Consider the following 55,904-nt stretch of genomic DNA (forward strand, 5'->3'; position numbering starts at 1 on the left):
GGCGGGCTGGCTTGTGGTGCCTGGCCTGGCCGCGGCGACGGATCTGGGTGGCGCGACTGTCCGAAAGGGTGCGGAGACGGTTCATGCCGCCCGGACTTGGGTCCCGGGCGGCATGAGGTGTCTGGCAGCGGGTGTGTGACCGGGTTGGGTCAGCGGGGGTCGTCGCCGGTCAGGCCCGCCTTGCGGAGGGCTTCGGCCATCGCGCCCGACGGGGCCGGACGGCGGCCGCCGTCGCGACCGCCACGCTGGTTGCCGCCACGCTGGCCGTCGCGGTTACCGCCCTGGCCGCGCGCGTCGTCGCGACCGCCGCGGCCGTCACCGCCCCTGCCGTCACGACCCCGGCCATCACCGCCGCGGCCTTCGCCACCGCGATTGTCGCCGCCCCGGCCGGTGCCGCCCTGGCCGTCGCCCCGGCCGGAACCGGCCCTGCCGTCGCCACGCGATCCGCCACGGGAGCCGCCCGTCCTGGCGTCGCCACGGCCGCCTCTGCCCTCGCCGCCCTGCCCAGGACCGCCCGTGCCGGAAGCCTCCTGGCCGGAAGCGCCCCTGCCGGAAGCGCCCTGGCCCGGACCGCCCTGACCCGGACCGCCCTGGCCCGGACCGCCCTGGCCGGGGCCGCCTGAGCTGCGCCGGCCGGGGCCGCCCTGGCTGGAACCGGGCTGGCCGGCTCCGCCTCGGGGGCGGTCGGTTCGGGGGCCCCGGGGGCGGGAGTCGGTCTCGGCGTCGTCTTCCAGGCGCAGGGTCAGGGAGATGCGCTTGCGGGGGATGTCCACGTCAAGGACCTTGACGCGGACGATGTCACCCGGCTTGGCCACGTCGCGCGGGTCCTTGACGAAGGTGCGGGACATGGCCGAGACGTGTACGAGCCCGTCCTGGTGGACGCCGACGTCGACGAAGGCGCCGAAGGCGGCCACGTTGGTGACGACGCCCTCCAGGATCATGCCCGGCGTCAGGTCGGACAGTTTCTCCACGCCCTCCTTGAACGTCGCCGTCTTGAAGGCGGGGCGCGGGTCGCGGCCGGGCTTCTCCAGTTCGCGCAGGATGTCGGTGACGGTCGGCAGGCCGAAGGTGTCGTCGACGTAGTCGTGCGGCTTCAGGGAACGCAGGGTCGCGGTGTTGCCGATCAGCGTCTTCAGGTCGCCCTCGATCGCGCCGAGCATGCGGCGCACCACCGGGTAGGACTCGGGGTGAACGCTGGAGGAGTCGAGCGGGTCGTCGCCGCCGGCGATGCGCAGGAAGCCGGCGCACTGTTCGAACGCCTTCGGGCCCAGCCGCGCCACGTCCTTCAACGCGGTGCGGGTGCGGAAGGGGCCGTTGGTGTCGCGGTGCTGGACGATGTTGTCGGCCAGGGTGGAGCCGATGCCGGACACGCGGGTCAGCAGCGGCGCCGAGGCGGTGTTGACGTCGACGCCCACCGCGTTCACGCAGTCCTCGACGACCGCGTCGAGCGAGCGGGAGAGCTTGGTCTCCGACAGGTCGTGCTGGTACTGGCCGACGCCGATGGACTTGGGGTCGATCTTGACCAGCTCGGCCAGCGGGTCCTGCAGACGACGCGCGATCGAGACCGCGCCGCGCAGCGAGACGTCGAGTTCGGGAAGCTCCTGCGAGGCGTACGGCGAAGCCGAGTAGACCGACGCCCCCGCCTCCGAGACCACGATCTTGGTGATGCCCGGCATGTGCTTGACCAGCTCCCCGGCGAGCTTGTCGGTCTCGCGCGAGGCGGTGCCGTTGCCGATGGCGATCAGCTCGACGTTGTGGCGCTGGGCCAGCGCGCCGAGGGCGGCCAGCGACTGGTCCCACTGCCGCTTGGGCTCGTGGGGGTAGATGGTGGCGGTCTCGACGACCTTGCCGGTGGCGTCGACGACCGCGACCTTCACGCCGGTGCGCAGGCCGGGGTCGAGGCCCATGGTGGCGCGGGTGCCGGCGGGCGCGGCCAGCAGCAGGTCGCGCAGGTTGGTGGCGAAGACGCGAACGGCCTCCTCCTCGGCCTCCTGCCACATGCGCATGCGCAGGTCGAGGCCCAGGTGGACGAGGATGCGGGTGCGCCAGGCCCAGCGCACGGTCTCGCCCAGCCACTGGTCGGCGGGCCGCCCCTGGTCGGCGATGCCGAAGCGGGCGGCGATGCGCGGCTCGTAGTCGGTGCCCTCGTCGGGCTCCAGCGTGAGGGAGAGGATCTCCTCCTTCTCCCCGCGGAACATCGCCAGGATCCGGTGGGAGGGCAGCTTGGTGAACGGCTCGGCGAAGTCGAAGTAGTCGGAGAACTTGGCCCCCGCCTCCTCCTTGCCCTCGCGTACCTTGGCCGAGAGCTGCCCGCGGCTCCACAGCTGCTCGCGCAGCTCGCCGATGAGGTCGGCGTCCTCGGCGAAGCGCTCGATGAGGATGGCGCGCGCGCCTTCGAGCGCGGCGGCGGCGTCGGCCACGCCCTCGGTGAGGAAGCCCTCGGCCACGGCCAGCGGGCTCAGCGAGGGGTCGGCGAGCAGCTGGTCGGCCAGCGGCTCCAGCCCCAGCTCCCGGGCGATCTGCGCCTTGGTGCGCCGCTTGGGCTTGTAGGGCAGGTAGATGTCCTCCAGGCGGGCCTTGGTGTCGGCGGCCATGATCTGCGCCCTGAGCTCGTCGTCGAGCTTGCCCTGCGACTCGATCGACTCCAGGATGGCCGCGCGCCGCTCTTCCAGCTCGCGCAGGTAGCGCAGCCGTTCTTCGAGCGTGCGCAGTTGCGCGTCGTCGAGGGTGCCCGTGACCTCCTTGCGGTAGCGGGCGATGAACGGCACGGTGGCGCCGCCGTCGAGCAAGTCGACGGCCGCCTGAACCTGCCCTTCGCGCACCCCGAGTTCTTCCGCGATCCGCTGGTGAATAGAGAGCACTTGCCTGCCTTTCGATGGTCCCCGCCGGTCAATTGTGCAGGACCGCGCCGTCTTTCATGACCAGAGAGCGGGACGGATGGGTCACCACTGCCTCGGCCGCGCCGCCTGCCGGCACCACGACGAGGTCGGCCCGGTCGCCCGCGGCCAGGCCGTAGCCGGTGAGGCCGAGCGCCCGCGCGCCGCCGTAGGTCGCCGCCTCCAGCGCGAGCTCGATGTCGGGATCGGAGCGGAAGGTGCTGCGGTAGGCCAGGTGCATCGCCCGCTCCAGCATGTCGCCGGAGCCGTAGGGCCCCCACAGGTCGCGGATGCCGTCGTGGCCGCAGGCGATGACCACCCCGGCCGCCCGCATCTTCTTCACCGGTGGCACCGGGAAGCTGTAGACGGCGCCGGTGGCCAGCGCCACGCCCGCGTCGGCGAAGCCCTCGGCCAGGCGGCCCTGGTGGGCCTCGTCGATCTGGCCCAGCGCGTAGGCGTGGCTGACCGTGACCCGGCCGCCCAGCCCCAGCGCCTTGGTGCGCTCGGTGATGAGCTCCAGCTCCCAGGCGCCGAGCGTGCCGCCGTCGTGGAGGTGGATGTCGAGGTGGGCGCCATAGCGCTCGGCCAGACCGAAGATCAGGTCGAGGTGGCGCACCGGGTCGCGGTCGATGCCCGCGGGGTCGAGCCCGCCGACCGCCTCCACTCCGCTCTTCAGCGCCGCTTCGAGCAGTTCGGCGGTGCCGGGGTTGGTGAGCACGCCGTGCTGGGGGAAGGCGACCTGCTGCACGGTGACCGGGACGCGGCCGGCCGCCTCGCGCACCGCCTCGACGCCGCGCAGGCCCACCCCGGGGTCGATGTCGGTGTGGGTGCGGGCGTGGGTGGTGCCGCAGGCGCTCATCCGCCGCAGCAGCCGCTCGATCCGCTCCACGCTGGGCACGCCCAGCTCGGCCCGCCTGGCCAGGTCGTTGCCGATCCGCCCGGCGAGGGTGTCGTCGGCGGAGTGGGGCACCCACGGCCCGCCGTAGAGCGTCTTGTCGAGGTGGCAGTGTGACTCGACGAGGCCGGGCAGCACGAGCTGGCCGGTGACGTCGACGACGCGGGCGGCGGGGGCGTCGAGCGCGGGGCCGACCTGCTGGATCAGGCCGTCGCCCACCAGGATGTCGGCCGGCGCCCCATGCCCCCAGGGGTGGCCGCCGCGCAGGAGTGTCGCGGTCATGGCAGAACCATAGACCCGGGGACCGACGAAACTCAGCCCCCGCCGAGCCTTCCCACGGGCGCGACCACGTGGCGTTTCGCCCCTGTACAGACCCATTCGGGGGTGTTGTTCACGTGCAGTCCCAAGCCGTGCCCGGGGCAGAGCGGCCAGGTCGTCCAGAGCTGCTCGACGATGATCTCCTGGGCGAGGTCGGCCACCTCCGCCAGCGGGTCGGCGCACTGGCGCGGGTCGAAGCCGGTGGACGAGGCCTGCCCGCCGTACTCCACACGCAGCCACCCGTCCCCCCACGCGGGCGCGCACACGCGCAGCCGCCCGGGGACCGCGGTCGCGTCGAGGTCGCGCTGCACCGTCCGCACGGACCGGTCCAGGCGCGCGAAGCCGGTGAGGAGAGCGTGAAGATCCAGGTCAGCCGGTACGGCCACGCCAAGCCCCTCCAGCGCGACGGCCAGCTCCACCACCCGATCGCCGGAGAGCTCACCGGCCGAGATCGCCGCGTGAACCTCCCCGGCCACCTCCTCGAACGTCACCTGATCTCGTCCAGGCGCGCCACGTTGGCCACGTCGTCCGCGTCGGTGCTCGGCGTGCCCGCGAACCACGCGTCCAGGATCTCGGTGAGCAGCGCCGCCGACGTCAGCCGGAGGCTCAGGGCGAGCACGTTGGCGTCGTTCCAGGTGCGCGCGCCGTCGGCGGTATAGGCGTCGGCGCACAGGGCCGCGCGTACGCCGGGGACCTTGTTGGCCGCGATGGACGCGCCCGTGCCGGTCCAGCAGCAGACGACGGCCTGTTCTGCGCGCCCCTCCGCGACGTCGCGGGCGGCCGACTCGCAGGCCCACGCCCAGTCGGTGCGCCCGTCGTCGTCGAGCGCGCCATGGGTGATCACTTCGTGGCCGCGAGCGCGCAGCTCGGCCACCACCGTCCCGGCCACTCCGTCGAGGCTGTCGGCCGCCACTGAAATGCGCATGCTCTGATGTTCTCGTGCCTTCGGCTGGAATCGAACCAGCGACCTCCTGCTCCGCAAGCAGGCGCGCTCTCCACTGCGCCACGAAGGCGTGACGGGTGCGGGGATCGAACCCGCCTGGAGCGGCTTATGAAACCGCCGGGCACACCAGCGCCCCCACCCGTCCGGACATGCGAATGCCCCGGGAACCATGTCCCGGGGCACGAGTCGTACGTTCCTAAGCCCAGGACATGCCGCTACGGCGGTCACGCATTCGGAGGGTGTTCATGACGGGTCCTTTCGGGCGATGTGACGAGGATGTCGTGAAGGGGGTGTGCGAGGCAACGGGATTAATCCGGTCTCCACCAGGTTCGCAGCCGGGATTGGTCATGTGGGCACGAACGGGGGTTCGCGGGGGTAAGTGATAAACGACCACTACGGTGGCTTGTGTGCTGATCAAAGAGGATGACATCCCCGCTCTCGCGAGGGGCTGCGCGGTGCTGGGCACCGGAGGCGGCGGAGACGTGCGCACCGGTTCGTTAGCTGCGCGGCGGGCGATCCAGGCGTATGGCGGGGTTCCGCTCATCGGGCTCGCCGACCTGCCGGAGGACGCCCTGATCCTCCCGCTGTCCGGGATCGGCGCGCCGACGGTCAGCCACGAGATGATCCACAGCGTGGACGAGCCGAAGCGCATCGCCGAGGAGGTGGAGCGCATCTTCGGCCGCGCTCCGGCCGCGGTGATGTCCTCGGAGATCGGCGGCGGCAACGGGGTGGCGCCGGTCGCGTGGGCGGCCCAGCTCGGGCTGCCCCTGCTCGACGCCGACGGTATGGGCAGGGCGTTTCCCGAGGTCCAGATGGTCTCCATGTACGTCGCCGGGCTCCCGGCCGACCTGGTGATCATGTCGGACGTGGCGGGGAACATCGTGACCATCAGGCCCGTGGACGGCCTGTGGTCGGAACGCCTGGCCCGCGCCGTCTGCGTGGCCGCCGGATCGAGCGCGCTGATGGCCGACTACGTGCTGACCGCGGGGCAGGCGCGCGGCGCGGTCATCGAGGGTACGGTCACCCGCGCGATGGCCGTGGGCAGGGCCACCGAGCACACCGCCGACCCGCTCCGCGCCCTTCAGGACGAACTGGGCGCGCGCCGCCTGGTCACCGGCAAGCTCACCGACGTCGAACGCCGCACCTCGGGCGGCTTCGTCAGAGGTTCGGCCGTGATCGAGGGCACCGGCGCCGACCGCGGCCGCACGCTCACCCTGGAACTCCAGAACGAGAACCTGGTCGCGCTGGAGGACGGCAGGGTCCGCGCGATCGTCCCCGACCTGATCACGGTCGTGGACACCGAGACCGCGATCGCCGTCCAGACCGAGTCGCTGCGCTACGGCCAGCGCGTCACCGTGCTCGCCTGGGCCTGCGACCCGCTCTGGCGGACCGAGAAGGGCCTGGAGACCGCCGGCCCGGCCGCGTTCGGCTACGACCTCGACTACGTGCCCGTGGAGGAGCTCGCATGACGTTGCGCATCGGGATCGACGTCGGCGGCACCAACACGGACGCGGTGGTGCTCGACGCCGCCGACCGGGTGGTGGCCAAGGCCAAGCGCGCCACCACGGCCGACGTGACCGGCGGCCTGCGCGCCGCCCTGGACGCCGTCCTGACCGAACTGGCCAGCACCGGCCCGGCGGACCGGATCGGCAGGGTCATGCTGGGCACCACCCACGCCACCAACGCGATCCTGGAGCGCCGCAACCTCGGCCGGGTGGCGGTCGTGCGGCTGGGCGCGCCCGCGACCACGTCCGTGCCGCCGCTGTCGGACTGGCCCGCCGACCTGCGCGCCGCGGTCTCGGCCGGCGAGGCGATCCTGCCCGGCGGCCACTACGTGGACGGCCGCCCGATCAGCCCGCTCGACCTGGACGCCGTCCGCCGCTTCCTGGACGGCGTCAAGGCCGGCGCGGTGGCGGTGTCGGGTGTGTTCAGCCCGGCGGACGCCGAGCACGAGCGCCTCGTCGGCGAACTCGTCGAGCGCGAGTACGGCCTGCCGGTCAGCCTCAGCCACGAGATCGGCTCGCTCGGGCTGCTGGAGCGCGAGAACGCGACCGTGCTCAACGCCGCCCTGTACGGCGTGGCCGCCGCGGTCACCCGGGCGCTGGTGGAGGCCCTGGCCGAGCGGGGCCTGACGGCGCGGCCGTACCTGGCGCAGAACGACGGCACGCTGATGACGGTGGAGTACGCCGCCCGCCTGCCCGTCTCCACGATCGGCTCAGGACCGGCCAACTCGCTGCGCGGCGCGGCGTTCCTGTCGGGGGTGAAGGACGCGATCGTGGCCGACGTCGGCGGCACCTCCACCGACCTGGGCGTGCTCATGGGCGGATTCCCCCGGGAGTCGGCCGCGGCGGTCGAGATCGGCGGCGTGCTCACCAACTTCCGCATGCCCGACATCCTGGCCATCGCGATGGGCGGCGGGACCCGGTTGCGTCCCGGAGCGATCGGCCCGGACTCGGTGGGGTATCGGCTGGCGGAGTCCGCGCTGGTCTTCGGCGGTACGGTGCCCACCATGACCGATGCGGGCGTATGGGCCGGGCGCATGGCCGATGCGCCGCGCGAGTGGCGTGCGGCGCTGGACGAGCACGCGGGTGCGGCGGAGATGCTGGCAGATAGCCTGGTACTCGCCGACGAGATGGTGGCCGACGCCGTGGACCGCATGTCACTGGGCCGGGCCGACCGCCCGCTGGTCGCGGTGGGCGGCGGCGCGTTCCTGCTGGCCGGGCGGATCCCCGGCGTCAGCCAGGTGATCAGGCCCGGACACGCCGAGGTGGCCAACGCCGTCGGTGCCGCGATCGCGCTGGCCAGCGGCCGGGTGGACACGATCGTGCCGGCGGGCGCCGGTCGCGCGCGGGCCATCGAGCGCGCCAAGGAGGAGGCGGCGGCGAAAGCCGTACAGGCGGGGGCGGATCCCGCACGTGTTGAACTGGTGGATGTGCACGAGGTTCCGTTGAGCTATCTGGCGGAGCCGGCGGTGCGCCTTCATGTAAAGGCCGCAGGTCCGCTATCGAATTGACGCCCAACGGCGGACGTTCGTCGCTACGATCTTGCCGCGGCTGAAGCCGGACAAAACCCATTGAAAGGACCCCATATATGCACTGGCACAAGCGACTCGCCGTCGCCGGGGTCGCCGGCGCCGTCGCTCTGACCGCCTCCGCCTGCGCCGGCGGACAGGTGCGCGGAGCCGGCGGGACGCCGGGGCCCGGCGAGTCGGCCGCCGCCACCGGCGGGGCCGCGCCCAAGCAGAACGACGCCACCTTCGTCTACTCGCCCAACCTGGGCGTGGTCACCGACTGGGACCCGGCCACCTCGTACTCCAACGAGATCGTCGCCATGTCCAACATCTACGAGGGCCTGACCAGGTACAACGCCGAGACGAAGAAGCCGGAGCCGCGCCTCGCGACCGAGTGGACGTCGGCCAAGGACGGCAAGGAGTGGACCTTCAAGCTCCGTCAGGGCGTGAAGTTCCACTCCGGCAAGCCCATGGACGCCGAGGCGGCCAAGAAGGCCATCGAGCGCACGATCAAGATGAACGGCGGTCCCGCCTACATCTGGAGCGCCGTCGACACCATCGAGGCCGTCGACCCGGCCACGCTGAAGTTCACGCTCAAGTACGCCACCCCGCTCGACCTCGTCGCCTCCGCCGGGTACGCCGCCTACATCTACGACGTGGACGGCGTCGACAAGGACGGCAAGAAGGACGGCGGCACCGGCCCGTACACGATCGACCAGTGGCAGAAGGGCAAGGAGACCGAGCTCACGCTGAAGGCGTACGAGGGCTACTGGGGCGGATGGAAGCCCGACCAGTACAAGAAGGTCGCCTTCCGGGTCACCCCGCAGCTCACCACCGCCTGGCAGCTGCTGCAGCGCGGCGAGGTCAACTTCGTGCAGCGCCTCAACCCGCAGCTGTTCGAGCAGGCCGGGATGACGGAGGGCGTCCAGGTGAAGCAGACGCCGTCGTTCCAGAACCTGCTGGTGTTGTTCAACACCGAGTCGGGCCCGGCCAAGTCCGCCGCGGTACGGCAGGCGCTGCAGCTGGCCATCGACTACGACGGCCTGGCCGCGGCGCTCAAGGGCGCGGGCGTCAAGAGCAGCGGCCTGGTTCCGCAGGGGCTGCTCGGCCACGTCTCCGGCATGGAGCCCAAGCAGGACCTGGCCAAGGCGCAGGAACTGCTGCAGTCGGCCGGCTATGGTCCCGACAACGAGGAGCTGAAGCTCAAACTGACCTACGCCCAGGGCGACGACGACCAAAAGCTCCTGGTCACGCTGCTGAGCTCGGCGCTGAAGAACGTCAACGTCGCCGTCGAGGCCAAGCCGATGGCCTGGGAGGCGCAGTGGGACCAGGGCAAGAAGAAGGGCCAGGACATCTTCGTCATGTACTGGTACCCGGACTACGCCGACGCCTACAGCTGGTTCCTCAACGTCTTCCGCAGCAAGGACCAGCCTGAGTTCAACCTGTCGTACCTGAAGGACGCCGGGATCGACAAGGCGATCGACTCGCTGCCCGAGCTGACCGCCACCGACCAGCTCAAGGCCGACCAGGTCTACTCCGAGCTGCAGAAGAAGATCATCGAGGAGAAGGCCGCGGTGGCGGTGCCGTACGTGCAGACCTACCAGCGCGCGCTCACCGCCGACGTGAAGGGCTACGTCGACAACCCGGCCTACCCGAACGTGGTGTTCTTCTACAACCTGTCACGCTGATGTGGCGTTACCTGCTCCGCCGGCTCGGCCAGGCTCTCCTGGTCGTGGCCGGCGTGGTCACGCTCACCTTCGTGATCATGCGGCTGGTGCCGGGCGATCCGGCGGTGGCCTTCGCGGGGCCGAAGGCCTCGCCGGAGGAACTGGCGGCGGCGCGGGCACGCTTCGGGCTGGACGACCCGGTGCCGGTCCAGCTGTGGAACTACGTGCGCGACCTGGTGACCGGCGACTGGGGCACCAGCCTGCACACCAGGCGCCCGGTCCGCGAGGACCTGATGACGGCCTTCCCCGCCTCGCTGGAGCTGGTGGGGACGGCGCTGATCCTGGCCATCGCGCTGGGCATCCCGATCGGCGTGCTCGCCGCCCGCTACAAGACGAGATTTCCGGACCTGGGGGTACGCGTCGGCTCCATGCTGGCCGTCTCCGTCCCCGTCTTCTGGCTGGCCCTGGCCGTACAGACGGTCTTCGCCAGCAACCTCGGCTGGTTCCCCGTGGCCGGTGAGTACGACGGGAGCCTGGACAGCACCAGCCCCCTCACCCTCTGGACCAACATCACGATCGTGGACGCGCTCATCACCGGCAACTGGCCCATCTTCACCAGCACGCTGCAGCACCTCGTCCTGCCCGCCCTCGTGGTGGCGGCCTACCCGGCCGGCGTGATCGCCCAGCTCACCCGCGCGGCGCTGATCGAGGAGGCGGGCCAGGACCACGCCAGGCTGGAGCGCGCCCTCGGCTTCTCCGAGTCCAAGATCCTCACCAGGTTCGCGCTGCGGGCCGCGCTCAACCCGGTGCTGTCGCTGATCGCCCTGGTCTTCGCCTACGCCATGGTCAACGGCTTCCTGGTCGAGGCGGTCTTCAACTGGCCCGGCCTCGGCCGCTACGCGGTCGACTCGATCCGCTCGCTTGACACCCCGGCCATCGCCGGGATCACGCTGATGATCGCGATCGTGTACGTGCTGAGCAACCTGGCCGTCGACCTCCTGCAGGGCGTCGTGGACCCGAGGGCGAGGGCCCGATGAAGGCCCCCGAACCGCGCAGGACGCTGCCCCGGCTGCCCGACCGGTTCGCCGCCGCCGGGGCCGTGCTCATCGCCCTGGTCGTGCTGGCCGCGCTCTTCGCGCCGTGGCTGGCGCCGTACCCGGTGGACGAACCCAAGCCGCTGGAGGCGCTGCTGCCGCCGAGCGGCGAGCACTGGTTCGGCACCGACCAGGTGGGCCGCGACGTGTTCACGCGCGTGCTGTACGGCGGGCGCACCTCGCTGGGCATCGCCGTGGCCGTGCTGGCCGCCTCCGCGCTGGTCGGCGTCACCCTGGGCATGATCGCGGGGTACGCGGGCGGCTGGCTGCGCGACGTGATCATGCGGATCACCGACATCTTCCTGGCCTTCCCCGCGCTGCTGCTGTCGCTGGCGCTGGCCGTGGTGCTCCAGCCGAGCGTCACCACGGTGATCGTGGCGATCGCGGTCACCTGGTGGCCCTGGTACGCGCGGCTGGCCGCCTCGGTCGCCGCCTCCGTGGCCAACCGCCCGTACGTGGACGCCGCCCGGTGCCTCGGCGTGCCCGCGCCGCTGATCGTGGCGCGTCACGTACTGCCGAACTCGCTGACCCCCGTGCTCGTCCAGGTCTCGCTCGACGCCGGTGGCGTGATCCTGACCGCCGCCGCCCTGTCCTACCTGGGCCTCGGCGCCCACGAGCCGACCGCGGAGTGGGGCCTGATGGTCGAGCAGGGCCAGACCCTGTTCACCACGAACTGGTGGGTGGTCACCTTCCCCGGCCTGGCGATCGTGCTGACCGCCTTCGCCTTCAACGTGCTGGGCGAAGGACTGCGCAACGCCTTGGACCCGAGAAGGGTGGTGCGATGATCGAGGTACGTGACCTGGAGGTCCGCTACGGCGCGCGGACCGTCGCCCGCGTCCCCGAACTCGACGTGGCAGCGGGCGAGTGCGTGGCGATCGTGGGGGAGAGCGGCTCGGGCAAGTCGACGACGCTGATGTCGCTGCTGGGCCTCACCGAGAACGCCGACGTCTCGGGCAGCATCAAGGTCTGCGGCCTGGACGTGCGCACGGCCTCGCCGCGCGAGCTGCGCGCGATCAGAGGCGCCCGCGCGGCCCTGGTCATGCAGTCGCCGCAGGCCGCGCTCAGCCCGACCACCCGCCTGGGCACGCTGATGCGCCGCGCGCTGAAGCTCCACGGCGTCACCGCCGACCCGGTGGCGGCGGTCCGGTCGGTCATGCTGGACCCGGAGATCCTGCGCCGCTACCCGCACGAGATCTCCGGCGGCCAGGCCCAGCGCTTCGCCATCGCGCTGGCCATCGCCCTGGGCGCGGAGGTCGTCCTGGCCGACGAGCCCACCAGCGCCCTGGACGTCACCGTCCAGGCCGAGGTGATCACGGTCCTGCGCCGTCTGCAGAGCGAGCGCGACCTGGCCATCCTGCTCGTCTCCCACGACCTGGCCCTGGTCAGCACCATCGCCGACCGGGTGCTGGTCATGAAGGACGGCGAGGTCGTGGAGTCGGGCCCGGCCACGCGGGTCCTGGCCGACCCCTCCCACCCCTACACCCGCGACCTGCTGGAGGCCACGCCGTGACGATCCTGCGCGCGCAAGACCTCACGCTGGGGTATGGACGGCAGTCAGTCGTCCACGACGTCACCCTGGAGGTGACCGGCGGCGGCGTCGGCCTGATCGGCGAGAGCGGCTCCGGCAAGACCACGCTCGCCCGCGCCTTCCTCGGCCTCCTGAAGCCGCGGAAAGGCACCATCTGGTACGCCGGGCAAGACCTGAGAAAAGCTGACATGAGGGCCTTCCGGCGCGATGTCCAGCCGGTCTTCCAGGCCGAGTCGCTCAACCCCCGCAGACGCGTGGGCGCCTCGATCGCCGAGGGGCTGCCCGGCCGGGACCGCGTCGGCGAGCTCATGGAGCAGGTCGGCCTCGACCCCGCCCTGGCCGTGCGCCGCCCCCACGAGCTGTCCGGCGGCCAGCGCCAGCGCGTCGTTATCGCCCGCGCCCTGGCCGTCGGCCCGAAGCTGCTCATCCTCGACGAGCCCACCAGCGCCCTGGACGTCACCGTGCAGGCCAAGGTGCTCGACCTGCTGGCCGGGCTGGACACCGAACGCCTGCTGATCACCCACAACCTCGCCGTCGTGGGCAGGCTGTGCAGGACCAGCCACGTGCTGTTCGCCGGACGGGTGGTCGAGTCGGGACCGACCGCGGAACTGCTGGCCGCTCCGGCCCACCCCTACACCAGGGCGCTCAGGGACGCCGTGCCCACGCTGGGCGGGCAGCCGCCCCAGGCGGGCACCAGCGCGCCGCCTGCCGAGACGGGGTGCCCGTTCCGGTCGCGCTGCCCGCTGGCCGTACCGGAATGCGAGCGCGCGCCGGAGACGCGTGAGGTGGGGGAGGGCCGCACGGTGGCCTGCCACCGTGCGGAAGAGGTGCTCACAGGACCATAACGCCGCTCACAAGGCCTTCAGGCCGCTGATCACCTCCAGCAGGACCCGCTTGTCGGGCGCGGGCGGCGGGTGCTCGACCTGGACGAGCTGCTGGGCGTGCAGGTCGCCGACCAGGACCCGGACGACGCCGATGGGCAGGTTCAGCTCGGCGGCCACGTCCACGAGCCGGGTGGGCTTGGTGCACTTCTGCATGATGATCAGGTGCTCGGGGCCGAGGCCCATCGGCGGGGTGAGGCCCCCGGCGGTGATGATCACCGCGATCAGGTCGATGGCCTCGCTCGCGGGGACGGTACGCCCGCGGGTGAGGAGGTACGCGGGCACGATCGGCCCGGCGTCCTCGTCGAGCCAGCGCTCGTCACTCACCGCGCACCACCTTGATGGGGCGGGCGGTGGGCTCGGCCGGCGTCTCGCTCTGCTGCGTCACATGCTCTGCCGGGATCAGCACGATGGCGGTGGTCCCTCCATATGGTGAACCGCGCAACGTCACGCGGATGTCATGCCTGGCGGCCAGGCGGGCGACGACGAACAGGCCGAGCCTGTCGCTGTCGGCAAGGTCGAATTCGGGCGGGCTGGCCAGGCGCGTGTTCAGGTCGGCCAGCTCCTCGGGGCTCATGCCGAGCCCCCGGTCCTCCACCTCGATGGCGAAGCCCCGGGCGGCGGCCTCGCCGCGCACCATGACCGGGGTGTGCGGGGGCGAGTACACCGTGGCGTTCTCGATGAGCTCGGCGATCAGGTGGATGACGTCGCCGACGAGCGGCCCGGCCAGCGCGTGGCTGGGCATCGGCTCGACCGCCACCCGCTGGTAGTCCTCCACCTCGGCGGTGGCGCCGCGTGCCACGTCGTGCAGCGGCACCGGCTTGCTCCAGCCGCGGCCGGGCGTCGCGCCGGACAGGATGATCAGCCCCTCCGCGTGGCGGCGCATCCGGGTGGTGAGGTGGTCGAGGCGGAACAGGTCGTCCAGCGCGTCCGGCTCCGTGGCCTTGTGCTGCATGCCCTCCAGCTGGATGCGCTGGCGGTGCAGGAGCGTCTGGCTGCGCCTGGCCAGGTTGCGGAAGACGTGGCCGACGCCCTCGCGCAGTTGCGCCTGGCCGACGGCGGCCTCGACGGCGGTGCTCTGCACGGTGGAGAAGGCCTGGCCGACGTCGTCGATCTCGGTCGTGGTGCTGGCGACCTTCACCTCGGGCACGTCGATCTGCTCGCCCTTGCGCAGCTTCTCGACGACCTGGGGCAGCCGGTCCTGCGCCACTTCCAGCGCGGCCAGCCGGAGCGTGACCAGTTCCTTGGACAGCCGGTTTCCCGCGCGCATCGAGATCACGATGGACACGATCACGAGCGCGAGGCCGGTGCCGCCCAGGATGACCGCGCGCAGCAGCACCGAGTCGGCCACGGGGGCGGCGCGCGCGGTGAGCATCTGCGAGGCGGTCATCTGGAAGTCCTGGAAGGACTTCGCCAGCGACTCGGTGGTGGTGACCCAGCCCTCCGGGGTACGCCCGGCGATGATCTGGTCCTCCATCACCCGCATGCGCTGGTAGAGCGGCGAGGTGAGCAGGGCCACCTGCGCGTCGCGCATGGCCGGGTCGAGCTCGGCGACGGACTGGTCGACGAGGAAGCGCCGGTTGCCGACGAGCTGGGTGAAGATCCGGCGCTCCTGCGCGGTGGTCGGGCCGGAGGCGACGGCCTGCTCCCTGGTGAGCAGTTCCTTGGCGTAGCCGAGGTCGATCACGATGCGCGACTGCTCGTAGATCGGGATGTCGTCGACGAAGGCGACCCGCCGGTGCAGGCCGAACAGCGAGTCGATCATGGCGCTGTAGGTCTCGATGGCGTGTACGCGCGCGGTGAGACCGGCGTCGATCTCGCCCCTGAGCGCGTCGAGCCGGCCAAGCTGGATGAGGACCTGGTCGACCTGGGAGCTGATCGAGGGGGAGGCGTCCTTCGACTTGGCCGTCTGGACCTTGAACTCCTCGGCCGCCTGGTCGGTGCGGGCGCGCTGGGCGTTGGCCGACGAACGCTCCATGCTGCCGCCGGAGCGCAGCAGGCGCGTCGAGGCCAGCCGTTCGCGCTGGATCTCACCGATCAGGCGATAGGCGGGATGGCGCAGGTTGGACCACAACGTGGTGTACTCCCTGAGCTCCAGGCTCTCGCCCGCGGTCACCGCGGCGATCACGCCCCACAACACCACCATCGACATGAGCGGAACCAGCAGCAGACCGACGATCTTCATGCGGATCGTTCTGCTGCGGGTCATTGACACCTCACTCCGGCCGGTCCCCAACTGGAAACCCCGGACGGGACAAGCCTTGAGGATAGCAATCCGATCACCAGAATTCCCTATTTTTCAGGACTTTCGGGCATCCGGGGCGTCAACTTGCAGTAGTTTCAGGCGCAACATCGGTCACAGGGGAGATGCATGCGCCGTCGTCTCGCAGCGGCCGCGCTGGCACTCACCATCGCGGCGTGCTCGGCGCCCCCTCCTCCGGTACGGCAGGCGCCCCCCGGCGAAGCCGCCTTCGTCTACGCCCAGAACCTGGACGTCGTCACCGAATGGGACCCGGCGACCTCGTACTCCAACGAGATCATCGCCCTGCAGAACATCTACGAGACCCTGACCGTCTGGAACCCGGTCACCAAGAAGGCCGGCCCCCGCCTGGCCACCGCCTGGAACGCCAGCTCCGACGGCAAGACCTGGACGTTCACCCTGCGCCCCGGCGTGAAGTTCCACAGCGGCAGAGCCCTCGACGGCGCCGCGGTCAAGGCCGCCGTCGAGCGGACGATGAAATCCGGCGCCGGCGCCTCCTACATCTGGGACGCGGTCGAGTCGATCCAGGCCCCGGGCCCGCTGACCGTGACCTTCCAGCTCAAGTACGCCGCCCCGCTGGACCTGACCGCCTCGGCCGCCTACGCCGCCTACATCTACGACACCGCCGTCGTTGACCGGGTGAAGGACGGCAAGACCGACGCCGGCTCCGGCCCCTACACGATCGCGAGCTGGCGCAAGGGCGAGGAGAACGAGCTCACGCTCAAGGCCTTCGACGGCTACTGGGGCGGATGGGACCGCCCGCACTACCGGACCGTCAAGTACCGCGTCGTGCCCGACCCGCGCCGCCGCTGGGAGCTGCTCCAGCGCGGCGAGGTCAGCTTCGTCAACCGGCTCAGCCCCCGGCTGTACGCGCGGGCCACCAGGACACCCGGCGTGCGGACCGCCTCCATGCCGTCACTGCAGACCGCGATGCTGCTGTTCAACACCGCCCACGGGCCGCTGCGCGACGTCCGGCTCCGCAAGGCGGTGCAGAAGGCGGTCGACTACCGGGGGCTGATCAGGGCACTGGACGGCTCCGCCGTACCGGCGAGCGGGATCGTGCCGGAAGGGCTGCCCGGACATCAGCGCGGGCGGATACCCCGTCAGGACCTCGCCATGAGCGCGCAGCTGCTGCGGCGGGCCGGCTACGGGCCCGGCGGCAGGCCGCTCAAGCTCACGCTCACCTACGCCGAGGGCGACGCCGACCAGGCCACGCTCGCGCGGCGGCTGACCGAGACGCTGCGCACGCTCAACGTCACGCTCGACGCCCGGCCGATGCCCTGGATCGCCCAGTGGGACCGGGGCAAGAAGCGGGGTCAGGACATCTTCGTCATGTACTGGTGGCCCGACTACGCCGACGGCTACTCGTGGTTCGGCAACGTCTTCCGCAGCGGCACCCCGCCGGTCTTCAACCTGACCTATCTCAAGGACGCCGCGGCCGACAGCATGATCGACATGCTGCCGGTGCTCAACGTCAGCGACCGGCCGGCGGCCCAGAAGAGCTTCAGGCAGCTCACCGGCAGGCTGCTGGACGAGCGGGCGGTGGCGGCCTTCCCCTGGGTCGTCAACTACCAGCGGGCCTACCTGGGCGGCGTCGCCGGGTACGACGACAACCCGGCCTATCCGGACGTGGTCTTCGTCTACGACCTGCGGCCGTCGGCCTGAGCGGACTCCGTCTCCACCCGCTCGCGCAGGCGCGTCCTGATCTCGTCGGGCGTGTAGGCGCGGCGGCGCCGCTCGTCCCGCGCGATCACCACTCCGGTCGCCGCGACTCCCGCGATTCCGGCAAGTCCGAGCCATTTCCACCAGCGCATGTGCTTAGGCTAACAATGTGCTGACTCTCGATGAGGCTGTGAACGTCACCAGGACGGGAGATCTGTGGATCTTCCGCGGGCGCTCGGTTCCCGACCGCGCCATCCAGACGATGACCAACAGCCCGGTCAACCATGTCGGAATGGCGATCGTGGCCGAGGACATGCCGCCGATGATGTGGCACGCGGAGCTGGGCAAGTCGCTGCTCGACCTGTGGTCGGGCACCCATCACCGCGGCGTGCAGCTGCACGACCTGCGCGACGCGGTGACGGTCTGGGCCGACCGCTACGGCCAGCGGGCCTGGCTGCGCCAGCTTGAGCCGCAGGCCACGCCCGAGATGGAGGACGCCGCCCTGCGTACGGTGGCCAGGCTGGACGGCACGCCGTTCCCGTCCACCGCCCGCCTGGCCGGACGCTGGGCCCGCGGCCGCGTCCCCCAGTTGCGCGGCCGGGCTAAGGACCGCACGCTCGAAAGCGCCTACTGCGCCGAGGTGGTGGCGGTGACCTACGAGGAGATGGGCCTGCTGCCGGGCGGCAAGCGGCCCAACTGGTACGACCCGGGCCGCTTCTGGAGCGGCGACGAGCTCGACCTCATGCTCGGGCACAAGCTCGGCAACGAGATCACCGTCGGCGTCGAGCTCACCCGCTGAGCGCCCGCCGCAGCCGCCACGTGCCCAGGGCGAACAGGACGACGGCAAGGGTGCCGAGCACGGCGAGCTGCGGCAGCACGCCCGTGAGGCCGTCGCCGTGCCGGACGAGGCGGGCGAAGGCGTCATAGCCCCACGCGTGCGGGGTGAGGTAGGCGAGCGTCCGCATCGGCTCGGAGAACGACTCCAGCGGGATCGTCGCGCCGCCCAGCGTCGGCAGCCCGAGCCCGAACACCATGGCCAGCGAGATCGGCGGCCCCGGCGTGCGGAACGCGGCGCCCAGCAGCATGCCCGCCCCACCGCCGACCAGCGAGAAGACCAGCAGCACCGCCAGCGCCCCCACCGGATCGCCCCACGAGACCCCGAACAGCGCCATCGACCCCAGCATGATCAGCACCGCCTGGAACAGCGCGATCGCGATCCGCCCCGCCGCCTCACCGGCGATGATCGTACGCAGCCGCGTGGGCCCCGCCGACAGCCGCGCGGTCACCCCGATCGCCCGCGACTCCACCAGCCCCAGCGCCGCGGTCAGCGAGGTCAGGAAGGTGAACATGAGCAGCAGGCCGGGCGCCGCGATGGCGTAGGCGTTCAGCCCCTCGGGGAACGGCGTGGTGCCCGCCGTGGTGACCCGCACCGGCAGCGACGGCTGCCCGCGCGCGGACTCCTGGCGGACGATCGAGCGGATCCAGGTGCCGGTGTCGTGGCTTTTGATGTCGCTCGCCCGGACCAGGTGGTGAACCGTCCCGCCGCCGCTGTCGTAGGAGGCCGGGATGACCAGGCCCGCGTGCAGCCGCCCGCGTTCGACCGCCTCGCGCAGCGTGCCCTCGTCGCCCAGCCGTTCGACCGTGACCCGGCTGCCCGAGGCCAAGGCGCCCGCCAGCCGCTCCGACGGGGCTCCCGGCCCGGCCACGACGCCGAGCCTGAGCTGCTGGCCGCCGCCGTAGAGCTGGCCGAGCACCAGGATGAGCAGGAAGGGGGCGATGAGCACGAAGAAGATGTTGGTGCGGTCCTTGAACATCCGGCGCAGGTTGAGCCCGGCCATCAACGCGACCTTCACGGCGCCACCATCCTTCCGACACGGAACGCCGCCACGGGGAAGCTGAGCGCGGCGACGGCGAGCAGGACGGCCAGCGCGGGCAGGATCGAGGCGCCGCCCCGCAGCTCGGCCAGCCCTTCCAGGAACCAGTGATGGGGGGTGAACATGCTCAGCTCCGGCGCCACCGGGAAGAACGAGCCACCGAGCAGCCCGAGCACCGTGGCCGCCGTGGACTGCCAGTTGGCGGCCTGCTCGGCCGTGCGGGCGAAGGAGGCCAGGGCGGTCATCAGGCCGGTAGCGGCCAGCACGCCCGCCGCGACCAGCGCGGCCACCCCGGCGGGCGGTCCCCAGCGCACGCCGAGCAGCAGGGTCGTCGCGGCCACCAGCAGCGCCATTCCGGCCAGGCCGACGATGACGCCGACCAGCAGCTTGGCCGTCAGGATCGAGGCGCGCGGCACCGGCATCGACAGCAGCCGCGCCAGCGTGCCGTTGCGGCGCTCCTCGAACACGCCGGTGACGCTGAGCATCACCGCGAAGAACGCGAAGAACATCGCCGCGCCCGCCGCGTGGTAGGTGCGCGTGTCGAGCTCGCGGGTGCCGAGCGTCGTGTCCTGCGTCACCTGGACGTTCTGGGCGCCCGGCAGCGCGTACGACTCGGCCACCTCCCTGGCCACCTGGACGGCCAGCGGCGCGTCCACGCTGCCGACGACCTCGATTCCGGTGGGGGAGACCACGAAGACGGCGTCGAGCTCGTTCGTCTCGGCCAGGTGCCTGGCCTGCGCGGCGCCGGCGACGGGCCTGAGGTCCGGCAGGCCGGTGCGCTGGGTGAACTCGGCGGCCGACGGGCCCGCCACGCCGTACCGGCCGGGTGGCTGGGAGCCGCCGGACAGGGCCACGCCGAACACGAACGCCATGCCCAGCGGGAGCACCACCCCGAAGACCAGCAGCATGCTGTCGCGCGAGCGGCGGCGCAGGTCCTTGAGCAGGATTCGCAGCATGTCAGTCCCTCAGCTCGCGGCCGGTCAGGCGCAGGAAGGCCGCTTCCAGGTCGGGTTCGCCCAGCTCGGCGGGGGTGCCTTCGGCCAGCAGGCGGCCGTGGTCGATGATGCCGACGCGGTCGCAGAGGCGCTGGGCCTCCTCCATGTAGTGCGTGGTGTACAGGACCGCGAGGCCCTCGCCGGTCATCCGCTGGACGCTGTCGAGGATGGCGTTGCGGCTCTGCGGGTCGACACCGGCCGTGGGCTCGTCGAGGACGAGCAGACTGGGGCGGTTGAGCAGGCCGACGGCGATGTTGAGGCGGCGCTGCATGCCGCCCGAGTACTTGGCGACCGCCTCGTCCGCCCGGTCGGACAGGCCGACCAGCCGCAGGATCTCGGCGGTTCTGGACTTGGCTTCCGCGCGGCGCATGCCGTACATGCCGCTGAAGAAGCGGAGGTTCTCCCGCGCGGTCAGGTCCGGATAGACGGCCAGCTCCTGCGGGACGTAGCCGACGCGCGCCTTGGGCGGCGCGCTCACGCTGCCCGCGTCGGGGGAGAGGATGCCGACGATCATGGAGATCGCCGTGCTCTTGCCCGCGCCGTTCGGCCCGAGCAGGCCGTAGGTCTCCCCTTCCCGTACGGCGAAGCCGAGCCCGTCCACGGCCACCAGATCGCGATAGCTCTTGCGCAGTCCCTCGACGGTTAACACCGCCATGACTAACCCCCGTTCCTCAGTGGTGTGTCCCTGATCACCGACCAGGTCAGCAGCAGCCCGAGCGCGAACGTCCCCAGGCCCATCACCAGCGCGACCAGTGGTCCCGCCGACAGCTCGAAGCCGATGGAGAACGCGCTGAGCGGCACCCCGAACCGGTTGCCGACGGCGCTCAGCCCGAGCACGACCAGCCCGACGCCCACCGGGATCGTCAGCAGGCCGCCCGCCTGCCAGCGGTAGAAGCCGGCGCCCACGAACATGCCCGCGGCTATCCAGGCCATGAACTCCACGGTGTACTCCACGAAGACCAGCGGCGCCTGTGTCGGATCGGCGAACAGGTGCGCCCGCTCCAGCGTCTGCGGCCGGCCGATGATCGTGTAGAGCAGCCGTTCGACCAGGTAGCCGGCGCTCATCAGCAGGGCCGCGAACGGTGTGTAGAGCGCCGTGGTGATCGCCGCCTGGAAGCCGAACTGCCGCCTGGTCTGCCCGTTGGCGATGAACAGCGGAAGGAACTGGCGCACCATCGCCACTCCGACGAACAGGACCATCCAGCGTGGCAGCTGGGTGGCCTGCTCCCACACGCTCTGCGTGAGGTTTCCGAAGAAGTGGATGGCCAGGGTGATCACGATCACGATCGCGAGGTAGGCGAGCCAGACGAAGAAGGCGACCCACAGGTTGGCGGCCAGCAGCCGCGTGGGGAACCTCACTTGGGACCTCCGGTCAGGTGGATGAACAGCTCCTGCATGGCGATCGGCCCGAGCGCGAGCCCCGCCTCCGCGGCCTTGCGCCGGTGGGCGGCGTCGAGCTCGCCGTAGACCATCGCGGACTTCGTGGGCCCGAGCACCTTCTCGCCGAGGACGGTCAGGCCGGTCACGAACTCGTCCACGGCGGCGGCCGCGCCGGTGACCGCGTGGCCGCGGGCCAGCAGGACCTCGGTCTCCTCGTGCACGATGAGGCGCCCGCGGTCGATGATGACGACCTCCTCGAACAGCGGGCTCACCTCCTCGATGAGGTGGGTGGACAGGATGATCGTGCGCGGGTGGGCCATGTAGTCGGCCAGCAGCGCGTCGTAGAAGGCCTGCCGGGAGGGCGCGTCCATGCCCAGGTACGACTCGTCGAACATGGTCAGCGGCGCCCGCGAGGCCAGCCCGACCACCACGCCCATCGCCGAGCGCTGACCCTTGGACATGGCCTTGACGTTGTCCTTCGGCCGCAGCTCGAACAGCTCCATCAGCTCCTTGGCATAAGCGGCGTCCCAGGTGGGGCGGAGCCACTCGGCGAAGTAGAGCGCGTCGGCGGCGGTGCCGAGATCGACGCTCTCGCCGGCGTCGCGGATCAGGCTGACGGCGCCGGTCACGGCGGCGTTCTCCCACACCGGGGCGCCGTCCAGCAACACGGTGCCCGCCGACTGCTTGCGGAAGGCGGACAGCACGGACATCAGGCTCGTCTTGCCGGAGCCGTTACGGCCCAGCAGGCCGTAGATCTTGCCGCCCTCCAGCTCGAACGTCAGCCGGTCGAGCGCGGTGACCTCGCCATAGCGCAGCACCAGGTCCCGGGCTTCGATCCTCACATTTCCCCCTTGATCCGCTCGATCACGTCATCGAGGGAGATGCCAATGGCCTTGGCCTCCTTCACCATGGGGTCGACGACGTCGGTGAAGAAGCCCTCCCTCCGGCCGGCCCTCAGCGCGTCCCGGGCGTCCGGGCTGACGAACATGCCGATACCTCGCTTTTTGTAGAGCACGCCTTCGTCGACGAGCTGCTGGAACGCCTTGGCGGCGGTGGCCGGGTTGATCCGGTAGAAGGCGGCGTACTGGTTGGTCGACATCACCTGCTCGTCGCCCTTCAACGCCTCGCTCAGCACATCGGCTTTGATGCGCTCCGCGATCTGCCGGTAGATGGGGCTCCGGTCGTCGAACATGGACACCTGCTTCTATGGTTCATTACTCCACTAACGAACCATAGAAGGCTTGCGGTTCCCGGTCAACGGAAGAACCGCCAGAACCACCACGGCCACCAGCGCGAAACCCAGCGGGTAGCCGGTCATGCCCATCACCACACCCAGGCCCAGGGCGCCCACGCCCATGCCGGCGTCGAAGGCGAGGTTCCACAGCGCGCTCACCCGTCCTGCCTCGCCGCGCTCGAACATCAGCGTCAGCGTCAGGTTCTGCGCCACCCCGAACCCGGCGCCGAACAACGCCATCCCCGCCACCACCGCCACCGGCTCCGCCGACCAGAACAGCAGGCCGATGCCCGCGGCGGCGGCCAGAACCGACGGAGCCAGCCAGCGCGTCCCCGCGTGGCGGCCCGCCCACCAGCGGGCGGCGGGGGTCAGGATCGACTGCGCCAGCAGCGCCGCCGAGGCGAGCTTCGGGGAGGTGGCCAGGGGCAGGAAGGTGATGGCCACACCCGCGGCCAGCGCGATGACGCCGAAGACGGCGATCGGCGCCGCCAGGCCGCCGCTCTTCCGGTGTTGCCGGGCGACCGGCCTCAGGTCCGGTAGCCCCCTCGCCGCGGCCAGGCCCGCCAGCGGGACCAGGCCGGCCACGACGAAGATGGGCACGAAGCCCAGGTGGTCGCCGGCCCACAGGCCCAGGGGCAGGCCGACGATCGAAGGGACGCCCACGGCCACGCCGTACAGGCCGAGGCCCTCGCTGCGGCGTTCTGCCGGGACCAGCTCGGCCACCAGCGCGGTGCCCGCCACCACGACGATGCCCAGGCCGGCGCCGCGGAGCAGGGAGATCGGCAGGACCAGTTCGTGGATCGGCAGGGCGAACGAGGGCGGGCCCAGGAGGAGCAGGCCGGCGGACAGGACACGGCGGTAGCCGTACCGGCTGAGGAGCCAGGGGACGGCGAGTTCCAGCAGAACGGTGCCCAGCATGAGCGCGCCGGTGGCCAGGCCGGCCGACATGCCGTCGCCCAGGTAGGCGGGGACGGCGGAGAACAGCAGGTAGAAGCCCAGGAGGCCGGTGGCTGATGCGAGCATGAGGCGGTTCATGGGGGTGACGGTGCCAGCCTGGCCTTTGTCGCGGATCCGGCAGGATGCGTAGATGACTCTTTAAGCTGCGTACGTGTTCGTAGGCAGGGATGCGGAACTGGCGGCGCTCGCCGAGGCCTGGGCCCAGACGCCGTCCGCCGTTCTCGTCGTCGCCGAGGCGGGGATGGGGAAGACACGGCTGGCCACCGAGTTCGCCGGACGGGTGGATGCCCGCGTGGTGACGGGTGGTGGGGATCCCGGTGGGCTGCCGTACTCGGTGTTCGTGCCGGTGCTGCGGCGGCTGGTCAGGGAACATGGCGCGCCCTTCGGGCCGGGAGAGCTGGCTCGGTTGCTGCCTGAACTGGGGGTGCCTGCCGTCGACCTCGGGCGGGCGCGGTTGTTCGAGGAGGCGCTGCAGGTGGTGGAGAAGGGCGGGCCGCTGGTGCTCGTCCTCGAGGACCTCCACTGGGCTGATCAGGCCAGCCTTGATCTGCTCGCCTTTCTTCTGCGGAATCTGACCCGAGGCGGGGTGATGGTGGTCGCCACCTCGCGGACCGTCGTGCGGCTGCCCGGGGTGCGGACGCTGTGGTTGCCGCCTTTGGGGCGGGATGAGGTGGCGCGGCTGATCGGGTCACGGCCGGGCGCGGGACTCGACGTGATCATGGCCAGGAGCGAGGGGAACCCGCTGTTCGCCGAGGCCCTCGCCGACTGCGGCACCGCTGTGCCGGACTCGCTGCGTGACGTGCTGCTGGGGGCGGCCGACAAGCTTCCCCCGCCCTGCCGTGAGGTGCTTCGGGTGGCGGCCGTGGCCGGGCGGCGGGTTGATCATCTCGTGTTGCTGGCGGCGGCCGGGATGGGGGAACTGGCGCTGGACGAGGCGTTGCGGCCCTTGGTGCGGGCGCGGTTGTTGCTGGTGGATGGTGACGGGTACCGGTTCCGGCACGCGTTGATACGGGACGCGGCGTACGACGAGTTGTTGCCGGGGGAGCGTAAGCGGTTGCACGCCCGGGTCGCCACCGCCCTTGAGGGGCTGCCGGGGGTCGGCCCTGGTCACGGAGCGGCTTCTGAGGCTGCTTTTGGAACGGCTTCCGGGGTGGTTTTTGGTGCGGCTGCCGGGGCGGCGGAGCATTGGCGGGCGGCGGGGGAGCCGGAGCGGGCGTTCGCGGCGGCGGTGGCGGGACGGCGCTGGGACCTGATGCTCGACCTGTGGTCCTCGGCCGAGCCTCCACCCGGCCTCGACCATGCCCGGGTGCTGGAGCTGGCCGCTCGCGACGCCCTGCACGCCGGCGAGGCACGACGGGCCGAGGACCTGACCACGTCGGCCTTGTCCGAGGTCACCGGCACACGGCGGGCGCGACTGCTGGAACTCCGGGTGACCGTCCGCGATCAGCTCGGCGAAGACGGCCTGTCCGACCTTCGCGAGGCGGTACGGCTGGCGCCCGACGACGCCCGCCTCCTCGGCGCCCTGGCCACCACCTTGGCCTGGAACGGCCAGGACGCCGAGGCCAGAAGGCACGCCGAGCAGGCACTCCGCCTGGGCGACACCCGCTCCCTCACCACCCTCGCAGCCCTGACCGCGCTGGACGGCGACCTGACCACCGCCACCACCCTCTACACCCAGGCCCGCACATCCTCCGCACCGTTCTCCATGCCCTCTCCCGCCCCGTTCCCCGCTGCCCCTCTCGGTCCGCCGTCCGCGCCGTCCTCCGCGGCGTCTTCCATGCTCCCTCCCGCCCCGCTCGGCCCGCCCTCCGCGCAGTCCTCCGCGCCGTCCTCCGCGCCTCCGACCGCCTCGCCCTCCGCGTCCCCGTCCGTCTGGTCGTCCGGGTCCTTGGCTTCCGGGGGTTCTGGGCGTGTCCCGGGTCTCGGGGCCGGAGTGGGGGTGGTGGATGAGGATGGCGTGCTCATGGCCTACGCCAGCGAAGCGGACGTACTGGAAGCGGCAGGGGAGCACGCCAGGGCCGAGGCTGTGGCCAGGGCGGGGATCGAGCGGGCCGAGAAAGCCGGGATGGCCAGGTCACGAGGGGCGCTGCTGGCCGCCAACCTCGCCGAGCCGCTGTCTTCGCTCGGCCGCTGGCGAGAGGCGCGGGAGGTGATCGGGGTCGCGCTGGCCCTGGACCCGCCGCCCATCTACCGCGCCTGGCTGCTCATGGTGCTGGGCACGGTCGCGGTCTGGGAGGGTGCGCTCGACGAGGCCGCCGCCGTTGTGGACGAGGCCCGGCCGCTGATGCTGGGGCGTTCGCGTGGGTACGACTCGTGCCTGGAACCCGACCTGCTCGAATGCCGCCTGGCCGAGGCCGCCGGGGACCAGCTCCGGGTGCGCCGCCTGGTCGGGCATGTGCTGGAGGCGCACGACCTGACGCTCAGCCGACGGTACGCCTGGCCGTTGCTCGTGATCGCGGCTCGGGCCGGGGCGCTGACCCGGCCGCCGGACGGCGTGGCCACGGTGGGACGGGTGCAGAGGGCGCACCGGGCGACGTTCGAGGCGGAGCTCGGGGGGTCGTGGGAGGAGGCCGTGGGCGCTTGGCGGTCGGTCGGCCAGCCGTACATGCTGGGGCGGGCTTTGCTGCGTGCGGCGCAGAACGGTCAGCGGCGGGACACGCCCGAGGCGCGGGTGGACGGCGGGGAGGTGCGGGCGGCGCCTGGAAGGCAGGGGAACAGCGGGGAGGTACGGGCGGCGCGTGGAAGGCGGGGGGACGGCGGGGAGGCGCGGGCGGTGCGTGGACGGCGGGAAGACGGCGGGGAGGCGCGGCAGGGGCAGGCGGGGCGGTCTCGCGTGGGGGAGGCGTTGCGGGAGGCGGGGGAGATCGCGGTGCGGCTGGGGGCTGGGCCGTTGCGGCGGGAGGTGGAGGCCGTCGCGGCGGCGGGGCGGGTGGATCTCGACGGTGCGGGGCACGGGCTGACGGCGCGGGAGCTGGAGGTGCTGGGGCTGGTGGCGGAGGGGTTGAGCAACCGGCAGATCGCGGAGCGGTTGTTCATCTCGGCACGTACGTCGGGGGTGCATGTCTCGAACATCATGGCCAAGCTGGCGGTGTCGTCACGGGTGGAGGCGGCGGCGGTGGCGCGGCGTAGCGGGTTGATCTGACATGCTCTGGTTTCGTGATAAACGTCGGGTTGGTTGGGGTGGGGAACTGCGCGTCCTCGCTGGTACAGGGTGCGGTCTTCTATGACTGGCCGGATATTTCGTTCAGCGTGGCATTTGATGTGAATCCTGCGAAGGTCGGGCTGGACCTTGCGGATGCCATCTGGGCGCCGCCCAACAACGCCCGCGCCTTCGCGGAGGTGCCGCCGACCGGGGTGGTGGTCGCCGAGGGGTTCATGGCCGGGGAAGAGGGGCTGCTCGCCGGGGACGCCGTGGCCGGGGTTCCCGACGCGCGTGGCGAGGCCGTTCTGGACGATGTCGTCGCGGCGTTGCGTGGTACTGACGTGCTCGTCAACTTCCTCCCGGTCGGCGCGCAACGCACCACCGAGCTGTACGCGCGGGCGGCGCTGCTGGCCGGATGCGCCTTCGTCAACTGCATGCCCGCCGTGATCGCCCGTGACCCCGCCTGGGCCGAACGGTTCGCCGCTGCCGGGCTTCCGCTGATCGGCGACGATCTGAAGAGCTCGTTCGGCGCCACGCTCGTACACCGTGCCCTCGTGGACGCCCTGACCTCCGGCGGCGTCGCGCTCCACGATGCCTACCAACTGCTCGGTGGGGGCAACGCCGACTTCCTCAACCTCCAGGACCCTGCCCGGCTGTCCGGCAAACGCGCGACGAAGGTGACGGGCGCGGGGGCGTCCGCGCATGTGTCGGCCGCGTACATCCCGTTTCTGGAGGATCGCAAGGTCGCCTACATCCGGCTTGAGGGGGAGGGGTTCGGCGGGTCGCCGGTGGAGGTGGAGGTGCGGATGATCGTGGAGGACTCGCCCAGCGCCGCGGGCAACGTCCTTGAGGCGGTACGGCAGGCCAAGACAGCCCTCGACACCGGAACAGGCGGCGTCCTGCCCACCAGCCTCATGAAGTCCTGACCCGCACAAAACACCCTGAACCTCCTGCGACCTTCTACACGATCAGGGGTCCACCCGCCCGACGGTTCGCCGCGCCTTCGGGGGGACACGCGAGCTCGGTCAACACGGCCTCCGGGCATGCGGCTTTCGGGCATGCGGGCTGCGGCCACGTGCTGCGGGCATGCGTGCGTGTTCGGGGGGCGCGGAGTGTTCCAGGGGCGCGACTCGTGGACACCGCCTGCGCGTGGTTCGGCATCCGGAAGGTTGCTTCGGGCACAGCCTCGCCTTGGGTGGCGCTGCGTTCGGTAAGCACACGCGGGGCGGGCTTAGGGCGCGGGGTTGGGGCGCGGGCTAAGGGCGCGGGGTTAGGGGGTGGGGAGGAGGCGGGTTAGGAGGTTGCGGGTGGTCAGGCCGTAGCGCGTCTTGGGGATCAGGAGGCGGGAGACCATCGTGACGTGGCGGCGGCGAGGGTCGGCCAGGGTGCGGTGGCGGTGTTCGTAGCGGGTCAGGGCGGTGGTGGGGTCGGCTGCCAGTTCTTCTGCCAGCGTGTACGCGGCGGACATGGCCAAGGTGGATCCGTCGCCGAACAGGGACACCGATGACGCCGCGTCGCCCACCAGCGTCACCCGTCCCGCCGTCCAGGTGTCCAGGCGGACCCGGCTGACCGCGTCGAAGAACAGGTCGTCCGTGGCCGCCACCTGTTCCATGAGCTCGGGCAGGCGCCAGGCGGGCTCGCGGTAGGCGGTGTACAGCAGGCGCCGGTGCTGTCCGGTGTCGCGGTGGTCGAAGCCGGGCAACGTGGGCGCGTGGAAGATGAAGGCCGCGACGGCCTCGCCGTTCGAGGGATGGAGGGTGGCGGAGCGGCCGGGGGCGTTGTACATGACGACCTCGCTCGGATCGGACACCCGCCCGGTGAAGGGGAGTGTCGCGACGTAGAGCCCCAGATGCCGTACGAACCGGGATTCCGGGCCGAATGCCAGCCGCCGCACGTTGGAGTGCAGGCCGTCGGCGCCCACCACCAGGTCGAACCGCCGCCGCGTGCCACCGTCGAACTCGACGTCCACGCCACCGCCGTCCTGCGTGAGGCTCGCGATCGAGTCGCCGTAGACGAACTCGGCGTGGTCGCGGGCGGCCTCCGTCAAAATCCCGGCGAGGTCGGTACGGCGCAGCTCGACCTCCCCACCACCCGGCCGCCCGACGCGCATGCCGCCCACGCGCCGACCGGCGGCGTCCACGAACGACACCCTGTTCACCTGTGTGGCGGCCTCCCGCAGCCGGGGCAGCACGCCCATCCGCTCGGCCACCTCGACCGCCTGCCCCCGGACGTCCACCGGGCTGCCGCTCGAACGCTGTCCCGCCGACCGTTCGACGACGGTGGCGTTCATGCCGTGCCGCGCCAGCCAGTACGCCAGCGTGGAGCCCGCGATACCCGCCCCCGAGATGAGGATGTTCATGATTCTCCGTCTCTGACCATTGGTCAGTTGCGACCATAGCTCCCTGACCAATGGTCAGGCAAGGGGTAGGATGCGCGGTGTGATCGACACCAGGGACAGGATCCTCGCCGCGGCAGGGGAACTGTTCGCGCGCCAGGGCAGTCAGAACACCTCGGTCCGGGAGATCGCCGAAGCGCTGGGGCTGACCAAGACCGCCGTTCTGTACCACTTCCGCACGAAGGCCGACATCCTCGCCACCCTCGCCCAACCGCTCATCGACGACACCGACGCGGCCGTGGAGCGGGTGGCGCGGGAGGGCGGCGGCGGGTGGGGGACGGTCGAGACGCTGCTGGAGGTGTACCTGCGGCACCGGGACGTGCTGAGCACCGTCGTCGCCAACATGCCGGCACTGCCGCCGGAGGTGTTCGAGCGGTGGTTCACGGTGATGAACCGCGCCAACGAGATGGTCGCCGGTCCCAGCCCCGACCTGGGCGAACGGGTGCGCGCGATCCAGGTGGTGGCGCTGCTCAGCGACCCGGTGATCCTGCTCGCCGACGTACCCACAGACGAACTGCGTCACCACATCCTGAACGGCGCCCGCCGCCTCCTCACCGACACCCCGGAACTTCCCGCAGAGGCGCAACCTCCCGCAGCCACCGGCCCTTCGGGCGGCAGGAGCTCTGCACGGGATGGAAGGGGACTTTCGCGAGACGGGAGGCGGCCTGGGCGAGAAGGCACAAGCCCCTCGACCGAGGAGGAGCGACCAACGGCCGGCGAGGAGCGACCAGCGGCCGAAGAGCGGCGACCAACGGCCGGAGGGGAGCGGCCTGCGGCCAGAAGGCGGTGGTCTGCGGGCGGAGATGGGGAGTCTTTGGCCGGAGGGGAGCGGCCTGGAGCCGGAGAAGGGCGGCCTGCAGCCGGAGAAGGGCGGCCGGCGGGTGGAGGGCAGCGGGCTGCGGGTGGAGGTCGGTGGTCTGCGGGTGGAGGGCAGCGGGCTGTGGGTGGAGGGCAGCGGGCTGTGGGTGGAGCGGAGGGGGCGTTGGCCGGAGAGGAAGGGGGTTCTGTCGGGGTGGGCGAGGGCGGCAGAGAGAGGGTGGGCGAGGGCGGCACGAAGAGGGTGGGCGAGGGTGACGGGAAAGGGGCGGGTGAGGGCGGCGGGGAAGGGGTGGGTGACGGGAGGGCGGGGGGCCGGCCTCGGAGGATGAGTGAGGAGATGATCGCCGAAGCCCGCCGCCTCCGCCGGAACGGCGACACCCCCGTGTCGGAGATCGCCCGGATCCTGGGTGTCTCACGAGCCACCCTCTACCGCCACCTCTAGTTTTGAGACACAGCACGAAACCCGTTGCGCCTGGTTCGAGGCACGGGCAACGATGGAGCCCTTATGGTGACCGGTCAAGATCTTGAAATCGCGTGTGACGAGTCCGGTGCGGAGGGGGAGAACCTGACCGCCGCGATCACCGACGTGTTCGCGCATGCCAGCGTGTCGATGGAGATCGAGGCGGCCGACGACGTCATCCGCGTGCTTCGCGACCGCATCCGCTCACCTGCCACCGAGTACAAGGCCAACCACCTGCTGCGCGGCAAGCACCGGTCGGCTCTCATCTGGCTCCTGGGCCCGTCCGGCCCCATCTACGGCACCGCCCGCGTCTACCTGGTGGAGAAACGCTTCTTCATCGTGAGCAGAATCGTCGACCTGCTGGACGAGCCCTACAGCCCCAGCCTCGGCTTCTACCGCAGTTTTGAGACAGTGGCCCTCTACCGCACCGGCCCCGCCCTGGCCGGTTGGACGGCGTTCCTGGAGTCCTTCAACGACGTCATGCGCGCCCGCGTACCCGCGCAGACCTTCTACGACCGCCTGAACGACCTGCGTGCCCCGGAACTGACCGGCCCGCTCGCCGCGACCCGAAGGAACATGAACGCCTTCCTGGAACGGCTGGCAGAGGACCCCCGTACGATCCCCGTCCTCGACCCGCTGATTCCCGCCATCATCCAGGCCGTCGTGGCCTGGAGCTCGTCGGGTCGTCCCGTCGAGGTCGTTCACGACCGCCAGACCACGTTGTCGGAGGAGCGGATCGTCGAGCTGAAGGGCGTCTTCAACGATCCCCGCCTGGCCTCCCGCGCCCGGCTGGCCGGTCTGCGCCTGACCGAGTCCCGGCTCGACGCGCGTATCCAGATCGCCGACTTCCTGGCCGGGGTGGCCAGGAAGATCGCCTCGGAGGAGCTGAACGGCCGCGGCGACGCCGAGCTGAACGACCTCCTGCGCCACTACGTCGACCCCGCCTCCCTCTGGGGCCATGAGGCCAGCTGGTCCCACCTGCACCCCTGACTCACTCCGACCGGCGTTGGTCACGCTCGGGTCACGGATCTCATCAAAGGTGGTCGAAACCGGCAAATCCCTTCACAGTGGCGGGCGAGCTCTTAACGTCCCTACTGGAGGTACGCGTGAAACGCGTCATCATGGTCTCCGCCGCGGCCTTACTTGTCGGTGCCGCCATGTCGGCACCGGTACAGGCACAGCGGCAAGGACCAGAAGCCGAGTACGTGGTGCTCTACAAGGACGGCGCCACCGGCGCCCGCCAGGCCATCGAGGCAGCGGGCGGCGTCGTCGTCAAGGAGAACACCGCGGTCGGCCTGGCCACCGTCACGACCAGCCGCGCCGACTTCGCCGCCGCGCTGGCGTCGGACGGGGCGATCGAGGGCGTCGCCCGCAACCGCACGATCGGGCAGGCGCCACCCAGCGCACGGGCCGGGGGTACGGCACGCCGTACCGACACGGTCGAAAAGGAAGGGCACGACGCCGGGCGCGGCAAGGCGGGCCCGACGGCCGGAAGGCCGAGGCCGGGCGCCGAGCCGCTGGCCGAGCTGCAGTGGGACATGAAGCAGATGCACGCGACCGCCGACGGTTCGCACCGGTACAACCAGGGCGGACGCGACGTGGTCGTGGCCATTCTGGACACCGGCGTGGACGGTACGCACCCGGACATCGCGCCCAACTTCAGCAACTCGCTGAGCAGGAACTTCACCACCGACATCCCGGCCGACGCCAACGGCGCGCCGATCGACGGCCCGTGCGCGGATGAGGCCGACGGTTCGTGCGAGGACGCCGCGAACGTGGACGAGAACGGCCACGGCACCCACGTGGCGTCCTCGATCGGCTCGCCGATCAACCGGCTGGGCATCGCGGGCGTGGCGCCCAAGGTGACGCTGGTCAACCTGCGGGCCGGCCAGGACTCCGGGTACTTCTTCCTGCAGCCCAGCGTGGACGCGCTGACGTACGCCGGCGACCACGGCATCGACGTGGTGAACATGAGCTACTACATCGACCCGTGGCTGTTCAACTGCACGGACAACGCCGCCGATTCCCCCGCAGACCGGGCCGAGCAGGCAGTGATCATCAAGGCGGCGCAGCGGGCTCTCGACTACGCGCACCGGCGCGGCGTCACGCTGGTGGCGGCGGCGGGCAACCAGGCCGCCGACTACACCAAGACTTACGTGGACGCGAGCAGCCCCGACTTCGCCAGCGAGCCCGGCGAGGCGCCGTACGAGCGGACCATCCCGCCGAGCTGCATCTCCATGCCCGGCGAGGGACGCAACGTGATCAGCGTCTCGTCCACGGGCATCAGCAAGCGCAAGTCGTACTTCTCCAGCTACGGCAACGGATTCGTCGACGTGTCCGCCCCCGGCGGCGACGTCTACGACACCGCGGCCAACACCCGCGACGTCACCAAGGCGACGCTGTCGGCCTACCCCGAGCAGCTCGCCAGGGACAACGGCGAACTCAACCCCGACGGCTCACCCAACGTCGACTACGTGGTCCGGGACTGCCAGCGCGGCACCTGTGCCTACTACCAGTACCTCCAGGGCACCTCGATGGCCTCCCCGCGCGCAGCGGGCGTCGCCGCGCTGATCGTCAGCAGGTTCGGCCACCGCGACCCGAGGCACGGCGGCAAGACCCTGAGCCCGTCCGTCGTCGAATCCGTACTCAAGGCCTCCGCGACCAGGACCTCGTGCCCGACGCCGCCGGCCTTCACCTACACCCGCCACCTGCCCAACGGCACCACGGTGACCGCCACGCACCTGTGCGAAGGCGGCCGGGCCCGTAACGGCTTCTACGGCTCCGGCATCGTCGACGCCCTGGACGCCGTCCGCTGAACCCCGCCGGGTGCGGCCATCGGCCGCACCCGGCCTCAGCCCGTGATCAGGAGATAGTCGATCTTCCCGGCGTCGCCGACCGAGATCTCCGCCTTGTACTCCTGCCCGGACGCGGACGCCCTGCCCTTGAGCTCATGATCTCGCCGGACGCGTGGGATCATGCCGTTCAGGCAGAATGAGGCGATGGTGGTGGCAGCGGGCCTGATCCGGGTCACGTCGGCGCCGGTCGTGCAGATCGCCGCCGACGGAAACTGGGAGACGGCGCTCGTCGTGCCCGGACGGCACCCGCGCGCGGACGCGGTCCACGAGGTCGCGGGCCGGGCGCGCGAGTCCGTCGCCGTCGAGGTGCTGTGGCCGGGGCAGGCGTTCGCCGGAGTCCGCTGGCCGCTGCCGGAGGTGGACGAGGCGGTCCATGCCGTTGGGCGTCTCGGGTCCGGCCCCGGTTCCGTCGCCGCCGGCCTCGCCGCCCTGCTGGGTGCCGAAGCGCGAGCCGAAACGGCCTTCGTGGAGGTCGGCGCGGTCAACGCCTGGCGCTCGACCGGCTCGCAGGTGATCTGGCGCAGGGAGCGGCCGGTGACCGCGCGGCAGGCCGTACACCGTCTGAGTGGGCGACCTGACCTGCTGCTCTGCGCGCACCCCGTCGCGGCGGAGTTCGCGGCGACGCGGCCGCGCTCGCACTGGGTCGGGGTGAACGTCTCCACGCCGGAAGGGGCCCGCCACCGGCTCGACGCGGACGCCCTCACCGCGCTGCTCGCCGCCGTACTCGAAATCTGATGGAAGGCCCCGCCGGGAGCGGGCAATCACAGGTGTCCAGACTTCCCGGCAAGAGAGAACGCCGTATGACCCTGTCACTCGACGGCGCGGTCGCCGATCCTGAGCGGTTCGCCACCGTCTTCGACGCGCACTACGAGGAGATACGCCGCTACGTCGGCCGCCGCCTCGACCTCGACATCGCCGAGGACCTCGCCGCGGAGACGTTTCTGATCGCCTTCCGCCGCCGCGACAGCTTCGACGCCGCCAAAGGCGGCATCAGACCTTGGCTGTACGGCATAGCCACCAACCTCATCGGCAAACACCGGCGGGCCGAGCTCCGGCGCTACCGCGCGCTGGCCAGATCCGGCCCGTCCCCCGGCGACGACGGCCACGAACAACGCGTCGTGGACCGGCTCGCCGCCGGGGTGACCGTGCAGAAGCTCTCGGCCGCGCTGGCCGGGCTGTCGCGCGGGGAACGCGACGTGGTGCTGCTCGTCGCCTACGGCGAGCTGACCTACGACGAGGTGGCCGCGGCGCTCGGCGTCGCCAACGGCACCGTCGCCTCCCGGCTGAGCCGGGCCAGGAACAAGCTGCGTGACGCTTTGGGAGTTGAGGTGTGATGAAGGAGTTCCAGCTCATCGACGAGGTGATGCCGGACGTGCCGCCCGCCGACCCGGCCAGGGCGATGGCGGTCCGCGCGCGGATGCTCGGCGGCCCGCGACGCCGCGGCATGCCTGCCTGGTCCAGGATGGCGCTCGCGGCCGCGGCGGTCAGCGTGGTGCTGGCCGGCGGCTTCGTGGTGGCGCCCATGCTGGGCGGCCCCCAGACCGGGACGGCGGCGCTCGTGCCGGACCCGGCCACGGTGCTCGGCACGGCGGCCGACCGGCTGGCCGCGAATCCCCCCGGAGAGGGTGCCTGGTGGCGGCGGGACCTGCTGCGCTACTCGCGGACCAGGACCGCCGCCGGCTACACCGTCGAGCACCGGATCGAGGAGGTGCTGTGGGCGAACAGGGAGGGACGCCGGCACACCGACCGCGGCCAGGTCACGACCAAGCCGCTCACCCCCGCCGACGAACAGGCGTGGAAGGACGACGGTTCGCCCGCGCTCTGCCAGGGCAGCGACGGCTGCGATATCGGCAGGACCTATTTCATCCCCTTGGCCCTGACGCCCGTCACCAGCCTGCCCACCGAGGCGGGCGCGCTCAAGGCCGAGATGCTCAAGGAGTTCCCGTCCGACGGGGCCGACAGCCAGGAGAGCTGGCTCTGGGCCTCGGCCAAGTGGATGCTTCTCGACGCCGAGAGCACCCCGGGCACGAGGGCGGCGCTCTACCGGCTGCTCACGGGGCTGCCGGGCGTCCGGGTCGCCGACGGGGTCACTGACGCCGAGGGCCGCGCCGGGGTCGCGGTGGAGTACGGCGAGCAGCGGATCATCATCGACCGGGACACCGGAGAGCTGCTGGCCGTACAGGATGAGATGACGTCGTACGTGGTCAGGCGGCTGGGCTGGACCGACGAGACGCCTCCGGGCTGAGGCGCCCGATCGAGCGGTCAGCGGACCCTGTCGTACACCATGGCCATCTCGCCGAGCCGGCCGGTCACCTGGTGGGTGAGCGTCCACTTCGTGGCCGGCAGGCCGTCCTCGAACAGGCGCTGCCCGCCGCCGACGATCTCGGGGAAGATCATGAGGTACAGCCGGTCGAGCAGGTCGGCCGACAGCAGCGCCTTGATGATGGTGGGGCTGGTGTTGGCCAGGATGTCGCCCTCGCCGGTGGCCTTGAGTTCGGTGACGACGTCGGCGACGGGGGCGTTCACCATGCGCGTGCGCTCCCACGGGGCTTCGGTCAGGGTGGTGGAGAAGACCACCTTCTCGGTGTTGACCAGCCATTTGGCGTAGCCGCGGTCACGCGGGTCGGCGTTGTCGTCCTCGGCGACCGTGGACCAGTAGCCGATGAAGCCTTCGGCGTTGACCCGGCCGAGCACCGCCGTCGTGGCGTTCTCCCACATGAGGTTCATGTGGTCGCGGGCGACGTCGCTGGTCACGTACGGGACGAACGCCCCGAAGTCGCCGGGCCCGCCGGCGCCGTGGTAGCGGCCGTCGAGGGTGAGGGAGATGTTGGCGGTGACTTTGCGGCTGGTCATTTCGTGCTCCTTGTGTCGGCGGCGATGGCCGCGGTCAGCTTGTCGAGGCTCTGGCCGAAGCCGATCTCGATGCCGGCGATGAAGTCGGCGGAGTCGACGGTGCTGTCGGTGATCCGCCAGTGGACGTCGAGTTCCGTGCCCGTGTCGGTGGGCCGGAGCCCGAGGTCGACGTGGGCGGTGAAGGCGGTTCCGCCGCCGGGTAGCAGCGGGGAGTTGCGGTAGGTGAGGCGCTCGCGGGGGCGTACCTCGTCGACGACTCCCTCGGCGCGTCCGACCACCAGGTCGGAGCCGTCGGCGTCCTCGACGTCGCGGTACTCCTGGATGATCCGGCCGCCCGGCCGCGCCTCGAAGACGAGCTCCGAGACGCGCAGGTCGTCGGGTGTCCACCAGTGGGCGAGCAGGGAGGTTTCCGTCAGATGACGCCAGACCAGCTCAGGTGATCCGGGCAGCGCGCGCCGGAACCGGAACGAGCGGTCGTCGGCCCACCCCGCCTCGTCCGCCGCGAGCCGCTCCGCGTCGAGGCTGCGCTCGTAGCGGTCGAAGGTCTCGCGGAGGCCGCCGCGTTGTTCCGCGGTCTCGGCCAGCCGGGTGATCGCGGCCGCCAGGTCCCGCAGGGGGCCCGGCTGAAGTGCGTAGACGCGGCGCTGGCCGCTGCGGTGGGAGGTGACGACGCCGGCGCGTTCCAGGGTCTGCAGATGTTTGGTCGTCTGCGGCTGGCGCGCGTCGGCGAGCTGGGCGAGGACGCCGACCGAGCGGGGCCGCTCGGCCAACAGGGTGACGAGCCGCCAGCGGGCCGGGTCGGCCAGTGCGGTGAGGAGTGCGTCCATGGCCTTGAGTATTCACCATGGCGAATATTCGTGTCAAGGAATAAGTCGGGCTAGTGCTCCAGCAACCGGCGGTAGATCGGCTTCGACCCGAGTTGCGGCTCGTGGTGCCCGGACAGGATCGACCCGCTGGTCACCCCGGCGGCCGTGACCAGCGTCCCGCGTACGTGGTAGTCGGGATGCACACCGTCGTCGCTCGTCCTGCGCTCGAACTCCACCGTGAGCTCGTCCCCCCGCCGCACGGGCACGACGGAGTCGAACACCGGCAGGTACACCGGCATCCAGTTCGTCTTGTCCCGCAGCGAGTCCAGCCGCCTGGCGCCCGCGCCCGCTTCCAGCCCGATCCAGCACAACAACCCGTCCACGGACCCGTCGCGCTCGATCGTCAGACTCACGCGCGAGGTGTCCTCCAGCGGAGCGGACCCGTCGAACCGGAGCTTCTCCACCGCCCCGGTCGTGGACAGCAGGACGTCCGGCCCCGCATCGGCCACCGACAGCCGCACGTCGAAGGGGCGCTCGTAAAGATCGAAGATCTTCCTGAGGTACGGCAGCGCCTTCCGCGAAAAGGCCGGACCGCCGGGGAACAACTCCCGCGACGACACCGCCCCGACCAAGGTGTCACAGGCGGCGGGCACGACCACGCCGTCATGGGTGAGCAGGCGCGCGTGCGCGTCGGCCATGGCCGCGAGCATGCCCTCCGAGCTGGCGATCGACCCGATGAGCTCGGCGACGCACACCTCCGCCCGCTCCGCCGGCCGCACGTCGAAGGAGGTGCCGTGCACGACCTCGATGATGTCGGCGTACGGCGAGGCCGCCCCCCTCCCGGCCGCCATGGTGTGGCTCTCCGGGTTGGCCTCGATCGCGTACACGTGCTTGGCCCCGTGGCCGGCGGCCTCCAGGGCCCAGTTGAGGTCGCGGCCCGTCCCGATGTCGATGACCCGGCGGCCCGCCGCCACCGCCCGGAGCGCGTGGCCGAGCGCGGCGTTCCTGAGGTGGTCGTGGGTCATGACGTAGTACAGGATCCGGTCGTAGAAGGGATACTCGCCGACGGACGGCCAGAGGCCGGGGTTGCCGCCGACCGCGATGCCGACCGAGCCTCCCCGCCAGGTGTAGATGTCACGCGTCATGGTCGTCAGCCTTGTCTGGGGACTCTGGGGCGCCGCCGTACGCGCGAAGCACGCCAGGAGGGATGTCGGTGTCGGAGACGGGGACGGCGACCAGCGCGAGCGCGCCGTTCTTGGCGTGTTTGGCGGCTTCCTCCAGCGCGGGGTCGAGGTCGCCGGTCGTCCGGCAGCGGGTGGTCCAGCCGCCGAGCGCGCGGATGACCGCCTCGTAGGGAGGCTCGCCGCCGGCGAACCGGGTGATGCGGGTGTCGGATCCGGCCAGGGCGCGGACGTAGCGCGGCCAGCCGAAGCCGCCGTTCTCGAAGACGACGAAGACGATTCCGCGCCCCTGCTCGGCGGCGACCGGCAGCGCGTTCATGCTCATCGTCATCGCGCCGTCGCCGCAGATCACGACGGTGGGCAGCGACGGCTCGGCGAGCGCGGCGCCCAGCGACGCGGCGACGCCGAAGCCCATCATGGTCTGCTCGCCCGGCGCCACCACCTTGGCCCGCTCGGACAGCGACAGCAGGGGGTAGTGGTAGCTCCACATGTCGTGCAGGCCGTTCTCCTGGACGAGCACGAGGTCGCGCCCGAACCTGGACCGGAGCGCGCGCAGGGCCGACGCGGCGAAGGAGCCGGTGTGGGGGAGTTCGGTCTTCACCGCGGCGATGCGCTCCGACCAGGCCGGCGACGGGTGCGCCGTGAGGCCGTCGGCGAGCAGGCGCGCGGTGAGTGCGGCGTCGCCGGCCAGCGCGATCTCGGGGCGGACGGCGAGGTCGAAGGCGTCGGGATCGGCGTCCACGTGGATCAGGCGCTGCCCGGACTGGCTCCAGCCCGTGCGTACGGTCTCCTCCAGGCGGGTGCCCAATGCCAGGATCACGTCGGCGTCGTCGAGCAGTCCGGCGGCGGGAGCGGCGGCGTAGAGCCCGGCGAGCCCGCAGTAGCGCGGGTGGTCCTCGTCGAGCACGCCCCGCCCGGCGGCGGTGGCGAACACGGCCGCGCCCCAGGTCTCGGCCAGCGCCCGCAGGGGCGCGCCGGCGCCGGCCGCCTTCGCGCCGCCGCCCGCGATGATCACCGGCGCGGTGGCGCCCGCCATCACGTCCACCGCCCGGTCGAGATCCTCGCCGGCGGGAGCCGAACGCAGCCGCCGCGGGGGAGCCGCCGGCGCGGCGTTTCGCGGTGGCTCGCCCTGGAGCGCCTCCTCGGCCAGCTCGACGACCACGACCCCGGGCGCGCCGTTGATCGCACGGTGTACGGCCTGCCGCAGGGCCCAGTCGAGCTGGTCCACGTCCTCGGCCAGCACGTACCACTTGGCCACGGCGGCGCTGACCGCACGCTGGTCCACCTGCTGGAAGCCGCCCCTGCCCAGGCCGGCCCTGGGGATCCGCGTGGTCACCACGACGACGGGCGCGTGCAGCGACGCCGCCTCCAGCAGGCCCGCCATGGCATTGGGCAGCGAAGGGCCGGAGTTGGTCGCGAGTACGGCCGGGCTGCCGGACACCAGCGCGTGCCCCGCCGCCAGGCAGGCGCCGGCCCGCTGGTCGCGCACCGGCACCGCCTTGAGTCCGGGCACGGCGAGGGCGGCGTCGAGCAGAGCGGGTTCGTCGGAGGGCACACCGGTCACCAGGTCGCATCCGGCGTGCGCGAGCGTGGTGGCGATGTGGCGCCACATGGCCGTCCCCGGCTCAGCCGACGGCATGCGCGCCGCCGTCCACGTGCAGGATCTCCCCGGTCGTGGCGGGGAACCAGTCGGAGAACAGCGCCACGCAGGCCCGTGCCACGGGATCGGCGTCGGCCTCCCAGCCCAGCGGGGCCCTGGTCTGCCACTTGGCGTAGAAGTCGTCGCCGGGCTCCTTGCTGAACTCCGCGGCGGCCACGGTCCTGATCGGGCCGGCCGCGACCAGGTTCACCCGGATGCCCCGGGGGCCGAGGTAGTACGCGAGGTAGCGGGCGCACGATTCGAGCCCGCTCTTGGCCACGCCCATCCAGTCGTACTCGGACCAGCTCACCGAGGAGTCGAAGTCGAGCCCGACGATCGACGAGCCAGGCTTGCGCAGCAGGGGCAGGAGCGCGATCGACAGGCTGTGGAGGGAGTAGGTCGAGGTCCGCAGCGTGGTGGCGACGTCCGGCCAGGTGGTGGTGGTGAAGTTGCCGCCCAGGGCGGCGGGCGGCGCGTAGGCGATCGAGTGGAGCACGCCGTCGAGCTCGCCGAAATGCTCGCCGACGCGGTCGGCGAGGTCGGCGAGCTGTTCAGGATCGGTGACGTCGAGGCCGACGACCGGCGCCGGACCCGGAAGCCGGCGCACGAGGCGCTCGACGAGGCTTACCCGGGGAAAGGCCGTGAGAACGACTTCCGCGCCATTCTCCAGTGCCAGCCTGGCCACATGGAATGCGATGGACGAGGGAGTGAGAACACCCGTGATGAGCAGTCGCTTTCCGGTCAGTATCCCGTTCAATCCCGGGCCGCCATCGCCTGCTCGATGTGGTCGATCAGGTCCTCGACCGTCACTATTTTCGGCATCTCCGCGTCCGTGATCTCGACCGCGAACTTGTCCTCGACCGCCACCCCGATCTCGACCAACGACAGCGAGTCGATATCGAGGTCATCGACGATGGATTTCTTCGGCGATACATCTGCCGCTTGCATTCCTGTTACTTCCTGGATGATGGCGCTGACCTCGCCGTATATGTCTTCGCGAGTTTCAGTCATTACCCAACCTCTCGATGGAAGTTATGCCGAATGAGGTTATACGTCGGAACACTTGTAAGCGTCAAGGATGGTCGATGATCCTTTTCGGACTGGCCGTTATCCCTGTCCAGATGCCGGACAATCCGGCCAGATCAATTTCTAGACTTCTCATAATCGCTGGTAGGAGCTCTGTCTCTGTCCTGACGGACGGTGGGTGACCCGATGCATGAGGTGAGTATGCAGGTGCAAATACCTTGCATGACTAGGAGGTATCGCGCGGTCAACCGCCGAAGTCTGGAGGTCGGATGACCGGAAAGAGCGACGTTGACCCGTTATCCAGCGTCACGTAGGAAAGTCCTCGGTAGGTGATGCTGATGCTGATCTCCGATGGATCGGCAATAACGAATGAACGGGTGGCGAGCATCGCAGCCGCCGTCTCGCAGGGGCTCGCACGGGACGGCATAGCACCGGGGGATCGCATTCTCCTGGTCGCGCGGAACTCGCCGGACTTTGTCGTAGGATTCTTCGCTCTCGTCAACCTAGACATTTCCATCGTGATTGTGGACGCGCATCAAACTCGCGGTGAACTCGAGCGGATGGCCGCCGTCTCGGGAACGAACATCGCGCTGACAGATGACGCCACACTGCCACCGGCCGGTATGCGAACCATCGAACTCGGCCGGCTGGTCTCAACGGTGGACGACCCGCCCGTGCGGTCCCTCGACCTCAAGCCCTGGACCGGCCGCCGCGACGCGCTGATCGCGTGGTCCTCCGGTTCGACCGGGCACCCCAAGGGCATCGTGCGCTCCGGCCGCTCGATCATCGCGAACACCGAGCGGACCGCCGCCCGCATGGCCTACACGCCCGAGGACGTGCTCCTGCCGCTCCTCCCCTTCTCCCACCAATACGGGATCTCGCTGGTCCTGATCTGGTTGATGAGCGACTGCTCGCTGCTCATCACCCCGTACAGCCGGCTCGACCGCGCCCTGCGGGCGGGTGCCGACGCGGGTGCCACGTCCGTGGACGCGACGCCCTCGACGTACCACACGATCCTGAACCTCGCGGAGCGCCGCCCGGAACTGCTGGCCGATCTGTCCCGTGTCCGCATGTGGTGTGTAGGCGGCGCGCCCCTGGACCCGACGCTCTCCGACAGGTTCCTCACCGAAGTCGGCCAGCCGCTGCTGGACGGCTACGGCAGCACGGAGGCGGGCAACATCGCGCTGGCCACGCCGGACAACCCCAACGGCTGCGGCCGCCCGCTGGCCGGGGTGGACGTGACGATCCTCGACGACGACGGCAAGGAGCTAAGCGCCGGCCAGATGGGCGAGGTCGTCGTACGCTCCGCCGACCTGATGGAGGGCTACCTGCCTCTGGAGGAGGAGGCGGCGCCCCTGACCGAGCTGCGCACCAACGACCTGGGCCACATGGACGCCGAGGGCAACCTCTACGTGGTCGGCCGCAAGTTCGCCGTCCACCGCCTCGGGCACACCATCTATCCGGAGGCCGTGGAACGCCGGGCGGCGGCCGTACTGGGGCGTCCGGTCGCGGTCGTCCCGGTGGAGGACGAGCGGCTCGGCTGCCGGCTCGTCTTCTTCGTCGCCGACACCGGTGAACCGCAGCCCGCGGACTGGCGGGCCAGGCTCACCGCGCAGCTTCCCGCCCACGAAGGCCCCAACCAGGTCATCGTGCTCGACCGGATCCCGGTCACCGCCCGCGGCAAACCCGACATGGCGGCGTTGCGGCGGCTGACCGCCACCGGCGGCGTCCGGGTGCCGGCGGGGACGTCGCCCATGATGCCGCCCGAGGAACGGGTGCGGGGCCTTCGTGCCGTGGAAGAGATGCTGCGGGACGATCCGCAGCCGATCATCGACATCCTGACCGAGATCTCGCTGCACCGGTCGGTCATGGACGAGATCGAAGCCTCCCGCGCCACCCTGGCCGGAGCGGTCGAGGAGGTCCTCACCCACGGACCGGCCAGAGTCCGCCGCCTGGCCGCGTTCATGCCGTCGAACGTCCTTCTCTACAGCTACGTCCTCTATCTCCTGGTGCCCGCGCTGTTCACCGAACGGCTGACCGCCCGTCCGGCGAGCGTGATCGCCGGCCAGCTCCACCGGCTGCACGCCCTCCTGGCACCCGTGCACAACCTGCCGATCGAGGTGGTCGAGGCCAGCCAGCGGGAGTTCGTCACCGGCCAGGTGGCCGTCGCCGACGTCGTCATCTTCACCGGCACCTACAAGAACGCCGAACAGGTCCGTGCCACCCTGCGCGACGAACAGCTCTTCGTCTTCTTCGGGCAGGGGGTCAACCCGTTCATCGTGGGGCCGGACGCTCAGGTCGGCCGGGCCGTACGCGATGCCATGCGGGTGCGTCTGCTCAACTCGGGCCAGGACTGCTACGGACCCGATGTCCTCTACGTCCACGACTCCGTCAAGGACAGCTTCATCGACGGCCTCACCCAGGCGGTGACGGCGGCCAAGTACGGCAGCAACCGCGACCCGGAAGCCGACTACGGAAGCCTCTGGTACGACACCGCGGTGGAGGCCTCCGCCGACTACCTGCGCCGCAACCACGAGCGCATCGTCGCCGGAGGCGCCATCGACTTCCGGACCAAACGCGTCGAACCCACCGTCCTGGTACGGGACTGGGCCCCGCGCGTGCCCATCGTGGAGTTCTTCGCCCCGATCTTCAACGTCATCGGCTACTCCACGGCGCAGCAGGTAAGCCAGCACATCGACTCACCCTTCTTCGCCGAACGGGCGATGGGCGCCATGGTGTACGACGGCGAGCCCGACCTCGTCGACACCCTGCGCAAACGGCACACCGTGGCCGTGAACAGCACGCTGATCGACGTCGACAACGGCAACCAGCCGTTCGGCGGGCACGGTGTCATGGCGGGCTACGTCATGCGGTACGGCAAGCGCTGGACCGGGCCCGCGCTCCTCTCCCAGGTGGTCGCCGAGCACCTGACCACGCCACGACTCGACTGAACGCGAAAGGCAGCCTGCCCATGCCGATCCGCCATCCCCGACGCGTGGTCATCACCGGCGCGGGCGTCATCTCTCCCGTCGGCCGGGACGTGGACACGTTCTGGTCCAGCCTGCTCCAGGGCCGCAGTGGCATAGCGACGATCGACGCGTTCGACCCGGCCGGACTCAGCACCACGATCGCCGCGCAGGTCCGCGACTTCGACCCTCTGGAGTACATGCCGCACAAGGTGAGCCGCAGGCTCGACACCTTCGCGCGGTACGGCCTGGCGGCGGCGGTCCAGGCGGCCGACGACGCCAAGCTGGCGCAGGGCGGGGACCTCAACCCCCGGCTGGGCGTCCTGGTCAGCTCCGGGTACGGAAGCAGCTGGCTGCAGCAGTCGCTCTACAGCCGCTTCACCGAGCGTGGTCCCCGCGGCGTGCCGCCGTACGCGGCGGCGGCGCTGTCCGCCGACAGCCCGTCGGCGGAGATCGCCCTGCGCTTCGGCGCCGCGGGACCTTCGGGCTCCATGAGTACGGCCTGCGCCACCGGCACCATGAGCGTCGGCGAGGCGGCCATGTGGATCAGGACCGGCCGGGCGGACGTGGCGATCGCCGGCGGCTGCGACGACTCGATCACCGCGTTCGACATGGCGACCACCGGCATCACCGGAGCGCTGTCGCGGCGCAACGACGAGCCGGAGCGCGCCTGCCGCCCCTTCGACCGGGACCGCGACGGCTTCGTCGTGGGTTCCGGCGCCGCGGTGGTCGTCCTGGAGGAGGCCGAGCACGCCCTGCGAAGGGGCGCGGCGATCCAGGCGGAGGTCGCCGGCTACGCCGCCACCACCGACGCCTTCCATCCCACCGCGCCGCATCCCGAGGGGCTGGGCGCGGCGACGGTGATGCGGCTCGCGCTGCAAGACGCCGGCCTCGAACCGGACGGCGTCGACTACATCAACGCGCACGGCACCGGGACGGTGCTCAACGACAGGATCGAGAGCCTGGCGATCCGCACCGTCTTCGGCGCCCGGGTGCCGCCGATCAGCTCCATCAAGGCGCTGACCGGTCACATGATCGGCGCCGCCGGCACCGCCGAGCTCATCGCCACCGTCAAGGCGATCGCGACCGGGCTCGTGCCGCCCACGTTCAACTGCGACGCGCCCGAGGACGAGGACCTCGACTACGTCCCGAACCACGTGCGCCGCATGGACGTGGGCGCCGCGCTGAGCAACTCCTTCGGATTCGGCGGTCACAACGCGGCCCTGGTGGTCCGCAAGTGGACGCCGTGAAATCGCTATCGGAAAGGGCAACGATGTCTGGACCCGTAAGTTCGCACAACGAGTGGGACCCTCTGGAAGAGGTCGTCGTCGGTGTGGTGGACGGCGCGATGCTGCCCGACTGGAACGTGATCAACAAGGTCACCGTGCCGCCGGGGTCGTGGGAAACGATCGAGGAGGTCAGCGGGGCGGACGGCACCCCCTACCCGCCCGAGATGATCGAGCCCGCCAAGGAGGACCTGGAACAGTTCGTCGACATCCTCCAGACGGCCGGCGTACGGGTGCGCCGGCCCGACCCCATCGACTTCGCCGCCGGATTCTCCACCCCGTCCTGGCAGGTCGGGACCGGATTCTGCGCGGCCAACCCCCGTGACGTCTTCCTGGTCATCGGCGACGAGATCATCGAGGCGCCGATGGCCGACCGCGGGCGGCAGTTCGAGACCTGGCCCTACCGGCGGCTTCTGAAGGAATACTCCGCGGCCGGCGCCCGGTGGACGGCCGCGCCCCGCCCGCAGTTGCTCGACGACCTGTATGACGACGACTACCGCGTGCCCGAGCCGGGCGAGCCGATCGGGTTCGTCACCACCGAGTTCGAGCCGACCTTCGACGCCGCCGACTTCGTCCGGGCCGGCCGCGACATCTTCTGCCAGCGCAGCCACGTCACCAACCAGGCCGGCATCGACTGGCTGCGCCGCCACCTCGGCGACGACTACCGCATCCACGTGCTGGAGTCCCGCTGCCCGCAGGCCATGCACATCGACACCACGTTCATGCCGCTGGCCCCCGGAAAGGTGCTGGTCAACCCCGAGTTTCTCGACCTGGCCAGTCTCCCGCCGGTCCTGCGGGACTGGGACGTGCTCGTGGCGCCGGAGCCGGTCCACACCGACTCCAACCCGATCGGCGTGGTCAGCGGCTGGGTCAACATGAACGTCCTCATGCTCGACGAGCGCCGCGTGGTCGTCGAACGCAACCAGGAGCCCATGATCCAGGCGTTCAAGGAGTGGGGTTTCACGCCTGTGCCCTGCTCGTTCGAGTCCTACTACGCCTTCGCCGGGTCCTTCCACTGCGCGACGCTCGACGTCCGGCGTGACGGCCCGCTCCGGTCGTACTTCCCCGCATGACCGACGGCCGTACCGTGTTGATCACCGGCGCGGCCGGCGGGATCGGCTCGGTCACCGCACGGGCGCTGGCGGCCAAGGGGTTCCACGTCTTCGCCGGGGTACGCGACCCCGAGCGGGCCGTCACCGAGACCTTCGCCGACAGCCCGGAGGGGATCGAGGTGATCCACCTCGACGTCACCTCGCCCGATTCCGTCGAGGAGGCGGCGGCGAAGGTGCCGGGGCCGGGGCGGCGCCTGGTCGGCGTGGTCAACGCGGCGACCGCCGAGTACCACGGCCCGCTCGAGATCCTGCCCATGGAGTTCGTCCGGCACGAACTGGAGGTCAACTACCTGGGCCCGCTGGCCGTGACCAGGGCGTTCACGCCCCACCTCCGGACGAACGGCGGCCGCGTGGTCAACATCAGCAGCATCAACGGGCTGTGCGTCTTCCCCAGCATCGGCGCGAGCTGCGCGGCCAAGTACGCCCTGGAGGCGTCGTCGAACGCGCTGCGCATGGAGCTGCGCCGGTGGGGCATCCAGGTGGTGCTCGTCAACCCGGGCGCGGTACGCACGGCCCTCTGGCCACGCTCGCTGCGCGCGTTCGAGTCTCTGCCGGACAAGGTGCACGCCGACCAGCTGCGCCTGTACTACCCGGCCTGGGCCCGATCGGTCGAGCGGGCACGGGTCGACCAGGACCGCATGCTGAAGCTGGCCGCCCATCCCACGCGGGTGAGCGAGGCCATCGTCCACGCCCTGACCTCGGCGCGGCCGCGCAGCCGCTACCTGGTCGGCTGGGACGCGCGAGTGCTCGCCATGGCCCGATGGATCCTGCCCACGCGGGCCTTCGACACTCTCGCCTCGTACACCTTCCGGGAATAGGACAACATGAAGGGTTCGCAGAACCCGTGGGTCGTGCTGACGATTCTGTGCGCCAGCCTGTTCATCGTCGTCATCGACATCACGGTGCTCTACACGGCGCTGCCGATGCTCTCGGCCGAACTCGGCCCGAGCGCGGCGCAGGTGCTGTGGATCGCCGACGTCTACTCGCTGGTCTGCGCGCCCCTGCTGCTCCCGTTCGCCGCCCTCGGTGACCGGTACGGCCGGCGGGCGATGCTGCTGTGGGGATACGCGGTGTTCGGACTCGCCTCGCTCGCGGCGGCGTTCGCCCCGAACGTCGCGATCCTCATCACGGCCCGCGCGATCCTCGGGCTGGGCGGCGCGATGATCATGCCGTCCACGCTCTCGATGATCAGGCAGGTGTTCACCGATCCGAAGCCGCGCGCGACGGCACTCGGCGTGTGGAGCGCCGTCGCCGCCGGAGGCGCCATCATCGGCCCGCTCGTCGGCGGCGCGCTCGTCGAATGGACCTGGTGGGGCGCGGTGTTCCTGATCAACGTCCCGGTCATGCTCGCCGCGATCCCCCTGACCCTGCTCCTGGTGCCGGAGTCGCCGCGCGCCGACTCGGGACGCTGGGACGCGCTCGGCGCCCTTCTGGCCACGGGCGGGGTGCTCAGCCTCGCCTTCGGCATCAAGACGGCGGGGCACGAGTCGTTGTTCGCGCCGCCGGCCCTGGCGAGCTGGGCCGGCGCCGCCGTACTGCTGCTGTGGTTCGTGCGCAGGCAACTGCGCGCCGACGAGCCGTTGCTCGAAGTACGGCTGTTCGCCAACCCCGCCTTTTCCACGGCGGCCGTGTCCATCCTGGTCACGTTCCTCGTGCTGGTCGGGCTGGAGCTGTTCTTCACCCAGTACCTGCAACTGGTCGTGGGTCTCGGCCCGCTGTCGGCCGCCCTGCGCATCCTGCCGATGAGCGTGACCAGCGTGCTCGGCAGCCTGGCCGGCGGCCCTCTCGTCGCCCGTTTCGGCGCGCCGCCACTGGTCGCGGCCGGGCTGGTGGGCACCTCGGTGGCACTGATCCCCTTGGTGACGCTGACCACCACCGACCAGCCGTGGCTGATCGGCGTCTGCTTCGCCGCGATGGGATTCTCGCTGTCCGTGGCACTGACCGCGGCGTCCAACGCGATGATGAACGCCGTCGCCACCGAACACGCCGGGCAGGCGGCGGCCGTCGAGGAGACCTCCTACGAGCTCGGCGGCGGGCTCGGGATCGCCGTCCTGGGCAGTGTCATGTCCGCCGCCTTCGCCGCCTGGTTTCCGCACGCGGGCGTGGTCAGGGATTCGGCCCTCGCCCTGCGCAGCGCGTACCCCCAGATAGTCGAGTCCGCCCGGGAGACGTTCGTCGCCAGTCTGCACCTGACCGTCATCGTGTCCGCGGCACTCCTGATGATCACCGGGCTGGTCATCGTGGTCGTGCTCCGCAGACATCCCCGAATCGCCCCGAACCTAGGAGAAAAGGCATGACCAGCTCCGGCGCCGTGGACAAGTGGGGCTTCGAGACCTTCACCCAGGTACTCGAAGAGGGATCGGGCCTGATCGGTGAGCCCGCGATCGTGGACGGCATCACCGGCCCCAGCATCACGCAGAACGGCCGCACGCTGACCAACCTCGCCAGCATCAACCTCCTGAACATGCACCAGCGCACCGACCTGCGGCAGTGCTTCGCGGAAGGTGCCCACCAGTACGGCCTGACCACCGGCGGTTCCCGCATGACCCAGGGCGTCTGCCGCGCCCACCTGGAACTGGAGCAGGACGTCAGCCAGGCGACCGGCAAGGAACGCGCCCTCACCTTCGCCACCGGCCTGCTGGCCAACGTGGGTTTCGTCCACGCCATGAGCCAGGACATCGACCTCGGCGCCGGCGTCCGCATGAACAACTCCGACTCGGTGTTCGTCCTCGACCGGGACTCCCACTGGAGCCTGTGGAAGGCGGTGGAGGGCCTGGGCTACGGCAAACGTGTCTTCTTCTTCCGCCACAACGACCCGGAGCACCTCGACCGTGTCCTCACCAAGGTCGGCGGCGGCAAGGTGGTCGTCGTCATGGAGAGCGTCTACTCGGCGGACGGCACCATGGGCCCCATCCCCGCGCTCCTGGACCTGTGCGAGAAACACAACGCCATCAGCTTCGTCGACGACGCCAACGGCTTCATGATCTACGGCCCCGCCCACCGCCCCTTCGCCACCGAGTACCAGCACATGCGCGAGCGGGCGGACTTCGTGATGATGTCCTTCTCCAAGGCGGTGGGCCTGGAGGGCGGGGCGATAGCCGGGCCGTCGGCGGCGGTGCAGTCCTTCGAGCTCCTGTCGGGAACCTCGATGTTCACCGCCGCCATGCAGCCGCCCACCGCCGTGACCGCCCGGGAGATCATCCGCCGCCTGAGCCACGATCCCGACATCGTCGACTCCTACCTGGCCAAGGTGACCGCGTTCCGCCGGCGGCTGGCCGACATCGGCTGTGAGACCAGCGAGACGAGCACGTACATCGTCTCGGTCCCGGTCAACGACGACGACGTCGCCGTGGAACTGCGGCAGGCGTTCCTGGACCACGGCTACCTCGTACCCGTCTTCGTCTATCCGGCCGTCAAGCGCAACAAGGCCCTGCTCCGCCTGATCATCAGTGACGGCCACACCGAGGACCAGCTGGACGGCTTCCTCTCCACCCTGGCGACGCTCAAGGAGCAGTTCAGGTTCTGAGCGGATGGTTTCACCCGCACCCGGCCGGCACGGAGGTGCGGGAGGTCGGCCCCAGGTCCACGCGCTCCGGCGACTGGACCGCGACCTCCTGCGCCCGCCCTCGCTAGGTAGATGAGGCTTACCTTATTCTCGGGAGATGAGCTCCTCTGAGATGCGTGTGGTGACGACCGATGCCGAGCTCCGGGAGATCGTCAAGGAACCGCCTCAGGTCATCTGGGACAAGGACATCGCCCGCATCGACGAGCACGCGCGCACGATCATCGCGCACTCGCCGTTCGTGCTGCTGGCCACCTCGAACACCGACGGCACGTGTGACGTCTCGCCCCGCGGCGACCCCGCGGGCTCGGTGCTGGTACTCGACGACCACCGTCTCGTCCTCGCCGACCGGCCCGGCAACCACCGGCTCGACAGCTTCCGCAACATGCTGCGCAACCCCCATGCCGGGCTGTTGTTCATCGTGCCGGGGATGAACGAGACGCTCCGGGTCAACGGGCGCGCCTCGCTGGTGGCCGACGCGCCGTTCTTCGACGACCTGGTCGTGCAGGGGAAACGGCCGCGGCTGGCCGTACTGATCGAGGTCGAAGAGCTGTACATGCACTGTGCCAAGGCGTTCCTGCGCTCCTCGCTCTGGAAGCCGGAGACCTGGCCGGACCGCAAGAGCCTGCCCACGCTCGGGCAGATCGCCAAGGACCAGATGAACCTCAAGGACGTCCCCGTGGCGGCGATCGACGAGGGGCTCGCCCTGGACGCCAGGACGAACCAGTACTGACGTCCCGTCAGGCTGACGGCCTGACCACCTGGTACGTCAGGTGGGTGACGAGGCCGGTGCCCCAGGGCGCGCCGACGGGTTCGAGTGCGTGCTCCCCGACGCCGTGCAGCAGCCGCTCGCCCCGGCCGAGGGTCAGGGGCGCGACGTGCAGGCGCAGCTCGTCGATGAGCCCCGCCGCCAGGTACCGGTTCACGGTCTCGGCGCCGCCGGCGATCGCGACGTCCCGGTCTCCGGCGGCCGCGCGCGCCTGGGCCAGGGCCGATTCGATCCCGTCGGTGACGAAGACGTAGCTCGTGCCGCCCCTCATCGTCAGCGGCTCGCGCGGGTGGTGGGTCAGGACGAAGACCGGCGCGTGGTACGGCGGCTCGTCGCCCCACCAGCCCTTCCAGTCCAGGTCCCAGGCGCCGCGGCCGGGGCCGAACATGTTGCGGCCCATGATGAACGCCCCTGCGGCGGTGACGCCCTCGATCACCTTGGCGTGGCGCTCGGCCTCCTCGAACATCCACTGGTGCAGACGGTCGCCCACGCCCTCGCCGAACGGGTTGTCCATGCTCTGGTGCGGCCCGGCCACGTAGCCGTCGAGCGACATCGACATGTCGGAGATGACCTTGCTCATCGTGCTTACCTCCTGCGATTCCGGTGCGCTTTCACAGGAGGGTCGGAGCCGCCCGCGCGTCCTCTACACGTCCTCCGGAGAATTCCTGATGCTCTCGATGATCCTGGCGAAGCCCTCCTGGCCGTGGCCCGCGTCGATCTGGCGGCGGACGAGCGTCTGGACCATGCCGATCACCTCGGTGCTGACACCCTGCTCGGCGCTGGCGGCCACGAGGTCGCTGAGGTTGGAGAACTCCAGGCTCTGCTGCCCGGCCACGGTGTAGTCGCCGCCGTCGACGACCGCGGCGAACCCCTGGAAGGAGCCGGTCATGGCGGACAGCCAAGGCGCGGCCATGGAGGCGAACTCGCCCGCCGTCACCCCGGCCGGCGCGACCATGGCGGCGCCGTGCAGGAATCCGGCGAACATCACGTACATGCCCGCGAGCAGGGCGAGGTCGTACAGAGACGCCAGCCCGGCGTCCTGCCCGAAGTAGGTGCTCGTTCCCCACAGATCCAGCAGCGGCTTGTACTGCTCGAAGACCTCGGCGGGACCGCTGTAGAGAATCGAGGACCCGGGCCCGCCGATCATGGCGGGCACGGCCATGATCCCGCCGTCCAGGTACGCGACCCCGGCACGGGCCGCCCACTCTGCCAGCTCGCGCGACTGGGCCGGCGACGTCGTGGTCACATTGACCAAGGTACGGCCGGCCAGCTCACCGGCGATCGGATCGAGCACTTCGTGGACCGACTCGTGGTCCAGCAGGCACGCGATCACCAACCGGCCGGCGAGGACCGCCTCACCGGCGCTGCCGGCGTTCCGCGCGCCGAGGGCCACGAGGTCGTCCGCCCTGCCGGGGGAGCGGTTCCACACGGTGGTCGGGTGCCCGGCCTTCACCAGGGCGCCCGCGAGAGCGCCGCCCATCGCCCCCAGCCCGAGAACGCTCACCTGGACGTGGTCCGTCATCTTGGGTCCCCCTTCGAGTTCGTCGGTCGGGGCCCATCCTTTCCACCACCGTTAGAGTTGACCAGTACCGACTATTTAGTGGGGTACCCACCCACAGGTAAGTACGTCTGAGGAGGGCGGATGGCGACATCGGCACGACGGGGCCCGTACTTCTGCGGCATCGACGCGGCGATGGACGTGGTCTCGGGGAAGTGGAAGTCGCTGATCCTCTGGGAGCTGAACAACTACGGGACCCGCCGCTTCGCCGAGCTCCGGCGCGGGCTGCCCGGCGTCAGCGAGAAGATGCTGATCCAGCATCTGCGCGAGATGGAGGAAGACGGGCTCGTGCGTCGTGAGGTGTATCGCGAGGTGCCGCCGAAGGTCGAGTACTCCCTGACCGAGGACGGCCTCTCGCTCAACGCCGCCCTGGGCCCGTTGGGACGCTGGGGCACCGAGCGCATCGAGCGGATCGGGGCGACGAAGGTGGATCTGCCGCTCTAGCTTCGCAGGCGTTCCTCAAGGATCGCCGTCATCTCGGTGGAGAGCTTGCCGAGCAGGCGCGTGAGGTCGGCGCGGTCCTGCGGGTCCCAGGCCGCCATGGCGGTCTCGAAGAGCTCGAGGTTGATCCGCATGCAGACCTGGGCCACGTCGGTGCCCTGCGGAGTCAGCCAGATGCGCCAGGCCCGGCCGTCGTCGGGGTCGCGCACACGTTCGAGCAGGCCCTGCCGTTCGAGCTTGGTGACGGTTCTGGTGACGTGCGGGCTCTCCACGTGCAGGGCCTGCGCGATCGCGCCGACGCGCCGCGGCTCGCCGGAGTCGAGCAGGTGGATCAGGACTTGCGCGTCCGGCTGATCGACCCGCATGCCGGCGACGGTGCCCATCGTGTCGTGGGTCTTGGCGCGCTTGAGCGTCGACACGACCCTGCGGAAGGCGGCGACGGTGGAAGCGAGCTCCTGGTCCATCTGTTTGCTTACCTAACTTACGTATGTATTATCGCTTCTCAGTTACTTACCCAAGTTACCTAAGGAGCCGTCATGGTGACAGTCGCCGCGACCGCCGGGCGCATGACACCCACCAGGAACCCATGGCCAGGAGTAGTGGTGCTGGCGTTCGCCGCCTCCGTGGCCGCCGTCCAGAACACCGCGGTCGTCCCGTTGCTTCCCATCCTCCAGCGCGAGCTGAACGCCTCGTTGACCGCCGTGAGCTGGACACTCACGATCAGCTTGCTCGTCAGCGCGGTCGCGACACCGCTGTTGTCGCGATTCGGCGACATGTACGGCAAGCGCCGCGTGATCCTCGGCGCGCTGGCCCTGCTCATCGTCGGCTCGGTCATCGCCGCGGTCGCCACCACCTTGCCCTGGTTGATCGTGGGCCGCGTGCTCCAGGGGTTCGTCGCCGCCCTGGTCCCGCTGGCGATCGGCGTGGTCCGTGACGTACTGCCCCGCAACCAGCTCGCCACCGGCATCGGCGTGCTCAGCGCGACCATGGGGTTCGGCGCGGGTGGCGGCATGCTTTTGGCGGGCCTGGTCGCCGGTGACTACCACATGCTCTTCTGGGTGACGACCGCGCTGTCGGTGATCGGCTCGGTCTTCGTCTTCTTCCTGGTACGCGACACCGCGCCAGCCGGCGGCGGCCGTCCCGACCTGGCCGGCGCCGCACTGATGATCGTCTGGCTGGTGGCGCTCCTGCTGGCGATCAGCCAGGGCGGCACGTGGGGCTGGACCTCGGCGGCGACGCTCGGCGTGTTCGCGCTGGCGGCCGTGGTGGCCGTCGTCTGGGTGCTGGTCGAGCGCCGGGTGGCCGAGCCGCTGGTGCAGATGGCGATGCTGGTCCACCGCGGCACCGTCGGCGCGACCGTGGCCTCGATGCTGCTCGGGTTCGGCTTCTTCATGAGCATGACCGGCATCTCCGGCTTCGTGCAGGGACCCGCGCTGCGCGCCAGCGTCCTGCAGGTCGGTCTCTACCTGCTGCCCAGCACCTTGTTCATGCTGGTGATCTCGCTGTTCGCGGGCCGGCTCATGCGCCGCTTCGCCGCCGCCTCGCTGGTCGGGACGGGTTCGGCGATCGCCGGCGCGGCGGGCCTGTGGCTCGTCTTCGCGCACACCGGCCCCGCCGACATCCTGGTCGCCACCTCGCTCATGGGCATAGGGCTGGGCGTCAGCTACGCCGCGCTGGGCACGATGGCGGTCGAGCACGTCCGGCCCGAGCAGACCGCGGTCGCGGCCGGGATCAACGCGCTGGTACGCATCGCGGGCGGCAGCACGGCCGGCGCCGTGATCGCCGCCATCCTGGCCTCGCTGCCCGGGGAACACGGCTACCAGTGGGTCTTCGGCGTCGCCGCGGGGGCGGGCGCGCTGGCCGCCGCCTTCGCGTTCCTCTACGGCAGGCTCAACCGCGACCTGGCGGCCACGCCGGATCGCGCCTGAGCCGAAGCCGGACGCCGGACGCCGGATGACGGACGCCGGGGCAGGTGGCGGGGGCGACGCCGGCTTTTCGTTGGCCGCGACGATGCGCCGCGGCCAAATCCGTGCGATGGCCCGGTGTCCCCGTCAGGCGGGCCCTGGACAGTGTGCACATGATTTCGAAGCCCACCGCGACATCCCGCACGCTCACTCTCACCCGCGCCCGTCTCGCGGGTCCGTTCCCCGACGGTGACGGGCAGCTGATGGACATCGTGCTGCAGGACGACCTGGTCCACGCCATCCACCCCACCGGGACCGTTCGGAACAACGGCGCGGCCGTCGACCTGGACGGCCGGGTGGTGATGCCCGGCCTGTGGGACCATCATGTGCACTTCGACATGTGGGCCCTGCGCGAGAGCCGCCTGGACGTCTCGTCGGCCCGGTCGGCGGCCGAGTGCGCGGCGCTCGTGCGCACCCGGCTGGCCGAGCGGCCGCTGGATCCGGGCGCCACGCTGGTCGGCACCGGTTTCCAGGACGGGACCTGGCCCGACCTGCCCACCGCGGAACTGCTCGACGCCCGCAGCGGGCCCGTTCCGGTCGTCCTGATCAGCCACGACATCCACTGCGCCTGGCTCAACACCGAGGCGCTGCGCCGGTGGGCGCCGTCACTCCGCTCGGACGGTCTGGTTCGTGAGCAGGACTGCTACGAGCTCGTGGCCAGGCTCAACGACCTTCCCGTCGAGCATCTTGACGCGCTCGTGGCCGAGTCGGTCCGCCGGGCGCACGCACGCGGAACCGTGGGGATCGTCGAGTTCGAGCGCCGGCCGAACCTGGACAGCTGGGAGCGCCGGGCCCGATCGGGGGTGACGATGCGGGTGGCGTGCGGGGTGTACACCGACCACCTCGACGACGCGATCCGGCGCGGGCTGGCCACCGGTGACGTGCTGCCCGGCACCCGGGGCCTGGTCGAGATGGGGTCGTTCAAGATCGTGGTGGACGGTTCGCTGAACACGCGTACCGCGTGGTGCCACGACGCGTTTCCCGGTCTCGACGGGGAGGACGCCTTCGGCCTGCAGGCGGTGGAGGCCGGCGAGCTGCGTGACCTGGTCGGCCGGGCACACGCGGCCGGCATCGCGTCCGCCGTCCACGCGATCGGCGATCGTGCCAACACGCTCGCCCTCGACACGTTCGAGACGACCGGCGCCCGCGGGACGATCGAGCACGCGCAGCTCCTGAGCACCCGGGATCTGGATCGTTTCGCCCGGCTCGGGGTGGCGGCGAGTGTCCAGCCGCGCCATGTCATCGACGACCGGGACGTGGCCGACCGGCACTGGCAGGGGCGTACCGAGCGGGCCTTCCCGCTGGCGTCACTCCTGTCGGCCGGCGCCCGGGTCCTGTTCGGGTCGGACGCGCCGGTGGCGCCGCTGGATCCGTGGGTCTCGATGGCGTCGGCCGTGTCCCGGGCCGGCCGCGGTCAGCAGCCGTGGCACGCGGAGCAGCGGATCTCCGTCGAGCAGGCCCTGCGCGCCTCGACCCGCCACGACCGCCTGGCCCCC

52 protein-coding genes and 2 tRNA genes (1 of these 54 only partly in view) are annotated in these 55,904 nt (G+C 71.0%); 27 read left to right on the top strand and 27 right to left on the bottom strand.

Annotated elements, in window-relative coordinates; genetic code table 11:
* Positions 1-149: 149 nt before the first annotated feature.
* The 6 genes from ACIBKY_RS31825 to ACIBKY_RS31850 form a co-directional block, all read right to left on the bottom strand.
* Positions 150-2,861: a Tex family protein gene (locus ACIBKY_RS31825; RefSeq protein ID WP_397102361.1), complete on the bottom strand. Its 2,712-nt coding sequence runs from the start codon at positions 2,859-2,861 to the stop codon at positions 150-152.
* 28 nt (positions 2,862-2,889) lie between these two features.
* A complete protein-coding gene (locus ACIBKY_RS31830) occupies positions 2,890-4,053 on the bottom strand; it encodes an amidohydrolase (protein WP_397102363.1) in 1,164 nt (387 codons plus the stop codon).
* Between the two features lie 32 nt (positions 4,054-4,085).
* The gene (locus ACIBKY_RS31835; RefSeq protein WP_397102365.1) at positions 4,086-4,580 is read right to left on the bottom strand and encodes a hypothetical protein; all 495 of its coding nucleotides are present in this window, start codon (positions 4,578-4,580) and stop codon (positions 4,086-4,088) included.
* Positions 4,577-5,014, bottom strand: coding sequence for an RpiB/LacA/LacB family sugar-phosphate isomerase (locus ACIBKY_RS31840; protein ID WP_397102367.1), 438 nt, complete (start codon positions 5,012-5,014; stop codon positions 4,577-4,579). Before ACIBKY_RS31840 ends, ACIBKY_RS31835 begins: the two co-directional genes overlap by 4 nt.
* A 15-nt stretch (positions 5,015-5,029) precedes the next feature.
* Positions 5,030-5,102: transfer RNA gene (locus tag ACIBKY_RS31845), tRNA-Arg, on the bottom strand.
* 1 nt (position 5,103) lies between these two features.
* A tRNA-Met gene (locus ACIBKY_RS31850) sits at positions 5,104-5,176 on the bottom strand.
* A 263-nt stretch (positions 5,177-5,439) separates the two neighbouring features.
* On the opposite strand from ACIBKY_RS31850, the gene ACIBKY_RS31855 reads away from it, so the two are divergent.
* The 7 genes from ACIBKY_RS31855 (at position 5,440) to ACIBKY_RS31885 (ending at position 13,176) form a co-directional block, all read left to right on the top strand.
* The gene (locus ACIBKY_RS31855; protein ID WP_397102369.1) at positions 5,440-6,501 is read left to right on the top strand and encodes a DUF917 domain-containing protein; all 1,062 of its coding nucleotides are present in this window, start codon (positions 5,440-5,442) and stop codon (positions 6,499-6,501) included.
* Positions 6,498-8,045, top strand: coding sequence for a hydantoinase/oxoprolinase N-terminal domain-containing protein (locus ACIBKY_RS31860; protein WP_397102371.1), 1,548 nt, complete (start codon positions 6,498-6,500; stop codon positions 8,043-8,045). Before ACIBKY_RS31855 ends, ACIBKY_RS31860 begins: the two co-directional genes overlap by 4 nt.
* Before the next feature lie 77 nt (positions 8,046-8,122).
* Positions 8,123-9,730: an ABC transporter substrate-binding protein gene (locus ACIBKY_RS31865; RefSeq protein ID WP_397102372.1), complete on the top strand. Its 1,608-nt coding sequence runs from the start codon at positions 8,123-8,125 to the stop codon at positions 9,728-9,730.
* On the top strand, positions 9,730-10,746 hold the full coding sequence (locus ACIBKY_RS31870) for an ABC transporter permease (protein WP_397102374.1): 1,017 nt from the start codon (positions 9,730-9,732) through the stop codon (positions 10,744-10,746). The genes ACIBKY_RS31865 and ACIBKY_RS31870 overlap by 1 nt, the downstream gene beginning before the upstream one ends.
* Positions 10,743-11,588 carry an ABC transporter permease gene (locus ACIBKY_RS31875; protein ID WP_397102376.1) on the top strand — a complete coding sequence of 282 codons (846 nt, stop codon included), beginning with the start codon at positions 10,743-10,745 and terminating at the stop codon, positions 11,586-11,588. Before ACIBKY_RS31870 ends, ACIBKY_RS31875 begins: the two co-directional genes overlap by 4 nt.
* On the top strand, positions 11,585-12,313 hold the full coding sequence (locus ACIBKY_RS31880; protein WP_397102378.1) for an ATP-binding cassette domain-containing protein: 729 nt from the start codon (positions 11,585-11,587) through the stop codon (positions 12,311-12,313). The genes ACIBKY_RS31875 and ACIBKY_RS31880 overlap by 4 nt, the downstream gene beginning before the upstream one ends.
* Positions 12,310-13,176, top strand: coding sequence for an ABC transporter ATP-binding protein (locus tag ACIBKY_RS31885; protein WP_397102379.1), 867 nt, complete (start codon positions 12,310-12,312; stop codon positions 13,174-13,176). Before ACIBKY_RS31880 ends, ACIBKY_RS31885 begins: the two co-directional genes overlap by 4 nt.
* A 6-nt stretch (positions 13,177-13,182) precedes the next feature.
* On the opposite strand, the gene ACIBKY_RS31890 is transcribed toward ACIBKY_RS31885, so the two are convergent.
* Positions 13,183-13,539 (bottom strand): DUF742 domain-containing protein, encoded by a 357-nt coding sequence (locus ACIBKY_RS31890; protein ID WP_184959987.1) that lies wholly within the window; start codon positions 13,537-13,539, stop codon positions 13,183-13,185.
* A complete protein-coding gene (locus ACIBKY_RS31895) occupies positions 13,532-15,421 on the bottom strand; it encodes a nitrate- and nitrite sensing domain-containing protein (protein ID WP_397102381.1) in 1,890 nt (629 codons plus the stop codon). Before ACIBKY_RS31895 ends, ACIBKY_RS31890 begins: the two co-directional genes overlap by 8 nt.
* A gap of 162 nt (positions 15,422-15,583) precedes the next feature.
* On the opposite strand from ACIBKY_RS31895, the gene ACIBKY_RS31900 reads away from it, so the two are divergent.
* Positions 15,584-17,137 (top strand): ABC transporter substrate-binding protein, encoded by a 1,554-nt coding sequence (locus ACIBKY_RS31900; protein ID WP_397102383.1) that lies wholly within the window; start codon positions 15,584-15,586, stop codon positions 17,135-17,137.
* Here ACIBKY_RS31900 and ACIBKY_RS31905 read toward each other — a convergent pair.
* Entirely contained in the window at positions 17,113-17,286 is a 174-nt protein-coding gene (locus ACIBKY_RS31905; protein WP_184959985.1) for a hypothetical protein, read from the bottom strand. The two genes, ACIBKY_RS31900 and ACIBKY_RS31905, sit on opposite strands and share 25 nt — an antisense overlap.
* 20 nt (positions 17,287-17,306) lie before the next feature.
* Here ACIBKY_RS31905 and ACIBKY_RS31910 point away from each other — a divergent pair, with 20 nt between their 5' ends.
* Complete coding sequence (locus tag ACIBKY_RS31910; RefSeq protein ID WP_397102950.1) at positions 17,307-17,933, top strand: hypothetical protein; 627 nt, start codon at positions 17,307-17,309, stop codon at positions 17,931-17,933.
* Here the strand turns inward: ACIBKY_RS31910 and ACIBKY_RS31915 are convergent.
* Genes ACIBKY_RS31915 through ACIBKY_RS31945 form a run of 7 tightly spaced genes read right to left on the bottom strand, consistent with a single transcriptional unit; the run spans position 17,923 to position 23,652 of the window.
* Positions 17,923-18,987 (bottom strand): ABC transporter permease, encoded by a 1,065-nt coding sequence (locus tag ACIBKY_RS31915; protein ID WP_397102385.1) that lies wholly within the window; start codon positions 18,985-18,987, stop codon positions 17,923-17,925. The genes ACIBKY_RS31910 and ACIBKY_RS31915 overlap by 11 nt on opposite strands.
* Positions 18,984-19,964 (bottom strand): ABC transporter permease, encoded by a 981-nt coding sequence (locus ACIBKY_RS31920; RefSeq protein ID WP_397102387.1) that lies wholly within the window; start codon positions 19,962-19,964, stop codon positions 18,984-18,986. Before ACIBKY_RS31920 ends, ACIBKY_RS31915 begins: the two co-directional genes overlap by 4 nt.
* A gap of 1 nt (position 19,965) precedes the next feature.
* On the bottom strand, positions 19,966-20,658 hold the full coding sequence (locus ACIBKY_RS31925) for an ABC transporter ATP-binding protein (protein ID WP_379610299.1): 693 nt from the start codon (positions 20,656-20,658) through the stop codon (positions 19,966-19,968).
* A gap of 2 nt (positions 20,659-20,660) precedes the next feature.
* Positions 20,661-21,362, bottom strand: coding sequence for a hypothetical protein (locus ACIBKY_RS31930; protein WP_397102388.1), 702 nt, complete (start codon positions 21,360-21,362; stop codon positions 20,661-20,663).
* A complete protein-coding gene (locus ACIBKY_RS31935) occupies positions 21,359-22,225 on the bottom strand; it encodes an ATP-binding cassette domain-containing protein (protein ID WP_397102390.1) in 867 nt (288 codons plus the stop codon). The genes ACIBKY_RS31930 and ACIBKY_RS31935 overlap by 4 nt, the downstream gene beginning before the upstream one ends.
* On the bottom strand, positions 22,222-22,575 hold the full coding sequence (locus tag ACIBKY_RS31940; protein WP_379610295.1) for a GntR family transcriptional regulator: 354 nt from the start codon (positions 22,573-22,575) through the stop codon (positions 22,222-22,224). Before ACIBKY_RS31940 ends, ACIBKY_RS31935 begins: the two co-directional genes overlap by 4 nt.
* Positions 22,576-22,605: 30 nt before the next feature.
* Complete coding sequence (locus tag ACIBKY_RS31945; protein WP_397102392.1) at positions 22,606-23,652, bottom strand: MFS transporter; 1,047 nt, start codon at positions 23,650-23,652, stop codon at positions 22,606-22,608.
* 73 nt (positions 23,653-23,725) lie between these two features.
* Here ACIBKY_RS31945 and ACIBKY_RS31950 point away from each other — a divergent pair, with 73 nt between their 5' ends.
* Both ACIBKY_RS31950 and ACIBKY_RS31955 read left to right on the top strand, forming a co-directional pair.
* The gene (locus ACIBKY_RS31950; RefSeq protein WP_397102394.1) at positions 23,726-26,716 is read left to right on the top strand and encodes an AAA family ATPase; all 2,991 of its coding nucleotides are present in this window, start codon (positions 23,726-23,728) and stop codon (positions 26,714-26,716) included.
* A 107-nt stretch (positions 26,717-26,823) separates the two neighbouring features.
* Complete coding sequence (locus ACIBKY_RS31955) at positions 26,824-27,642, top strand: inositol-3-phosphate synthase (protein ID WP_397102395.1); 819 nt, start codon at positions 26,824-26,826, stop codon at positions 27,640-27,642.
* A 344-nt stretch (positions 27,643-27,986) separates the two neighbouring features.
* On the opposite strand, the gene ACIBKY_RS31960 is transcribed toward ACIBKY_RS31955, so the two are convergent.
* Entirely contained in the window at positions 27,987-29,075 is a 1,089-nt protein-coding gene (locus ACIBKY_RS31960) for an FAD-dependent monooxygenase (RefSeq protein ID WP_397102397.1), read from the bottom strand.
* A gap of 79 nt (positions 29,076-29,154) precedes the next feature.
* Here ACIBKY_RS31960 and ACIBKY_RS31965 point away from each other — a divergent pair, with 79 nt between their 5' ends.
* From ACIBKY_RS31965 to ACIBKY_RS31975, 3 genes are all read left to right on the top strand, one after another.
* Positions 29,155-30,372, top strand: a complete 1,218-nt coding sequence (locus tag ACIBKY_RS31965; RefSeq protein ID WP_397102399.1) for a TetR family transcriptional regulator — start codon at positions 29,155-29,157, stop codon at positions 30,370-30,372.
* 63 nt (positions 30,373-30,435) lie between these two features.
* Positions 30,436-31,380, top strand: a complete 945-nt coding sequence (locus ACIBKY_RS31970; RefSeq protein ID WP_397102401.1) for a hypothetical protein — start codon at positions 30,436-30,438, stop codon at positions 31,378-31,380.
* A 116-nt stretch (positions 31,381-31,496) separates the two neighbouring features.
* Positions 31,497-33,206 carry a S8 family peptidase gene (locus tag ACIBKY_RS31975; RefSeq protein WP_397102403.1) on the top strand — a complete coding sequence of 570 codons (1,710 nt, stop codon included), beginning with the start codon at positions 31,497-31,499 and terminating at the stop codon, positions 33,204-33,206.
* Between the two features lie 35 nt (positions 33,207-33,241).
* Here ACIBKY_RS31975 and ACIBKY_RS31980 read toward each other — a convergent pair whose 3' ends face one another.
* Complete coding sequence (locus ACIBKY_RS31980; RefSeq protein ID WP_397102405.1) at positions 33,242-33,367, bottom strand: hypothetical protein; 126 nt, start codon at positions 33,365-33,367, stop codon at positions 33,242-33,244.
* A 22-nt stretch (positions 33,368-33,389) separates the two neighbouring features.
* On the opposite strand from ACIBKY_RS31980, the gene ACIBKY_RS31985 reads away from it, so the two are divergent.
* From ACIBKY_RS31985 to ACIBKY_RS31995, 3 genes are all read left to right on the top strand, one after another.
* Positions 33,390-33,980 (top strand): hypothetical protein, encoded by a 591-nt coding sequence (locus ACIBKY_RS31985; RefSeq protein WP_397102407.1) that lies wholly within the window; start codon positions 33,390-33,392, stop codon positions 33,978-33,980.
* Positions 33,981-34,045: 65 nt separating this feature from the next.
* Positions 34,046-34,579: an RNA polymerase sigma factor gene (locus ACIBKY_RS31990; protein ID WP_397102409.1), complete on the top strand. Its 534-nt coding sequence runs from the start codon at positions 34,046-34,048 to the stop codon at positions 34,577-34,579.
* Positions 34,579-35,490 carry a CU044_5270 family protein gene (locus ACIBKY_RS31995; protein WP_397102411.1) on the top strand — a complete coding sequence of 304 codons (912 nt, stop codon included), beginning with the start codon at positions 34,579-34,581 and terminating at the stop codon, positions 35,488-35,490. Before ACIBKY_RS31990 ends, ACIBKY_RS31995 begins: the two co-directional genes overlap by 1 nt.
* Before the next feature lie 17 nt (positions 35,491-35,507).
* On the opposite strand, the gene ACIBKY_RS32000 is transcribed toward ACIBKY_RS31995, so the two are convergent.
* Genes ACIBKY_RS32000 through ACIBKY_RS32025 form a run of 6 tightly spaced genes read right to left on the bottom strand, consistent with a single transcriptional unit; the run spans position 35,508 to position 40,735 of the window.
* Positions 35,508-36,098 carry a dihydrofolate reductase family protein gene (locus tag ACIBKY_RS32000; protein ID WP_397102413.1) on the bottom strand — a complete coding sequence of 197 codons (591 nt, stop codon included), beginning with the start codon at positions 36,096-36,098 and terminating at the stop codon, positions 35,508-35,510.
* Positions 36,095-36,925, bottom strand: a complete 831-nt coding sequence (locus ACIBKY_RS32005; RefSeq protein ID WP_397102415.1) for a metalloregulator ArsR/SmtB family transcription factor — start codon at positions 36,923-36,925, stop codon at positions 36,095-36,097. The genes ACIBKY_RS32000 and ACIBKY_RS32005 overlap by 4 nt, the downstream gene beginning before the upstream one ends.
* A gap of 50 nt (positions 36,926-36,975) precedes the next feature.
* Positions 36,976-38,049 carry a hypothetical protein gene (locus tag ACIBKY_RS32010; RefSeq protein ID WP_397102417.1) on the bottom strand — a complete coding sequence of 358 codons (1,074 nt, stop codon included), beginning with the start codon at positions 38,047-38,049 and terminating at the stop codon, positions 36,976-36,978.
* Complete coding sequence (locus tag ACIBKY_RS32015; protein WP_397102419.1) at positions 38,039-39,724, bottom strand: thiamine pyrophosphate-binding protein; 1,686 nt, start codon at positions 39,722-39,724, stop codon at positions 38,039-38,041. Before ACIBKY_RS32015 ends, ACIBKY_RS32010 begins: the two co-directional genes overlap by 11 nt.
* Positions 39,711-40,481, bottom strand: coding sequence for an enoyl-ACP reductase FabI (gene fabI, locus ACIBKY_RS32020; RefSeq protein WP_397102421.1), 771 nt, complete (start codon positions 40,479-40,481; stop codon positions 39,711-39,713). Before fabI ends, ACIBKY_RS32015 begins: the two co-directional genes overlap by 14 nt.
* The gene (locus ACIBKY_RS32025) at positions 40,478-40,735 is read right to left on the bottom strand and encodes an acyl carrier protein (RefSeq protein WP_397102423.1); all 258 of its coding nucleotides are present in this window, start codon (positions 40,733-40,735) and stop codon (positions 40,478-40,480) included. Before ACIBKY_RS32025 ends, fabI begins: the two co-directional genes overlap by 4 nt.
* 353 nt (positions 40,736-41,088) lie before the next feature.
* On the opposite strand from ACIBKY_RS32025, the gene ACIBKY_RS32030 reads away from it, so the two are divergent.
* From ACIBKY_RS32030 to ACIBKY_RS32060, 7 genes are all read left to right on the top strand, one after another.
* Positions 41,089-43,701, top strand: coding sequence for an aldehyde dehydrogenase family protein (locus ACIBKY_RS32030; protein ID WP_397102952.1), 2,613 nt, complete (start codon positions 41,089-41,091; stop codon positions 43,699-43,701).
* 20 nt (positions 43,702-43,721) lie between these two features.
* Positions 43,722-44,966: a beta-ketoacyl-[acyl-carrier-protein] synthase family protein gene (locus tag ACIBKY_RS32035; RefSeq protein ID WP_397102425.1), complete on the top strand. Its 1,245-nt coding sequence runs from the start codon at positions 43,722-43,724 to the stop codon at positions 44,964-44,966.
* A gap of 23 nt (positions 44,967-44,989) precedes the next feature.
* Complete coding sequence (locus ACIBKY_RS32040; RefSeq protein WP_397102427.1) at positions 44,990-46,075, top strand: hypothetical protein; 1,086 nt, start codon at positions 44,990-44,992, stop codon at positions 46,073-46,075.
* Positions 46,072-46,932, top strand: coding sequence for an SDR family NAD(P)-dependent oxidoreductase (locus ACIBKY_RS32045; RefSeq protein ID WP_397102429.1), 861 nt, complete (start codon positions 46,072-46,074; stop codon positions 46,930-46,932). Before ACIBKY_RS32040 ends, ACIBKY_RS32045 begins: the two co-directional genes overlap by 4 nt.
* 6 nt (positions 46,933-46,938) lie before the next feature.
* Positions 46,939-48,411, top strand: a complete 1,473-nt coding sequence (locus tag ACIBKY_RS32050; RefSeq protein WP_397102431.1) for an MFS transporter — start codon at positions 46,939-46,941, stop codon at positions 48,409-48,411.
* Positions 48,408-49,640 carry an aminotransferase class I/II-fold pyridoxal phosphate-dependent enzyme gene (locus ACIBKY_RS32055; RefSeq protein WP_397102433.1) on the top strand — a complete coding sequence of 411 codons (1,233 nt, stop codon included), beginning with the start codon at positions 48,408-48,410 and terminating at the stop codon, positions 49,638-49,640. Before ACIBKY_RS32050 ends, ACIBKY_RS32055 begins: the two co-directional genes overlap by 4 nt.
* 136 nt (positions 49,641-49,776) lie before the next feature.
* On the top strand, positions 49,777-50,409 hold the full coding sequence (locus tag ACIBKY_RS32060; RefSeq protein ID WP_397102435.1) for a pyridoxamine 5'-phosphate oxidase family protein: 633 nt from the start codon (positions 49,777-49,779) through the stop codon (positions 50,407-50,409).
* 7 nt (positions 50,410-50,416) lie between these two features.
* Here the strand turns inward: ACIBKY_RS32060 and ACIBKY_RS32065 are convergent, their stop codons facing one another.
* Both ACIBKY_RS32065 and ACIBKY_RS32070 read right to left on the bottom strand, forming a co-directional pair.
* Positions 50,417-51,025, bottom strand: a complete 609-nt coding sequence (locus tag ACIBKY_RS32065) for a dihydrofolate reductase family protein (RefSeq protein ID WP_397102437.1) — start codon at positions 51,023-51,025, stop codon at positions 50,417-50,419.
* A 63-nt stretch (positions 51,026-51,088) separates the two neighbouring features.
* Positions 51,089-51,967 (bottom strand): NAD(P)-dependent oxidoreductase, encoded by an 879-nt coding sequence (locus ACIBKY_RS32070; RefSeq protein WP_397102439.1) that lies wholly within the window; start codon positions 51,965-51,967, stop codon positions 51,089-51,091.
* Between the two features lie 120 nt (positions 51,968-52,087).
* Here ACIBKY_RS32070 and ACIBKY_RS32075 point away from each other — a divergent pair, with 120 nt between their 5' ends.
* Positions 52,088-52,447 carry a winged helix-turn-helix transcriptional regulator gene (locus ACIBKY_RS32075; protein ID WP_397102441.1) on the top strand — a complete coding sequence of 120 codons (360 nt, stop codon included), beginning with the start codon at positions 52,088-52,090 and terminating at the stop codon, positions 52,445-52,447.
* Here ACIBKY_RS32075 and ACIBKY_RS32080 read toward each other — a convergent pair.
* Positions 52,444-52,908, bottom strand: coding sequence for a MarR family winged helix-turn-helix transcriptional regulator (locus ACIBKY_RS32080; RefSeq protein WP_397102443.1), 465 nt, complete (start codon positions 52,906-52,908; stop codon positions 52,444-52,446). The two genes, ACIBKY_RS32075 and ACIBKY_RS32080, sit on opposite strands and share 4 nt — an antisense overlap.
* Positions 52,909-52,980: 72 nt before the next feature.
* Between ACIBKY_RS32080 and ACIBKY_RS32085 the strand changes: the two genes are divergently transcribed.
* Entirely contained in the window at positions 52,981-54,372 is a 1,392-nt protein-coding gene (locus ACIBKY_RS32085; protein ID WP_397102445.1) for an MFS transporter, read from the top strand.
* 149 nt (positions 54,373-54,521) lie between these two features.
* Positions 54,522-55,904, top strand: partial view of an amidohydrolase family protein gene (locus ACIBKY_RS32090; protein WP_397102447.1) — the 5' portion only. It continues 123 nt past the right edge of the window; only the first 1,383 of its 1,506 coding nucleotides appear in the window; the start codon lies at positions 54,522-54,524; its stop codon lies off the right edge, out of view.

Source organism: Nonomuraea sp. NPDC050394 (assembly GCF_044459065.1).
Classification (GTDB): domain Bacteria; phylum Actinomycetota; class Actinomycetes; order Streptosporangiales; family Streptosporangiaceae; genus Nonomuraea.

Coding starts and splice junctions, on each gene's coding strand:
- ACIBKY_RS31830 (WP_397102363.1), bottom strand. CDS start 4,053: ATGACCGCGACACTCCTGCGCGGCGGCCACCCCTGGGGGCATGGGGCG.
- ACIBKY_RS31840 (WP_397102367.1), bottom strand. CDS start 5,014: ATGCGCATTTCAGTGGCGGCCGACAGCCTCGACGGAGTGGCCGGGACG.
- ACIBKY_RS31860 (WP_397102371.1), top strand. CDS start 6,498: ATGACGTTGCGCATCGGGATCGACGTCGGCGGCACCAACACGGACGCG.
- ACIBKY_RS31865 (WP_397102372.1), top strand. CDS start 8,123: ATGCACTGGCACAAGCGACTCGCCGTCGCCGGGGTCGCCGGCGCCGTC.
- ACIBKY_RS31870 (WP_397102374.1), top strand. CDS start 9,730: ATGTGGCGTTACCTGCTCCGCCGGCTCGGCCAGGCTCTCCTGGTCGTG.
- ACIBKY_RS31875 (WP_397102376.1), top strand. CDS start 10,743: ATGAAGGCCCCCGAACCGCGCAGGACGCTGCCCCGGCTGCCCGACCGG.
- ACIBKY_RS31880 (WP_397102378.1), top strand. CDS start 11,585: ATGATCGAGGTACGTGACCTGGAGGTCCGCTACGGCGCGCGGACCGTC.
- ACIBKY_RS31895 (WP_397102381.1), bottom strand. CDS start 15,421: ATGACCCGCAGCAGAACGATCCGCATGAAGATCGTCGGTCTGCTGCTG.
- ACIBKY_RS31900 (WP_397102383.1), top strand. CDS start 15,584: ATGCGCCGTCGTCTCGCAGCGGCCGCGCTGGCACTCACCATCGCGGCG.
- ACIBKY_RS31905 (WP_184959985.1), bottom strand. CDS start 17,286: ATGCGCTGGTGGAAATGGCTCGGACTTGCCGGAATCGCGGGAGTCGCG.
- ACIBKY_RS31920 (WP_397102387.1), bottom strand. CDS start 19,964: ATGCTGCGAATCCTGCTCAAGGACCTGCGCCGCCGCTCGCGCGACAGC.
- ACIBKY_RS31925 (WP_379610299.1), bottom strand. CDS start 20,658: ATGGCGGTGTTAACCGTCGAGGGACTGCGCAAGAGCTATCGCGATCTG.
- ACIBKY_RS31940 (WP_379610295.1), bottom strand. CDS start 22,575: ATGTTCGACGACCGGAGCCCCATCTACCGGCAGATCGCGGAGCGCATC.
- ACIBKY_RS31945 (WP_397102392.1), bottom strand. CDS start 23,652: ATGAACCGCCTCATGCTCGCATCAGCCACCGGCCTCCTGGGCTTCTAC.
- ACIBKY_RS31960 (WP_397102397.1), bottom strand. CDS start 29,075: ATGAACATCCTCATCTCGGGGGCGGGTATCGCGGGCTCCACGCTGGCG.
- ACIBKY_RS31970 (WP_397102401.1), top strand. CDS start 30,436: ATGGTGACCGGTCAAGATCTTGAAATCGCGTGTGACGAGTCCGGTGCG.
- ACIBKY_RS31980 (WP_397102405.1), bottom strand. CDS start 33,367: ATGATCCCACGCGTCCGGCGAGATCATGAGCTCAAGGGCAGGGCGTCC.
- ACIBKY_RS31985 (WP_397102407.1), top strand. CDS start 33,390: ATGGTGGTGGCAGCGGGCCTGATCCGGGTCACGTCGGCGCCGGTCGTG.
- ACIBKY_RS31990 (WP_397102409.1), top strand. CDS start 34,046: ATGACCCTGTCACTCGACGGCGCGGTCGCCGATCCTGAGCGGTTCGCC.
- ACIBKY_RS31995 (WP_397102411.1), top strand. CDS start 34,579: ATGAAGGAGTTCCAGCTCATCGACGAGGTGATGCCGGACGTGCCGCCC.
- ACIBKY_RS32000 (WP_397102413.1), bottom strand. CDS start 36,098: ATGACCAGCCGCAAAGTCACCGCCAACATCTCCCTCACCCTCGACGGC.
- ACIBKY_RS32005 (WP_397102415.1), bottom strand. CDS start 36,925: ATGGACGCACTCCTCACCGCACTGGCCGACCCGGCCCGCTGGCGGCTC.
- ACIBKY_RS32010 (WP_397102417.1), bottom strand. CDS start 38,049: ATGACGCGTGACATCTACACCTGGCGGGGAGGCTCGGTCGGCATCGCG.
- ACIBKY_RS32015 (WP_397102419.1), bottom strand. CDS start 39,724: ATGCCGTCGGCTGAGCCGGGGACGGCCATGTGGCGCCACATCGCCACC.
- ACIBKY_RS32025 (WP_397102423.1), bottom strand. CDS start 40,735: ATGACTGAAACTCGCGAAGACATATACGGCGAGGTCAGCGCCATCATC.
- ACIBKY_RS32030 (WP_397102952.1), top strand. CDS start 41,089: ATGCTGATCTCCGATGGATCGGCAATAACGAATGAACGGGTGGCGAGC.
- ACIBKY_RS32035 (WP_397102425.1), top strand. CDS start 43,722: ATGCCGATCCGCCATCCCCGACGCGTGGTCATCACCGGCGCGGGCGTC.
- ACIBKY_RS32040 (WP_397102427.1), top strand. CDS start 44,990: ATGTCTGGACCCGTAAGTTCGCACAACGAGTGGGACCCTCTGGAAGAG.
- ACIBKY_RS32045 (WP_397102429.1), top strand. CDS start 46,072: ATGACCGACGGCCGTACCGTGTTGATCACCGGCGCGGCCGGCGGGATC.
- ACIBKY_RS32050 (WP_397102431.1), top strand. CDS start 46,939: ATGAAGGGTTCGCAGAACCCGTGGGTCGTGCTGACGATTCTGTGCGCC.
- ACIBKY_RS32055 (WP_397102433.1), top strand. CDS start 48,408: ATGACCAGCTCCGGCGCCGTGGACAAGTGGGGCTTCGAGACCTTCACC.
- ACIBKY_RS32060 (WP_397102435.1), top strand. CDS start 49,777: ATGAGCTCCTCTGAGATGCGTGTGGTGACGACCGATGCCGAGCTCCGG.
- ACIBKY_RS32065 (WP_397102437.1), bottom strand. CDS start 51,025: ATGAGCAAGGTCATCTCCGACATGTCGATGTCGCTCGACGGCTACGTG.
- ACIBKY_RS32070 (WP_397102439.1), bottom strand. CDS start 51,967: ATGACGGACCACGTCCAGGTGAGCGTTCTCGGGCTGGGGGCGATGGGC.
- ACIBKY_RS32075 (WP_397102441.1), top strand. CDS start 52,088: ATGGCGACATCGGCACGACGGGGCCCGTACTTCTGCGGCATCGACGCG.
- ACIBKY_RS32080 (WP_397102443.1), bottom strand. CDS start 52,908: ATGGACCAGGAGCTCGCTTCCACCGTCGCCGCCTTCCGCAGGGTCGTG.
- ACIBKY_RS32085 (WP_397102445.1), top strand. CDS start 52,981: ATGGTGACAGTCGCCGCGACCGCCGGGCGCATGACACCCACCAGGAAC.